The following is a 54629-nucleotide window of genomic DNA, read 5'->3' as shown; positions in this document are numbered from 1 at the left end:
GTATGGATTTGACGAGATGGACGAAGTCTCGGGCGACGGTCATGCCGAACTACTCGACGACGGCTCGGTCGAGATCACGTTCGCATACCACAACGGCGACGAGGCCATCCTCAAGGCCAAACCGCAGACTTTTTCAACAGCCTGCTAGAGCATTCCGGCTTTGCGACGAGCCTGCAGTCAGAAGCCAATGACATCGTTATCGCTGCGCGCCAAGACAACGTCTGTGCGCTTCTGATTGACGGCCGGGTCAGGGACGCAGTTTCGGCCTGTGCGCAGATTTGCGATCTTCGAGCAGGCAGCGCGATCATCATTGTCGCCCTGGTTGACCCGGGGGCGCATGGCCAGGGTCTCGCCTTCCTCAACGCGGGCGCCGATGAAGTCTTTACCCGACCGGTTCCGCCCAGTCATCTGCTTCGGGCATTGATGATGCAAGGCACGACACAGCGCCTGAGCTATGGCGACATCGAGATGGACGTGGCGGCCCGGCGCGTATGGCGCGCCGAATGCCCCGTCTACCTTCCACGGATCGAGTTTGCCATCCTGCGCTACTTCCTTCTTCAGCCCGACAGGATTTCCGACCGCAGGGAGATCATCAGGCAGTGCTGGCCAAGTGGAATATACGTCGATTGCAAGACGGTGAACGTCCACATCGGGCGACTGCGCAGGTGTCTGAGGGTTGAGGGAGCCCCTGACCCCATTCGTACGGTGCGCGGCATCGGCTATGGCATCGGCTCCGTCTCCCTGCCCGAAAGGAGAGCGCGATGGCGTGCGAAACCTTGATCCTCAATGGCCGCGTTGTCACGGGAGATGGATCAACAGTTCACACCCGCGGTTCCGTCCGTGTTCGCGGCCGAACGATTGTCCAGGTCGCGGAGGGTCAGCTTGCGGCCGCCGCAGGATCGCTTGTCATCGACGCCGACGGCTACACGATCATTCCCGGCATTATCAACGCGCATGCGCATGGATGCGTGCACGGCCCCTCGATGCCGAGCGGGTCCAAGCCCTTTCGGTCGAGCGACGTCGATTACTTTCGTAACCGACACCTGCTTTCCGGCACCTCTACTCTCCTGAATGTCTGCGGCCTCACACTTGCCGATGAAATCGACGATGGTACGCGAAACAACCATCCTCTCGACATACATATCACGAGCGCGCATACGCCGAGCAACCTTCGTGCCGCACTTGCAATTGACGGCGCCGGTCTCCGCGACCGTCATCATGCAGCGACCATCGAGACGATGATAAGTGCTGGGGTGCGAGCGCTTGGCGAAGCCGGCGGTGGTCAAACGCTTGGGGGAGGGGCCCAGGACTATCGCTTCATACCGGACGCGATATTTGCATTAACGGGCATCAGGCTCTCCCCGAAGTGGGCGCGAAGTCTCAAAGAAGCAGTCCTCGGACGCACCCTCGACGGTAAGGACGCAGCCCCAACTGAACTGATCGAAGCACTTCTCGCCGAATGCGGTCTGTTATCGATCATGTCCGTCCAGGATCTTGTGGAGCTGATAACGAAAACCGTCATGCCCCCTGTCGCGCTCTCCTTGAGAGGACTGGACGAGATTGCCGCAGCCAGTGCGCACTATGGCCTGCCAGGCATATTCCACCACGCCCTCCCAACAGCACGAACATTACTGAACCTGGCAGTGCGATATCCATCAGCCCGCATTGTGGCGGCTCACGCCAACCATCCCTCGTTTCGTCCGGATGAATGTGTTGCCTCCGCACGCGAACTCAAGAAGCGTGGCGTCGTGATCGACGTTTCAACACTCGACTGCATTACAACCCGTTGGCGCAACGACGCGACCAACATCGACCTCCTGGTCCGTGAGGGGCTTGTCGATACCTTGTCTACCGATTTTGCCGGCGGCGATTGGGACAGCATCCTTGCAGCGATCAACCGCATGGTGCAACGAGAGCAGACGACGTTGCCTTGCGCGATTGCGCTTGCAACCGGCAACGTTGCTCGGATTTTTCCCGAGTTTGCGGGAGACAGGGGTATTCTTGCGCCTGGAAAGCGTGCCGATGTTGCGATTGTCGAAAGCCACAATCTTGCTCGCGTGCGGCACCTGATGATCAATGGCCGCTTCGCCGTTTGGAACGGTGCGAGAAGCGACAAAATCCCCAAGAACCCATGAAACGTCCGGTTCCAGCATAAAGACGCAGTGTGCCCACACAACGCGCTCTACATTGCGATGAACCCTGTCAATCCTCGTGCATGTCCAAATACTGTGGCATTTCGGCAAATAGCGGTCCTGCCTCACCCTGCGCCAGTGCCAGCACGCCGTCGACAATGGCTTGTCGCTTCCCCGGCGTAAGCCTGGCGGCTGTCAATCGACAGAACTTCTCCTCTATGCCGTGCCACAGCAGCGGCAAACCGGGATCTCCGAGTGGGCCACCCAAGTCGGAAACAAACTTGCCATTTTTTGTTTCAACAGTGACGCGTGCCAGGGTTTCGGCCGGAAAGAGGCGGTCGCTCTGATGATGAACCAAGAGCTGAACCTTCTTTGCAACAGCAACGAGATCCGGGCGTGCAAGGCACTTGGTCGTTATCGGCAACAATCCGGAGGAGCCGTCAACAAGGGCAATCGCGAGACAGTAGGGAAGACTAAACTGGACATCGACGAGATTCTCCGGCGACGTGCGATTTGCAAGCCGGAGGGCCCAGCCGAACGTCTCGACATCGATCGAGATGACGGTCTCTGACGTCAGGCCATAGCGTTCAACAAGCTCAAGAAGCCGATCGAGAGCCGGATGTATGTAGCGGCAGCACGCATAGGGTTTGAAGTAAGTGCCGAGGATCTCCCAACGGCGACCGAGTTCTCCGAGTAGCAGCCGCGGGTCGTAGTAGTCAGGGTGATCAAACAGATCAGAAGGACCCGTAAAACCGCGACGCGCAAGCTCGAAAGCCATAAGCCCCGTGGCACTACTCCACGGGATGCCTTCCTTGACGTCGTTGCCGGTCATCTTCGAGTAACCCGAGCTACCATTTGCCTGCTGGTTCGGGGCAAGCACGCCGGCAATGGCAAGCGCCTGAGTGGTCACCGCTGGTGAAGCCTTGAGCAAGACCGCCGCGGTTGCGGCAGATGCGATGGCAGCCCAGCGTCCCGACTGCCGCGTGGAAATAGTTTGCGGGTTCTGTGCCGCTGCCGTCCTCACTCCAATGTCGTAGCCTGCGACAATTGCAGCGATGATGTCGTCGCCGCCAAGCTGTTGCATCGAGCCGATGGTAAGGGCAGTCGTTACCACTGAGGCTCCGGGATGGCCTCGTGCCGCCCGGTGACCGTCGTCGATATCAAGGGCGCTGGCCGCTGCTGCGTTACAGAAAAGGGCGCCGACAGCGGCCAATTCCTGTCCCGAAAACCATATCGGCGTCTCGCCTTTGCCAAAGAGGGTTGCTGCGGATCGGCGCGCTGCCGTTGCACTGTCGGAGGAATGACCGACGATGGCAGCACCGATAAGATCAAGAACACACCGGATTGCCATGTCGCGCGTCTCGGCAAGGGGAGGTCGAGCGGCGACAGCCGAGATATGTTCGGCGAGTATTTCGGAAAGGTACAATGAACCGCCTCCCTTTGATCAAGTCCGGGTTGCCAGCATGTGATCGTTGTACGCACGGTATTTTTTGTAGGTCGCCTGTGCGACATAGAGATCGAGCATCGGGAGGCCAACGCAGGTGACGCAGGTCGGACCTTCCTGCTCGACGTGCAAATCACCGGAGCCCGAAAGCTCTGCTACTCCGATCAACGGGCCGACTTGCTCGAGGGAAAGGCCGCGCCTGGAGAAATGCAGCGCAATACTTTGCGAATTTCGGCGAGAGACGGTCGCCACGTCATCGCAGACGACAAGACCCGATCGAAGTGCTCGCTGGAGGTAGGTCTCTGGGACCTCATCTCCACCGAGATGCAGCGATATGGCGCGTCGATGAAGGGCGCAATCGTCAAACAGAGGTGTTCTGGCATTCGTGGCCGTGATCACAAACCGGCAGAACGGTAGGCGTGTGGTGTCGCTTGCAGGGATGATTGGGATCGTCGTGCAACCCGCGATGTCTGCCATCAGTGCCTCAAGGCCTTCCCTGCTACGCCCACGCACCACGATCTCTTCGATCCTGTCTGCGAAACGGAAATCAAGGCACTCAATCACGCTGCGGGCGATTGGGCCCGACCCGAACAAAAAGACTGATAGCTTGTCCGTTGGATTCGTGAACATGCCCAGAACCGTCGTTGCATATGTGCCCGTACGCCGGGCGGACATTGCGGTTCCGTCCAGAACCGTCACGAGGCGCAGGGTTCGTTTCTCCAGCAGCAGTACGGTCGAGGTCGATCGCGGAAAGCCGAGATTGCGGTTGAACGCGTTGGCACCGATGATCTTGACGCCGCCGAATTGATCATTGACGCTGTAGAGGCACGACAATTTCCATCCCAACCGCTCGTTCTCAAACTGGGACTTGAATGGAGCGACGCTTTCGACCTCCCAGAAGGCTTCCTCTGGCAGCGACAGCACGGACTTGCCACCAAACGATTTTCCTGACCGGATGTCCCGCCAAGCCGCATCTGTTGCGGCCAGAAGCTCATGCGTGGTCAGGTCGGCGCCTGCGGCGCGGATCTCTTCACAATTGAGAAATTTCACGTCGCGACTAGCTTGAATGTTCTGTTCCTGCATGGACGGTTTCTCCTTCTCGCCAATCGGATGAACCTAGCGATCCGGAGGAAACGGCAGGATGAAGCTTGGATAAATTCCTGGGAAAGCAAAGCGCTTGCGAAACGCCGGCGCTACATGCGTTCCGGCTTGATGTGGAGGTGCTTGCCATCAAGGAGCACCCGATGCTCTGACATCGGAATCAGGCGCCGTACTTCGGCAAGGCGATGCGGATCGATTTCGACCTGGAGAACTGCCGGAAAGTGGCCGGCTTTGCCAATCACCGTTCCCCAGGGGTCGCAAACAAGAGAACGGCCTAACGTTTCCCGGCGCGGGCCGCCGGGGGTGGGGTAACTGCCACATTGACCACATGCGACGAAGTAAGCCTGATACTCAATCGCCCGCGCCCTGCATAGCACCTCAAAGTGCGCGCGTCCGGTTTGGCGGTTGAACGCAGCAGGGAGAATGAAGATATCGACCATCTCGCTGGCCAGCCGATCGAACAGGCGCGAGAAACGAAGATCGTAGCAGATCACGCATGCGATCCTGTATCCATTCAACTCGTAGATAAGAAGATCATCGCCCGGTGTCACAACCGACGATTCAGCGTATTTCATCCCGTTCGGCGCCGTAATGTCGAACATATGAATCTTCCGATAGCGGCCGACCTCCTCGCCGCGCGCATTAAACACGATCGTCGTGTTGTGCACGGGTCCGTCGTTGCGCTGCCGTTCCAGCAAGCTGCCGGCATGTATCCAGACTGAATTGTCCTTCGCAAAACACTCGATGAAACCGTAGGCCTCGCCGCCGGGGACGCGATCGGCGGCGCGCCGTTTGTCATCTCCGGTTCCTCCCATCCAATCGAAGTGCTCAGGGAGAACAATCAGGTCGGGAGTTCCGCGCATCGCTTCGTTCATCAGCCGCTCGGCCTGAACCAGGTTCCGGCGGCGGTCTGGTTGCGAGTTCATTTGAATCAACGCGATTTTCACGATCCGGTCTCCGGCTGGAATTCAAAAATCGATCTGCCTGCCGCCAGATGCGTTCGCACGGCGACCGATCTTTGCTGGCGTTGCCTTGCTGCTTCAGCGATTTGGCGCATCCGGTTGGCATCGGCGACGAACACTCCGGAACGGTCGGCAAGTACGGCCTGGCCAGGCAACACGGCTGTACGTCCGCAGGCGACGGGAACATTCAAGGAACCACCGATGCTGAATTGACGATTGGTGGTCTTGGATGACACACCCCGGCACCAGACCGGCAGTCCAACTTCCACGATCTCCTCGACATCTGTACATGGACCGTCCACGACGATGCCAACGGCGCCCTTCGCCATGGCAGCCATTGCCACCCCGCCTCCTACGCAGGCGATGTCATCGCCGTCGACGCGAGAGATCACAAGCATATCGCCGGGCATGAGCTGGTCGATCGCCTTATAGATGATAGAACCGTCGCGGCCGGGGGCCGCAACGGTTACGGCAACTCCGGCCGCATGAGCCGGGAACAGCGGAAGGACCTGACTTCCCACAAATCCCACATGCTCCACGTGGCCAATCGTTGCCGTCTCTACCGATGACAATAGTTCGATCAGGTCAGGATTCAGGGGTGGATGGCGATCCATCAGTTGATAGAACATTGTCACGGATAGCTCTTCGTTTTGGGGATCAGACTGGCCGTTCGCCTGAGGTCGTCGTACGGTGCATGATCCGGATGAAGGCCGGATCAAATGAATCGCGACGATGCATCGTGCATCGATTGTCCCACATCATGATGTCTCCTTCGTCCCACTGCTGCACAAAGACTTGCTTGGTGCTGGTCGTGTGATCCCACAGCTCCGCCAAGAGCGCTTCACTCTCGTCGCGGCTCATTCCGACGATCCATGCGCCGTCAATTGTTCCGCCGAGATAAAGCGCCTTGCGACCCGTCTCGCCGTGAGTGCGAACAAGTGGGTGCACGACGCCGCTCCACTCGCGATAGTCCTGGCTCTTCGGGGTCGATTTTCCCAGCCGCAGCTTACCCGTTTTATCATAGACATTCTGGAAGAAGATCTGCCGTCCATCGACGGCTGCTTTCAGTGTCGCCGGCAGTGTTTCGTAGGCAAGATAGGTCGACAGGAAGTAGGTATCACCGCCTGAGGGAGGGACTTGAACTGCACGCAAAATCGCCCCAGCCGGAGGCTTCTCGTAGAACCATGTGTCCGTATGCCAGGTGGCCTCACTGTTTCCCATGGCTCCACTGGGCTTGCCGTCGGTCATTGCGTTGCTGATGACAAGAATTTCCCTGTGCGTTGGATGTCCCCCTTCCTGCAACTGCTTCGGGTGGATGACAAACTCGCCGAAATGCCGGGAGAATGCCACCTGCTGCGCGTCTGTGATGCGGGTCTGCTTGAACCGTATTACCCCATATTGCAGCCAGTACCCTCGGATCGCCTCGATGTCGCGGCTGTCGTATCGGTCGAAATCAAAACCCTCGATATCCGCACACACGTTGCTGGAATGCTGAATGGCCTTAAGCCGCTCCTTTGTAAGCATTTTCATCTCCTATAGTGACCTTCTCGATTAGGTCACGGTGATCCTAAAGCGGGCCCCTGGGAGATCTCCAATATGAACCCCGAGGCATTGATGCGGCTGCTTTATCGATCGCTGCTCAGTCGGCCAGGAGTTTCAATGCACAGGCACGAATGCCGAGCTTCAGCTGTTGCCCAGGGGCCGGCAATGCGTCCGACCCTGCGGAAGGAACCAGAACGCTGACGTGAATTTCGGGCGCGAGTTCAACGAGCACTTCGAGCGATGCCCCAAGATTGATCACTCTTTTCAGCATACCTCTAAGCACGTTGAAATCCTCCGGAACCGGAGCGTCGTCGACAAGCGGCTGGATGTCCTGGGGTCGAATGACACAATAGCGGGCATCTCCCTTTCCGCGCGTCGCGCGAAGTCTTATGTCGCACTTGTCGATTGAAGCATCCCATGCGGTTCCAGTCGACGTTACCTCCCTCAATGTCAGAATATTGGACTTCCCGATGAAGTCGGCGACAAAGGTCGATTGTGGATCGCCATAGATGGAACCGGGATCCCCTTGCTGCGCGACGGCCCCCTTCCACATGACGACGATGCGATCGGACATTGCCATCGCTTCTTCCTGGTCATGGGTGACGTAGATGAAGGTCATACCCAGTTCCTGCTGCATCTCCTTCAATTCCGCACGCATTGCTTCGCGCAGCTTCAGGTCAAGATTGGATAACGGCTCGTCGAGCAAAAGAACCGAGGGTCGTGGCGCAAGTGCCCGCGCCAGGGCGACGCGTTGCTGTTGTCCGCCCGACAGCGCTCTGGGATAGCGGTCTGCCAGTGTGTCGAGATGAACCCTGCGAAGTGAGGATTGAACGATTGATCCGATTTCGCCCTTTGGCGTGCCCTTCATTCGCAGGCCGAACGCAACATTTTCGGCGACGGTCATGTGTGGAAAAAGTGCATAGTTCTGAAAAACGAGGCCAATGTTTCGGCGTTCGGGAGGAACATCAACCTGGCTACGGCCGCGAATACGGATGTCGCCGCCGGACGGCGCGCTAAACCCGGCGATCATGTTGAGGGTTGTGGTCTTCCCGCACCCGGACGGTCCGAGAATACTGACGAATTCTCCCTTCGGAATCTTAAGATCAATGTTTGTGACGACCGATATCGGACCGAAGGATTTGCTGACGGAGATCAGCTCCACGTCGATTGCACTCATTTGCTACCACCATGCAGTTGGGCGGAAAAACCGCCGAGTTTTTCGAAGCTGAAAATCACGATCAGAATGAAGGCCATGGATGCGACGTTGACCGCAGCCATGACGGGGTCGAGGCTATATTCGAGATAGTTTATGACGGTGATCGGCAGCGTGGTTTCTCCCGGTCGCACCAGAAACACCGAGAGCGGAATATTGTTGAACGAGATGATGAATGCGAATGTCACCCCTGACAGAATACCCGGCTTGATCGCAGGCAGGAGGATGAACCTGATCCGCTGCCATTGATTGGCCCCGAGAATCTGGCCCGCTCGGAAGAGGTTACAGTCAAAGTTTGCAATCGACGTGGCAACCATGCGAACCACAAAGGGAAGCGCAAGCACGCAGTGACCGGCAATGAGAGCCGGCGTTCCGAGCAACGGCTGCAGTCCGATCACGGACAAAAACAGAACCACTGCCACGCCCTTTACGATCTGCGGCACGGAAAGCGGCGAAAGGAGTGCGGCCATGACGACCTCGCTTCCTGCGAACTTCTCGTAAGCGACGACATAGGCAGCAACGGTCCCGATCGCGCCACTTACGACAGAAACGACAATGGCAATTTTGACACTTAGCCAAAACGGTCCAAGCCACCGCTCCGACGCAAGATCGAAGTACCATTTAACCGTCCACTCCCACGGTCGAAATGTCACGTCGCCGGTTGGGCTGAGCGACGCTGCAAAGACCACCACAATTGGCAGCGCGATGAAGGCGATTACCAGTGCAAGAGCACACCAAAACAGCGCGGATATCACTCTGTTCATTTCATACCTCCTGCGACGCTCTGATACTTTTGGCGACAACCCGCCTCGAAACGAATCCCGGCGTACGAGATCACGAGCATGAGGATCAGCAGCGCATTCGCCATGACGGCTGCGAAGGACCAATCGATATAGAAGAGGACCTGCTCGGAAATCATGGTCGCCAGGACCTTGAAGCTGGCTCCGCCGAGCAGCGCGGGCGTCGCATAGGCGCTAGCAGCCATTGTAATGGAAAGAAGGAATGAGCTTATGAGACCCGGAACCGACAGAGGAAGCAGGATGTGCCAGACAACGGCATGACGCGGCGCTCCCAAGATCTGGGCTGCACGTTCGAGGTTGTCGTCGATGCCTTGGATACTTGTCGTCAAGGACAGGATTGCGAAAGGCAACACGACATGGGTCAGACCGATGACCACCGCAAACAAGTTCTTCGACAAGGGAAGCGGCGACGAAATCAGCCCCGCGTGAAGTAGTACATCGTTGATGAAACCCCTGTCTTCCAGGATGATGAGCCATCCATAGGTTCGCAGAACGACACCGGCAAGCTCGGGTGCGAGCGCGATGGCAAACACGACTGAACGCCACCGCCCTCTCGAACGCGCCAGATAGTAGGCAACTGGATAGGCGAGCAAGGTTGCCGAAATCGCAACCAGACTCGACATCAGAGTTGTCCTCCAAAAGCCGAGGAGTGACAGGCCGTCGGTAAAAAAACGCGAATAGCTAAGAAGGCTCACTCCCTGCGATGATGGATTGTGAAAGCTCATTCCGATCATCATTCCCATCGGCAGAGCGAAGAAAAATACGAGCAGACAGGTCGCTGGTGACAATCCCAGAAACCTGATCCAACCCCTGGCAAACACTCGCGGTTTGCCAGGCATCTCCAAGGCAATAATAGTCATGGGACCCCTCAATTTGCGTGCGCGACAACGTCGCGTTCCCACTGTTCCGCCCATTTGGGCAGGCGTTCTGCGACGGTGGTCAGGTTCGGCAAATGAAGGGAATTCAAGTCTGCATCTGAGGTGATCTGGCGTGCTTTTACCGCGGCCGGAACATCGATGTCGGTGCGGGCGCTTCCCACCTTGTAACCGCCCACCCACGCTTCCTGACTGGTCTTCTCCAGGAAGAAGTCAATGAACTTTCTCGCAGCATCCTTATGCTCGGCGCCGATTGGAATGTTCAGCGTGGCGACAAGCGGGATGGTGCCCTCCTTTGGCTTGACGTAATCCACAGACAAGCCGCTATCGACAAGCAATTGCGCCCGGCCGCTCCAGAAAGGCATCGCCCAGACCGTTCCATCCTTTATGTAGCTCTCGAGAATTGCTGAACTCTGTTCGAAGCCGATCGATCGCTTGGCGATTGCGGCCACCGCCTTGAACCCAGGAGCGAGATTGTCGACGAGGTCGCCGCCATTCATCAGTGAGAACATTTCGACAAGGTAGATGGCCATGGTGTTTTGAAACGTCGGCAGCACGACCCGACCCTGAAGGTCGCTTGAGGCAAGTGCTGACCAAGATACCGGCGGCGTTGCCAACTTGTCCGTGCGGTAAAGCAACGACATGTACTGGACCTCGTGCACAGCACCGCAGGGACCGGCCGTTTCCGTCAGTCTTCGCGAGAGTTTCGCAAGGTTCGGGATGCTATTTGCGTCAAGCTTTTCCAGAACGCCGTCCTTACAGCCCTGCAGCGATTGAGAGGCGGTCATGACGACCACGTCAAAGCCGGGCCGACCCCCGGTCGCCTTGATCTTCGCATAATCCTGCGAGGCTGAGCCGACGGGGTCATAGATGACATCTATCCCAGTTCGCTGCGCGAATGGCTCGATGATGGCCTTGCGGATGATGGCTTCGTAAGGTCCTCCATAGCTATTGACGACAAGCGTTTCCGCGCGCAGCGGCGTGGCAAGAGCTGCGACCGCGAAGGCCGACACAGTGAAAATTCGCCTTGTTCTTCCCATGACATGATCTCGCTTCCTGGCGTTGTTCCCATGGGAATGGTCTTCAGCAGACCGCCAGTGGTCCAATATCGGATTTCAACGATTCATGTCCTGCGCAGATGAATAGGCCTGCCATAGGACCCCGAACGGGTCGAGCGCTTCTGCCGTCATTTCCTTCTGAAATGGGTCGGAACCAATCGGTTGATACCTGCGCCCGGCCCGGCTCCTCGCCAGCGTCGCGCTCCGACTTCGGCCAAGTTCCGCCCATGGACCGCGGGTTAACGAAATGTCGTCGACGACGAGAAATCACTAACAAGTTTGCGAGTGGATCATCGGATCGCAAGTGGGCAATTTCACCTCCAACCGCACTTTCCCGGTGCAAACCAGGAGAACGAAATTGCACTCCAACCGAAGGTCGCATGGTAACAATGCAACATCCTGCTCAAGTTCGTTTGATCAGCAAATTGCGTCACGCCCTTGGCGACCGCCTGTGTGCCGCAATTGATGACCCGAGTGTCGTTGAAATCGTCTTGAACCCTGATGGCAAGGTCTTTGTCGAACGGTTGGGCCAGGGGTTCTCACCGCACGGCCAAGTGGCCTCAGCGGCAGCAGAAATCGTCATTGGTACCGTCGCACACGCGCTGCAGTGCGCTGTCGACACCGACCATCCCATCATCTCGGGTGAGCTCCCGATTGGCGGCCACCGCTTTGAGGGGTTGCTGCCTCCGGTAGTCGCAAAGCCGACATTCACGATACGCCGAAGGGCGTCCTCACTGATCCCGTTGGACGAGTATGTCAGCTCGGGAACCATGACAGAAGCGCAGGCCGCGACCATCCGAAATGCGGTCAGCTCGCGTTTGAATATCATCATTTCGGGCGGAACTGGTTCGGGAAAGACGACACTTGCGAACGCTGTCATCGACGAGATCGTCAAGTGCGCTCCTGAGGATCGCCTCGTTGTGCTCGAAGACACCGCCGAGATCCAGTGCGTAGCCGACAATGCGGTTCTGCTGCACACCAGCGACGCTGTTGACATGGCCCGGCTGTTGAAGAGCACGATGCGCCTGCGCCCCGACCGTATCGTTGTTGGTGAAGTCAGAGACGGTGCTGCACTCACATTGCTGAAGGCATGGAACACCGGTCATCCTGGGGGGGTGGCCACGATCCACTCCAATACCGCAGTCTCGGCGCTACGCCGTCTGGAGCAGCTTACCGCTGAGGCAAGCATGCAGCCAATGGAGGCGGTCATCGGGGAGGCAGTCGATCTGATTGTCTCTATTGAACGCACTCCGCGGGGCCGACGTGTGCGCGACATCATTCGGGTCAGACGTTTCGCCAATGGCCAATACGAAATTCAATCCGACCAACCAACCGAAGAGCAGGAGCGTCGCCGTGCCACATAGGAAAATTCCGCTTGCTATCGCTTTTTTCAGCGCAACACTCCTTTTCGTGACAGTGATCCCCGCGCTCGCCAGTTCCGGCGGCGAGCTTCCCTGGGAGGGCCCGCTCGAACGGATCCAGCAATCGATCACGGGCCCCGTCGCCGGTTACATTGCGCTGGCTGCCGTCGCGATCGCCGGGGGGATGCTGATTTTCGGCGGCGAACTCAACGATTTTGCGCGACGTCTGGTGTACGTGGTCCTTGTGGCCGGTATCCTCCTTGGCGCTACGCGGATTGTCGGTCTGTTCGGTGCAACAGGCGCATCGATCGGATGGATCGATGATCAACGCTCCTCATCGAAGGTGTTGGATCGAGAGGAGAAAGCAAATGGCTGAATCCCTGTCCGGCTTGCAACGAAACCGCATCCATCGGGCATTGTCTCGCCCAAATCTTCTGATGGGCGCTGACCGCGAACTGGTGCTGATTACTGGCTTGGCAGCAGCCATTCTCATCTTCGTGGTCTTGACTGTGTACTCCGTAGTGTTCGGCGTCGCGGTGTGGATTGTCGTCATCGGCCTGCTACGCATGTTGGCGAAGTCGGATCCGCTCATGCGTCAGGTCTATATCAGGCACATTTCATACAAGCCTTTCTACAAACCAACCACCTCGCCGTGGCGCAAATACTGAGGAGGTGGGCCATGGTTGCTTTGAGAGCATTCAGGATCACGGATCCCTCTTTTGCAGATCTTGTTCCCTATGCAGGCCTTGTCGACAACGGCGTGCTACTCCTCAAAGACGGGAGCCTTATGGCTGGCTGGTACTTTGCCGGACCTGATTCAGAAAGTGCGACCGATCTGGAGCGCAATGAGCTTTCGCGACACATCAACGCCGTTCTGTCGCGACTTGGCAGTGGGTGGATGATCCAGGTCGAAGCGATCCGTGTTCCGACCGTCGACTACCCCTGCGAGGACCGCTGCCATTTTCCCGACGCGGTCACGCGAGCAATCGATGCCGAGCGCCGCGCTCATTTCGTACGAGAACAGGGGCATTTTGAAAGCAAGCACGCAGTGATCCTGACCCATCGGCCACTTGAGGCTAAGAAGTCCGCGCTCAGCAGGTACATCTATTCTGACGAAGAAAGCCGCAAGAGGTCTTACGCGGATACGGTGCTCGCCATTTTCAAGAATGCGGTGCGAGAGGTCGAACAGTATCTTGCCAATACGCTCTCTATCCGACGCATGGAAACACGTGAGACAAGCGACCGGGGTGGGACGACGGTTGCCCGATACGACGAACTTCTGCAATTCATCCGCTTCTGCATCACGGGTGACAATTATCCCGTCCGCTTGCCGGATGTGCCCATGTATCTTGACTGGCTTGTAACGGCACAGCTTGAACATGGGCTGACGCCGAAGGTTGAGAACCGATTTCTCGGTGTGGTTGCGATCGACGGGTTGCCCGCCGAAAGCTGGCCGGGGATCTTGAACGCTCTCGATCTGATGCCGCTGACCTACAGGTGGTCATCGCGCTTCATTGTCCTGGACGCGGAAGAAGCCCGCCAGAAACTCGAGCGCACCCGGAAGAAATGGCAGCAAAAGGTACGACCCTTTTTCGATCAGCTGTTTCAGACGCAAAGCCGCTCCATAGATCAGGACGCTATGGCCATGGTGGCCGAAACGGAGGACGCGATCGCACAAGCCTCATCCCGGCTTGTCGCCTACGGATACTACACGCCGGTTGTCATCCTCTTCGACGGGAACAGCGAGGCGTTGCAAGAAAAAGCCGAGGCAATCCGCCGGCTGGTGCAGGCAGAGGGTTTTGGAGCGAGGATCGAAACGCTGAATGCAACGGACGCCTATCTCGGCAGCCTACCCGGCAACTGGTACTGCAACATCCGTGAACCGCTTATCAACACCAGTAATCTCGCAGATCTCATTCCCCTTAACTCCGTGTGGTCTGGCAACCCGACGGCACCGTGCCCGTTCTACGCGCAAAACTCTCCACCGCTGATGCAAGTCGCCAGCGGCTCGACGCCCTTTCGGCTGAACCTGCATGTCGACGATGTCGGTCACACGCTGATCTTCGGTCCAACAGGCTCAGGCAAGTCGACGCTACTCGCACTCATTGCTGCTCAGTTCCGGCGTTACGAGGGTGCACAGGTCTTTGCCTTTGATAAAGGTCGTTCTCTGCTTCCACTGACGCTTGCCTGTGGTGGCGATCATTACGAGATCGGCGATAGCGAAATGCAAAAGCCGGCGCTTGCGTTCTGCCCTCTATCTGATCTCGGCACGGACGGTGATAGGGCCTGGGCGATCGAATGGGTCGAGATGCTCGTCGCACTTCAGGGGGTTACCGTCACCCCGGATCTTCGCAACGCGATTTCCCGTCAGATTGGGCTCATGGCGACTGCTCCCGGCCGATCGCTTTCGGATTTCGTGTCTGGTGTTCAGGTCCGTGAAATCAAGGATGCCCTTCATCCCTACACGGTCGACGGACCCATGGGTCAATTGCTCGATGCCGAAGAGGACGGGCTGGCGATTGGTGGATTCCAGTGCTTCGAGATCGAACCTCTGATGAACCGCGGCGAGCGCAATCTTGTCCCTGTTCTCAGCTACCTATTTCGACGAATCGAGAAGTGTCTCGATGGCTCGCCAAGTCTGATCCTCCTTGACGAGGCGTGGCTGATGCTTGGCCATCCCGTTTTCCGGGACAAGATTCGCGAATGGCTGAAGGTTCTCCGGAAAGCGAATTGCGCTGTCGTTCTCGCCACGCAATCCATTTCTGATGCCGAGCGCTCTGGAATCATCGACGTTCTGAAGGAATCCTGTCCGACAAAGATCTGCCTTCCGAACGGTGCCGCCCGTGAACCTGGCACGCGCGAGTTCTATGAGAGAATTGGATTCAACGAACGCCAGATCGAGATCGTCGCGAGCGCGATCCCGAAGCGGGAATATTACATCGCATCACCGGAAGGGCGGCGTCTGTTCGACATGTCGCTCGGTCCAATTGCTCTTAGTTTCGTTGGGGTCTCAGGCAAGGAAGACCTCAAGCGCATCCGCGTATTGAAGTCCAATCATGGTGAGGACTGGCCAGTCCGATGGCTTGAATCGAGAGGAGTCCCCGATGCCGCATCGCTATTCAATATCGCATAAGAGGCTTGTCGGACTAATCGCCTGCACGCTCATCTTGGGTTCGGCCGCAACCGCTTCTGCAGGTTCGGTCACTGGCGCGGCTACCGAATGGACACAGCTCGCCAACAACGCCCAGCTCGTCGATCTTCTGAAAAGCTCGGGCCTTCAGGTCGACAATCAACTGAGGCAGATCAGCCAGTTGGCAGAGCAAATTCAAAACCAACTGAATATCTACAAGAACATGCTGCAAAACACCGCATCGCTTCCCGATCACATTTGGGGGCGGGCGGAAGACGACCTCAACCAGCTCCGCGGCATCGTTGACCAGGGGCAGGGTATCGCCTTTTCGATGGGCAGCGCGGACGATGTGCTGAAGCAGCGGTTCAAGAGTTATGCCGAGCTTCAGGGCGCCCTTTTGAAGGGCGAGGATCTTTCTTCAACATACCAGACCTGGTCCGACACCAACCGGGACACAATTGCCGGCACATTAAAGGCGGCCAGTTTGACCGCCGACCAGTTCGACGGCGAAGAGAGCACGATGCGCTCGCTCCGCAGCATGTCGGAGACGGCGGACGGGCAAATGAAAGCCCTGCAGATCGGCCACGAAATTGCCGCGCAACAAGTCGCCCAGATGCAGAAACTGCGCGGCCTCGTTTCGCAACAGATGACAATGGTGGGAACCTGGCTTCAATCAGAACAGACCAAGAATGACCTGGCGCAGAAGTTGCATGAGGATTTCTTCCATTCTATCGCTCCGCCTACATCCGGTGGCGAGAAGATGAAGGTGGAATGGTGATCCCATGAACCAGGCGCTTGCCCAAATCAGAACCGCTGCAGCACTCGCGGCCTTCACAATCTTGCTGGTGCATCCCGCGCTTGCCCAAGAGGGGGCTGCCCTGACTTCACTTCAGATTCAAATCACCTCCGCTGCCAAGGGATGGGAAACGAAGGTCATGGACGCCGCTCGCTCGCTCTTCTGGATCTTGGCGACTATTGAGATCGGAATTGCCTCCATATCGCTCGCGCTACAAGCGGCTTCACTGGACGCCTGGTTCGCTGAACTCGTTCGGCGGATCATGTTCGTGGGCTTCTTTGCCTTCGTCCTCGCCCAAGGACCAACATTTGCAAAAGCCGTCGTCGACAGCCTCTTTCAGATTGGAGCCGGGGGTGAGGCGGCGTCGCCCGCAGACGTTTTCAATACCGGACTCACCGTCGCGACCAAGATGGCGGAAAAAGTTCGCTTCGGGCCGTTCCACGAGACCGCGCTTGCGATCTCAGCGGCTTTTGCGATGGTGGTGAGCGTCATTGCTTTCTCTTTGGTCGCTGCGATCTTTGTGTCCGTGATGGTCGAGATGTACCTCGGCTTGCTCGCAGGCATGATCATGCTCGGTCTTGGAGGGTCATCCTTCACCAAAGACTTCGCCATACGATATCTCGTATACGCGTTCTCTGTCGGGATGAAACTCATGGCACTTGTCATGATCTCGCGCATTGGGTCCGAGGTCCTGATCGGACTGGCCGATGACCCGGACTTTGGCAATCACTTCCAAACTGCGCTCGCGATCGCCGGCATAGCTGTCGTTGTCTTCATTATCGCAATGTACGTGCCGAACATCATACAGGGTGTCGTGCAGGGAGCCTCGGTTACGGGCGGTATGGAGGTCATTCGACACGGCGGTCAGGCCGCTTCAGTCGCCTTGGCCGGCTTCTTTCTAGGTACGGGCGCTATCATCGCGGGATTTGCTGCTGCAAAGGAAGCTCGCGCCGCCGGGTCCTCGCTTGCCGGGGCTGCCGCGCGCGGCATCGGTGCTGGCATCAGCTCCGCCGGCAAAGCAGTCGCATCGGCAGCGAAGGAAAAGGCGATCGGCTCGCCCGGTGCCTATGCCGGCTCGGTCCTCGGCCTTGCCAATGCCAAACTCGATGCCGGCTTGAGCGGTCGCGCTGGCTTTAAGCCACATCCCGAACGAAGCGATAAACCGTGATCCTTAGGAGAGAAATCGAATGGCAGCAAACCGGCCTTCCGAAAACCCGTACCTTGTCGCCAGGCAGGAATGGTCCGAGCGCTACGGCTCTTACGTCAAGGCCGCTGCTGCATGGCGGACCGTCGGGATCCTCGCTCTCGCTATGGCAGTGACGGGCTTTGGGTATGCTTTGTACCTCAGCACTCAGGTCAAGCTGGTCCCTTACATCGTCGAGGTGGATAAACTTGGCACCTCGGTCACGTCAGGTTTCCCGGAGAAGATCGAGTATGCCGACGCACGCGTGGTCAGGGCGGCACTCGGCAATTTTGTAACCAGCTTCCGGTCGATTACGCCGGATGCCGTGGTGCAGAAGCAATATATCGATCGCACCTATGCCCTTCTACGAACTTCCGACCCCTCGACGCAGAAGGTAAATGCTTGGTTTCGCGGCAATTCGCCGTTCGAGAAGGCCAAGACATCGACGGTTGCCATCGAGGTGAACAACATCGTGGCACTCTCGCAGCAAACCTATCAGATCGATTGGACGGAGTACGAGAGGGACCGCAAGGGCAAAGAAACCGGCACGCGCCGTTTTCGCGGGATCGCAACGGTTGCACTGACCGCACCACAGGATGAGGCAATCATCCGCGTTAACCCGATCGGCCTTTACGTTCGGGATTTCGACTGGACGGCACAGCTTTAAGGGCAGGGGAGTTTCCGAATGTACAAAACAGAACTGATGGCAGCCTTCGGCTGCATGGCCGGACTCGTCTTCGCAGGCGCTTCGCTTGCGCAAGGCATGACGCCAAATGAGGTCAAGGCGACGGACGTCTCGAGGAAGTGGCGAGGAACGCCGGCCCTTGTTGCAACGGGTCCGGACGGGAAGGTCATGTTTCTCTTTGGCGAAACCCAGCCCTCGATCGTCTGTTCTCCACTGCAGGTTTGCGACATCGAGCTTCAGGGGGGCGAAATTGTACGCGACGTCCTCGTCGGCGATACTGTCCGATGGAACGTCGAGCCTGCGACATCAGGTGCAACCAGTGGGCAGGCGATCCATCTTGTCGTCAAGCCGTCGGAGCCTGGCCTGTTGACGTCGATGGTCGTCACGACGTCCCGCCGGACCTATCATATCCAGCTCAAATCGCACCCAAGTCAGTATATGGCGCGCGTCGGTTTCGAGTATCCGGAAGACGTGTCGACCAAGCTGGCCGACGTCAATGCACGACTGCAAACTGGAAGCAACTTTGGCGCAGCCCCTGAGAGACTGAGCTTTTCCTATTCGCTCAGCGGTTCGGCGGAGTGGAAACCAAAGCGCGTTTATTCCGACGGGGCCAAGACCTACATCCAATTTCCAAAGTCGATCGCGGGTCAAGACGCCCCTGTACTCTTTGTCGTTTCCRGTGGGCAGAACCGGATCGTCAACTATCGCATGAAGAACGACATCATGGTCGTCGATTACGCGCTCGACGAAGCAATCCTTGTATCGGGCGTCGGTTGGCACCAGCAGAGAATTACTATTCGGCGCGGAGGCTGATCAATGCACAAATTGGCCCCCTGCTTGCTTATCACGTGCAGCCTTTTTTCTGGATGCCAGGCGGCTGGCGGACCGATTGACACCTATTTGGCACCGGGAGCCGCCGTCGGGCCAGTCGCCGAAAGTGCCATCGCAGGCGATATGGCAAGCCAGTTTGCCGAGCATATCGACAGACCGGTGAGGACACCCATCAAGATGGATGCGGACGGCTCGGACTATGCAACCGCGCTTGAGGCAGCACTGAGGGGATGGGGTTTTGTCGTCATCACGGACGGGAGAGTCGGCAAGAACCAAAAGCCAATCCAACTCACCTACTCGATCGATAGCCTCAATGGCGAGGTCCTTGCTCGCGTGATGACACCGTCGATCGCGCTTGGCCGCACTTATGCGACGACACCCGCGGGCGCCACGCCCGCAAGCCCGCTCTCCATCATGCAACGACAGTAAGAGAGACAACAATGGTCCAGTCGCTTCAGCTTGGCGCCACGAGCAATGCGGTCGATCAGCAAGGTATGCGCCGCCTCAATCGCCTGCCGATCGTCATTGCCATTGTCATCACCGTGCTGTTCCTCGGTGTCGTGGTCGTCGGACTTTCCTGGCGTGGGACAACGTTCAATGGTGGGAATGATTTCGACACCACGTCGAACACACCGGCAACGAATTTCGCAGACCAGCTGAAGAAAGGTATTTCCGACGGCATCATCGGCGAGCCGGAAAGGCAGGAAATATTCCAGCCAACGCCGCGGGCAATCGAGAAGGAGCCCGTCAAGCAGCCGGTTGCCGAACATGAACCGATTGACCGACAAGAGCGGCGACTTAGACTTGAATCTGAGGAGGAGTGGAGGACGCGGCTAAAGCGCGAACAGGACGAACAGTTCTTGCGCGAGGCACAAAGGCAGCGCATGGCACGCCTTCAGGCACGCGTGACCGCCTATGACTCTCCGTTGAAAGTGGATATTTCCGATGCTGAGCAGACTTCCACAGGCACCAAAACCGGTGATCTGCAGAACCTTAATGACGGCACAAGTGGCGCATCCGATCTTTATGCGACGGCGATGAAGTCGGGCCTGATCAGCCAGAATTTTGATCCGAGCGGTCAGGTCTCGAAGGAGGCTTTTTTCAATCAGGACATCAAGGACCTTGGTTACCTCTCAAAGCAGGTCGTGCCGCAGTTCTCGCCATATGAGCTAAAGCGCGGTTCTGTGATACCGGCAACTCTCATCACCGGTCTCAATTCCGACCTGCCCGGGAGGGCAATTGCTCAGGTCAGCGCAAATGTCTATGACAGCGCAACCGGTTACCGCCTTCTCATCCCGCAAGGCGCCAAGCTGTTCGGACGCTACGATTCCAAGGTCTCGTTCGGCCAGCAACGCGTCCTCGTTGTGTGGACCGACATCAGTTTTCCGAATGGGTCAACGCTGCAGCTCGGCGGCATGGCGGGCACGGACGCGGAGGGATACGGCGGGTTCAAAGACAAAACCGATCGTCACCTCTGGCCTACCTTTGGGTCGGCGGTTCTTATCGCTCTGCTAGGGACCGGGATCGATATGGCGATACCCGAGAGTTCAATGCTTGCGACACAGGACACGGCCCCCGATGCTGTGCGACGAAACTTTGCGGAAACCTTCGGTCGGGTGGCCGAGCAAACCATTTCCAAGAATCTGAACGTTCAGCCGACAGTTCGGATCAGGCCTGGCTACAAATTCAATGTTCTGGTCGATCAGGACATTATCTTTCCCTCGCAGTATGTTGAAAACTAATAGCCTTTGTCTCGGCAACCGACGTTTTTTGAGTGTGGAGAATGGAGACGCGTGGCGACGTTTTGGGCAGTTGGACACTCACTGATAATATTAAGCATCGAGCAGCGGCGAGTGTATCCGACGTTGTGATTTCTAGCTGCAGTGCCTCGAGCATGGCAGCAAGTCCCGGAACCCGTTACCGCTTCAGTGGTGGCGTTGAATAAACTCTGCGATTGCCGCTTGGAGGATGCAGCCTCCTGTGAGCCTGTAGATAACCGCTATCGGAGGTGGGCTCTTCTTGCTAGAGAGGAGCGTGGACATGATGCGTCCTCCCATTTCTCGTGGCAGGGGCAGCACCCGTTGGCACCTTTGYGGTCCGACCATCTTCCGGGGTCTGGGACGATTGTCGTTCAGGCACTTCCAGTGGAGAAGACCAGCAGCATATTGTTGGTAGGCATCTCGATCGTCTCACGGAGATTAAGTCCAGCGGCCTCACCCAGGTGTTGAAGATCAGCGATATCACGCACACCCCAGGATGGGTTTCGCTCCTTTAGCGCCGCGTCGAAAGCAGCATTCGAGGGGGCGTTGTGTGCGCCGTCGCGCATGAATGGGCCGTAGAGGACAAGAAGCCCACCAGCGCGAAGCAAGCGGCCAGCTCCTGCGAACAATCCTAAGCTTGCCACCCATGGCGCGATATGGATCATATTGATCGACACGATGGCGTCAAAATGCTCCGTTTGTTCGACGCCCCATTGTCCTGAGCAAACATCAATATCCCGCGGTGCCAGCACATTTTCCAGCCCTGCGAATTTGATCCAGCTGGACGTGCTGGCGCGGGCGTCGGCATCCGGATCGCTCGGCTGCCAGGTGAGATTGGGCATTGCGCCCGCAAAACACACAGCGTGCTCGCCGGTCCCGCAACCAATCTCCAGCACGGCGCCATGTGTTGGAAGGACACGTTTTAGGACCGCGAGGATCGGCGCCGAATTTCGCGCAACGGAAGGCGAAAACATCCGCTGGTCGGCGCTTACGTCGCGCTGTTCCAGCGCAACAGGCGCACGGCCCTCCTTCTCTGTGGGCATTGGGTCTTGAATCCCCTTTGAGCGGTGTCTCCCATTTTATAGCTAAAATAATGGGACTGAAACCAGAGATTTCGAACTTCCGAATGGAGGCGTCGGCGCGTGCGTTCGGCCGAGGGCGACCGAACGTCCACTTCGCGTCAAATCACGCGCCCACCAGACTCGAGGAATGCTTTCGCATGAGTGACTCCCGCCATGCGGGGCCAACGCTGACAACGCTGCTCCGCCGCGCCAATGCGATCGGCGTGTCACTATCCGCCAGCCCACCTGGATAGCCATTGGTTGAAAACGAGCGTCTCCAGACCTTCGGCTGGATGGAGGAACTATTTTTCGAGCCCCGCGCGCAGTAGACATGCAGGCTAAACTTGACTACGACACTCATCAATTGAGCAACAAATTGGGTTTGATTCCAGGAGACGATCATGTCCAGCCGCCTTCGTACGTTATCCGCATTCACCATGTCCTTGGCACTTTTTGCACCGGCGACGCTGCATGCCGAAAGCTCGTTTACCGATCACCGAGGGAAAACGATTACGTTTGAAAAGCCACCGGAGCGCGTTGTCGCCATCGTCCGGTCCGCGCCGATAATCTATCGCGCCGTCGACGAAAAGGCAGGCAACATCGCCGGGATGAACAAGGATTCGCTGGACCGCTATTTCACGAAGGGCATCTACGCCGAGATGCTGCCGGAAATGGCGAAGATCAATTCCAGCGCGGCGCAGGACGGATTCGTGCCCAATGTCGAGGCGATCCTCGCGCAGAAGCCGGACGCGGTAATCCAGTGGACCCACGACGAAAAGATTATCGAGCCACTGGAGCGCGTCGGCCTCACCGTGGTGGGCTGGCAGTGCTGCACGGAGCAAGACCGCCTCGACTACATCACGCTAACCGGCTACATGACCGGCCGTAACGACCGCGCCCAGGCGATCCTGAAGGCGCAGGCGGATACGTTGAAGGCACTCGACGGCAAGGTAGGCAAGCTCGAAAAATCCAAGCTTCCCAGTGTACTTCATATCGACAAAGTGGCCGACCAGATCCAGGTCATCGCCAACGGTTCGCAAGACCTTTCGCTCAGCGGCGTAACCAACCCGGCGGCGGACAATACGGGCGAATGGTGGCGTACCGTCGATTTCGAACAACTGCTCGTCTGGAACCCCGACATCATCGTGATTCCGGCCTATGCCAGCGACCTCAACCCCAAGGATTTCTTCGACAACCCGGTGTTGGCCAGCCTGAAGGCGGTCAAGGAAAAGCGGGTCTATAAGCAACCCGTCTTCGCTCGCACGCCCGATGCGCCCGAAATCTTCCTGACGTCGGAATGGCTCGCTGCGATTGCCCATGGCATCGATTTCGCGCCCGAATTCAAGAAGCAGATCGCCGACACCTATAAGCTGATCTACGGCGCCGACTTGTCCGCCGACCAGGTGAAGACGATTCTCGAATCCGAAAGCAACGCTCCGGCGACGAAATATGTCGAGATCTTCGGTTAAGGCGTTGGCGGCCGGCAGCGCATCCGGCTGGGTGGGGCGGAAACTGGCTTCGATTTCCGTCCTTCCCGTCATGATCTGCCTTCTCATTCTTGCGGTTCTCTATTCCGTGACGATTGGGCGTTACGATCTTTCCGTCACTGACGTCACCTATATCCTGATGGACAACGTCCACCCGTTGACCATTCCCTATTGGGATCCGGTGCAGGAGGTCGTCGTCGAGCAGGTGCGCTTGCCACGTATCCTGGCGGCGGTGATTGTCGGTTTCGGCTTGTCGGTTTCGGGCGCGGCGCTCCAAGGCCTTTTCCGCAATCCACTGGTCGATCCAGGCATCATTGGTGTGACGTCTGGCGCGGGTTTCGGCGGAACGCTGGCAATTCTCTTCGGATTGCAGGGATACTTCCTGCTGACGATGGCATTCCTCTTCGGCATCGGCAGCGTTTTCCTCGTCAAGCTCTTATCGACGGTGCGGGGGCGGACCAGCATGCTGACGCTGGTCCTGGCGGGCGTGGTGATATCGGCTTTCTTTTCGGCGGCGATTTCCATTGCAAAACTGCTGGCCGATCCCTTCCAGAAGCTGCCTGCCATTACCTACTGGCTAATGGGAAGCATCGCCTCCACCAACTATCTGGATGTTTTGCTGGTCGCCGCTGCCGTGGTACCGTCCTCGGTTGCCATCTATCTCCTGCGTTTCCAGATCAACATCCTTTCACTTGGCGAGGAAAAGGCACGGGCGCTCGGCACGAAGGTCGTGCTGGTGCAGTGGATCATCCTCATCGCCTCGGCGCTGATTTCGGCGGGCGTGGTCGCGACCTCCGGTATCATCGGCTGGGTCGGGCTCGTCATTCCGCACGTCGCTCGCGTGCTCGTCGGCGCCGACCACCAGCGGCTGCTACCTGTCGCAGGCGTTCTTGGCGCGATCTACCTGCTGATGGTCGACAACCTCGCCCGAACCATGACCACGGCTGAGATTCCGCTCGGCATCATCACCGCGCTAATCGGCGTTCCCGTTTTCGCGGTAATCTTGCGCCAACTGCATGCTAAGGGGGGCTGGTCCAGTGATTGAAGCACGCAATCTCACCGTCGAACGTGGCGGCCGGATCATCCTGAGGGACTACAGTCTGAGCCTGGAGCGCGGGCGGATACTGTCGGTGCTCGGTGCCAACGGTGTCGGCAAGACTACCCTCATCAACACGCTGATCGGCGTTCTGAAGCCCAAATCCGGGCGACTTTCGATCGGTGGGCAGGTGGGGTTCGTGCCGCAACTCTTCGACGTGCCGTTCGCCTATTCCGCGCTCGACATTGCCCTGATGGGAAGGGCGCGTCATCTCGGCCTGTTCGGCGCGCCGGGCAAACGGGACTACGAGATCGTCAGGCATTACTTCCAGATGCTTGGGATTGAAGATTTCGAGCCGCGGGCATTCAATTCTTTGAGCGGTGGCCAGAGGCAGTTGGTCATGATCGCCCAGGCACTAACGTCGGAATGCGATCTGCTGGTGCTCGACGAACCCTGCGCGGCGCTCGACTACAAGAACCAGGACAAGGTCCTCGGTCTGCTTGAACACCTTCGGGACACGCACGGGATGACAATTGTCTTTTCCACCCATATGCCGCAGCACGCCGTGGAGATCGCCAGCGACGTGCTGTTGATGACGAGCGGCAGTAAGTATGTCTGCGGGCAGACCGAAGAAGCGCTCACCGCCGCAAACCTGACGGTACTCTATGACCTGCCGATCGCGCGCGCGGATTTCGGCGGGCTCGCCAAGCATACCTACGCGCCGGTGTTCCGCCATGACGGAGTTCGTTTCGATGTCTGAAGTGAAGGCACCCCCGAAACGGATTGCCTATATTCACTGGGGCAATAGCTGGCAGCTCAGAAGCTTTCAGGATTTCCGTCACTACATCGACGACTGCATTTACATCCACGATCTACCGAAGGTGGACCTCTCCTCCTACGCGGCAGTAATCATGCCGGATGCGATGGACTCGGCCGCGCCGCTTCCGCATGCCTGGCAATTGAATGCCTACCTGCAGGGTGGCGGTTTTTTGGTCGTCTGCCTTCAGGGTCATGCCGACTGGCTCGATATTCCCGGCTTGACATGGACGCCCGGCAACTGTCGCGACTGGCTGTGGTGGACAAAGGGCGAGAAGCTCGAGGTCAAGCTGTCGGTGCCACGTCATCCGATTACCGAAAGCTTGCCGCTGTCGCATATGAGTTGGCATTGGGGCGGCTCCTACAACGTTCCGGAAGGTGCGCGTTCCATCATGGAGATCGACGACGGGCGCGGCAGCCTGTTTCTCGACTTTCCGTCGCTGCCAGGCGGCGGGCGGCTGCTGCTCGCGACTCTGGACCCCCATTCGCACAATGGCCAGCGCTTCATGCCGGCGACCACGCGCTTCCTGCGCTCCTTCTATCCTTGGCTCAACCGCGAGCTCGGCATCGAGCGTTCGGCCAGAAACCGCTTCACCTATCTGCAATGCTCGCATGTTCCCTCCGAGTGGCATCCGGAATGGATCGCGGAAAGCCTTCGGATTGCCGGTTTCGAGCCCCGGTTCGCCCCACAGTATCAACTCGGACTCGATCTGCTTGAGAAGACGGATACGCTCTACATTCCGAGCAGCCATGACGAATTCTTCCTGAAAAGCCGGGCCGATGATCTCCTCGCCTTCCTGGCGCGGGGCGGAAACCTCATCATATGCGCGGAGCCGTGTCAGCCGTGGCTACCCTTCATGGCGCCGTTCCACGCCGTACCGTCGCGTCCCTTCGCGAACATCAAGGTTCGCGTGCGCGAGGACCGGTTCGGCATATTCGCCGACCTCGGAGAAGACTTCGACGGCTGGGCGGGCATTTTCGGGCAGTATGCGCGCGGATGGACCGATCCGCCGCCCGGTGCGATCTGGCTCACCGATGTCGGTACTGAAAACGACCCGAAACCGGCGGATTGGATCTGGCAGTATCCGACCGAGACCGGCCGTGGAGGCTACGTCTTCATGCACAACGGCGACAACTTGACCCGATATCCGGATCATGGACCCGCCAAGGAGCGGCTGGTTGCCAACATTGCCGTAGCTCTCAGGAAGCTTTCAATGGGGAAAACGCTGTTCTAGATATCGGTCCTCTATCTGACGCTTCTCAGCGGTGTTCGACGCAAATCTGCCGTTCACTTCCAATGTCCGCTTAGGGCCAGCTCCACGCGCCAACACACGACGGATGCTTGACCGCTTTCGTTTTCCAGGCTCCAGAAGCGGCTGACGGCCCCAAAGCCGACCTTCATAGATGTCGCCGGATGACCATCATGGTCAGGATCAGAGCCATAAGCGATACGATGACACTTGCGACGACATACGCCGCAGCAGCCAAATGCTGGCCGCGCTCCCACAGCACAGCTGCATCAAGTGAGAATGTCGAGAACGTGGTGAAGCCACCAATGACTCCTGTGGTCAAAAACAACTTGGTATCCTCCGACGTTAGGTTGGTCGTTGTGAAAACACCTACGACAATGCCCATGAGGGCAGAGCCCAAAACATTTATGCCGAGCGTTCCGTACGGAAATTCGTCCCGAAGACACGAACTGAAAGCATGCCCACTGCGTAGCGGAGCATGCCGCCGAGCCCTGATCCGATAAATACAATGAGATATCCCACGCACGCCTCCTGCTCGCCCAAGTGGGGCGTTGATCAGCAGGCGTCATCAGCAACAGCGCGGTTATAGGGAGACACCATTCCCGTATCGGCTTTTATGCCAGCAACATGCTTCCAGATCAATATGGTCTACACGTGGCGCAAAAGCCGTCACGACTGGAACAATGATTTAACAGTGACAGCGCTGACGTTGATTTCTATAGGATCCATCGCTCCGCTTGCGAGTGAGGGAAACGCACCATCGGCGCGAAGACGCGGGGGGTCGAGGTCAATTTCAAGTAGCAACGAATTTTCACTCGGCGGGATTAGTATTTGGCCTTTCGCCAACCAGCTTCACGCGCTTCTTGCTCGGAACAGAACCAGCGCTCGCCATATTGCGGCGATATCTTTGTGGCCTCGTAATAGTGCTGGCCCGGTACGTGATAGATGCGGTCGCCAGATTCGATGCTGACGTTGCCCTTGATGTTGCAGGCCGTGCCTCGTTGCACGATCACTCCGTTGTCTATGATCATCGGCTGCGTCGGTGCGGCAAACGAACGCTGGATCGGAGCGGTCACAAATTTGGGCAACACGGCGTAGCCGCCGGTTCCCAAGAATGCCGCTGCCGAACTCAAAGCTACCACCATTGGAAACTTCATGTCTCACTCCTAAATTCTTCCAGAGTTTAACACGCTAGGGTTTATTCGTTCGTATGTCAGATTGCTAAAATGCGCGATATTGGCGACGTGGTGTCTGGCGCGACCTGGGCATGGCGGTTGGAGCGCCGGAACGACATGTCACGCATTGACCGCTCTCAGACCCGTTGCAGACACTGCGCCCGGGGCCGCGCGTTTCGCAGAAGTCTTTGCCTGCCTCAGCCAGGATAAGGCGAAGCCTCTGTCAGCCTGGCAATCCTGTTCGTCGAGTCATGTCGAAAGCTTTAGGCTTTCTCGCTCTACCACCCTGGGTATTGCCAACTGTTCATGATGAGATCAACATGGATCTGCCGAGACGCATGCAAGGAATTTGATGGATTTCTAGGATACTGACGCGCAGCGGGTCGGGCCGCCGTCGGGCAATACCATCGTGGGGGAGTGCGATGCGGAGAGAAGCTCGGTGCCGGTTGCAACGCGGAGCGTTCCTGGAGACAGCGCGCTTCCTTCTGCTGACTATTCTTTTCCTGTCGATCGTGATTGTCCCACGACACGCCATGTCGGCCGACAAGACGTTGAAATTGCTGTTATGGCAGGCTCCGAGCACGCTCAATCCTCACTTGGCTCCGGGCATCAAGGACCAGACAGCCAGCCGGATTGTCTATGAGCCTCTCGCCAGCTTCGACCGCGAGGGACATCTCGTTCCCTTCCTCGCCGCGGACATTCCGACGCTCGAGAATGGCGGCGTGAGCGCCGACGGCCGTTCAGTCGTCTGGAAGCTCAAGCACGGTATCAAGTGGTCCGACGGCCAGCCCTTCACGGCCAAAGATGTGCTCTTCACCTACAATTATATCACAAACCCGGATGTCGGCTCGGCGAGTGTCGGCTCTTACAAGACAATCGACAAGGTCGTTGCGATCGACGACGACACCGTGCGAATCACGTTCAAGGACGTCAATCCGGCCTGGGCGCTGCCGTTTGTCGGAGTGCAGGGCATGATCCTGCCCGAGCATGTGTTTGCCCCCTACAACAACAAGGATGCGGTCACGGCACCCGTGAATCTGGCCCCCATAGGCACAGGCCCGTACCGCCTGAAGGCGTTTCAGACTGAGGATGTGCTTGTCATAGGTGAGGATGTCGTCAACACGGTGAAGGCCATCTTCGAGCGCAATCCGTATTATCGCAACGCGGATGAGCTGACCTTCGATGCGGTGACGCTCCAGGGCGGCGGCGACGCTTCGGTCGCGGCCAAGGCGGTGCTGAAGGAAGGCGTGGTTGACTATGCCTGGAACCTCCAGGTCGACGATGTCGTGCTCAAGGAGCTCGAAACGGACGGTGTCGGCAAGGCGACAGTCTCCTGGGGCTCCTATGTCGAGCGCATCATGCTGAACTTCACCGACCCCAACCGAGAAACCGCCGACGGGGAACGGTCGAGTCTGCAATATCCGCATCCCACATTGTCCGACAGCAATGTACGCGCCGCACTCGCACTTGCTATCGACCGACAGAAGATCGCGGCGCTCTATGGCCGCACGGGCCGTGCGACCAGCAACATTCTGGTCGCCCCGGCAATCTTCAATTCGCCGAATAGCGAATGGGCGTTCGATCCCGACAAAGCCAAGTCGATCCTCGAGTCGGCAGGGTGGAAAGACAGCGACGGCGACGGCGTGCGCGACAAGAACGGCGTGCTGCTGCGTTTCCTGTTTCAGACAACCGTCAATTCCGTTCGCCAGCAGACCCAGGAGATCGTCAAGGCAGACCTGGAGGCGATCGGGGTCGAGGTCGAAAACAAGATGATCGACTCCAGCATCTTTCTGGGCTCCGGGCCCGACAGCACCAACTCTCGGCGGCATTTCTACGCCGACATGGAAGAATATGCCTACGGGAACAAGAGCCCCGATCCCGGCAGCTATATGATCGGTTGGACCTGCGGCGAAGCGGCGCAAAAGGCCAATAACTGGTCCGGGTCAAACTGGGCCCGCTACTGCAACAAGGATTACGACACGCTCTATCGGGCGTCGGCCGTCGAGGTCGATCCGGCCAAGCGCCGGCAGATCTTCGTGAAGATGGACGATCTGCTCGTTTCGGATTTCGCGGCAATTCCTCTGGTTCACTGGGCCGATGTCAGCGGAATAAGCAACTCCCTTGAAGGCTTCGACCCGACGCCTTGGGATTCCGAAACGTGGAACATCGCCGGTTGGCATCGCAAATGACGGAGGCACGTTCAAATATGGGTAGAGCGCAACGCTTTTTCGTTCTGGTGATAACCTTGCTGTTTGCGGTTGTCTCACACCCTGCCCATTCGGCTGATCGCACGCTGAGGCTCCTCTTCTGGCAGGCACCCAGCATCCTCAACCCGCATCTTGCCCCCGGCGTGAAGGATCAGACTGCGAGCCGCGTGGTCTATGAACCGCTGGCGAGTTTCGACGCCGAGGGACATCTGGTACCGTTTCTAGCTGAGGAAATTCCCTCCTTGACGAACGGCCAGGTCGCGGGCGACGGGCGGTCGGTCACCTGGAAGCTGAAGCCGAACGTCAAATGGTCGGACGGCGTCCCCTTCACCGCCAAGGACGTTGTGTTCACCTATGCCTACATCACCAATCCGGATGTGGGCTCCTCAAGTATCGGAACCTACAAGTCGGTCGACAAGGTCGAAGCACTCGACGACCTGACCGTCAAGGTAACGTTCAAGGATGTCGATCCCGCCTGGGCGCTCCCCTTCGTCGGCATACAGGGAACGATCCTGCCGGAGCATATATTTGCCCCCTACAACAACAAGGCCGCGGTTGACGCGCCTCCCAACCTGGCCCCCGTCGGGACCGGGCCGTATCGCCTCAAGGAGTTCCGTACGGAGGACGTCCTGCTGATCGGCGACGATGTCGTCAACACCGTCAAGATCATCTACGAGCCCAATCCTGAATACCGCGACCGGGCGCGTTTGGGATTTGACGAAGTGACCTTGCAGGGTGGCGGCGATGCGAAGACGGCCGCCAAGGCCGTGCTCGGCACGGGCGTCGTCGACTACGCGTGGAACCTGCAGATCGGCGATGCCGAATTGCAGGAGCTTGAGGCGAAGCAGATAGGCAAGGTGGCACTCTACTTTAGCTCCTACGTCGAGCGCCTCATGCTGAATTTCACCGATCCGAACCGTGAGACATCGGATGGCGAGCGCGCGAGCCTGCAGTTCCCCAACCCGATCCTTGCCGATGCCAAGGTGAGGCTCGCCTTGGCGAAAGCTGTCGACCGCAACAAGATCGCCGCGCTTTACGGGAGGACTGGCCGGCCAACGGCAAACCTCCTGGTCGCCCCTGTTCTCTATAATTCTCCCAACACCACCTGGGAATTCGATCCCGACAAGGCTCGCGCGCTTTTGGACGAGGCAGGCTGGCGCGACACGAACGGCGACGGCATCCGCGACAGGAACGGCGTTCCCTTGACCCTTCTTTTCCAGACCTCGGTCAACCCGGTCCGCCAGAAGACCCAGGCGATCATCGGCGCCGATCTGGCGGCGATCGGCATCAGGGTCGAGGACAAGCAGATCGATTCGAGTGTCTTCTTCTCGCCTTCACCGGATATCCTTAATACCAGCCAGCATTTTTACGCGGATCTTGAGGAATTCGCGACCGGCAACAAGAGCCCCGATCCGGGAAGCTATATGGTCAAGTGGACCTGCGCGCAGGCCGCTCAGAAAAGCAACAACTGGTCGGGGCTGAACGAGTCCCGCTATTGCAGCGACAAGTACGATGCGCTGTTCCATGCATCGGAAACGGAGATCGATCCGGAAAAGCGGATTGGCCTGTTCGTGGCGATGAACGACTTGCTGATTGCTCACTCCGCGGTCATTCCCATTGTCGAGTGGGCAAACGTCCCCGGCCTTCGCAACGACATCGTCGGATTCAATCCCACGCCATGGGATTCCGAGACGTGGAACATCGCGGACTGGCGGCGCAAGCCATGAGGGGCCGAAGCTGAAGGCATGGAGCACGAGGAGCCTGTGGTCGCAAGAAATCGCCCATTCTATGTCGCCCCACTGTATGCGCTCGTCCGCGCAGCTTCACCCATTCTCAGAAACCTGAACATCGGCGGCAAGCTCACGGTCGGATTTGGCATTCTGGCGGCGCTGACGCTGCTCGTTGTCGGCTTGAACTATCTGGGCAGCCTCGATGCAGTCAGAAGCATCAACAGGACGACCAACCTGAGCGCCCCGAGCGCGGTCGCCTCGGCGCGGGCACAAGCCGACTTGCTACGGATGCTGAGCGCCGTTCGCGGCTATCTTGCGCTCGGCGAGGAGAGCTACCGCGACAATTACGCTTCGGCGAAAGCCGCATTTCTCGGGGACATGCAGTCGCTTGAACGTCTGCTCCAGGAGAGAACAGCTCCGCGGCCAGACCCGGTCGCAGACGTCGAACAGCGGATGGGGGAGCTCCACGAAAAGCTTGCCTCCTGGCAGCCGCTGACGGATCAGCTCTTCGAGTTACGCAATGACCAGCTTCGACGCGAACCCGCCCTCAAGCTGTTGGTGACGGATGCAAACCCGATGATCGCCACGATTGTCGGGACGGCAACGGCGCTGATCCTGGCGCAGCAGAAGCGAGACGCGACGCCCGAGAACATGGCCTATCTGGCCGACCTCGCGTCCTTCCAGAGCTCCTTCTATGCGATGGTTGCAGGGCTGCGGGGCTATGTGACCACCAGGCGAGACGGCTTCAAATACGAATACGAGGCTAACCTCACCATCAACGATGCAGCTTGGAAGAGCATTACCGACGCAACCGTCGCGCTGACGCCGAACCAGGAAATATTGATCGACAAGCTGTCGAAGACGCGGGCGGTCTTCCTGCAGTTTCCCGCGCAGATGTTTACAGCAGTCGAAGGCGAACACGCACGTGAGGATCTCTATATCTTCCGCACGCAGGCCGTCCCGCTTGCCGAAGGCATGCTTGGAATTCTGGACGAGATCGCCAATGAGGAGCAACAACGGCTGCAGGCGGATCTCGGTGGCGGCCGCGACCAGCTCCAGAAGGCCCAGCGCATTATCCTCCTAGGTGGTGTGGCCGCCGCCATTCTCGGCCTGATCCTGGGACTGATCTTCCGGGAAAGCATCGCTGGGCCGATCCAGCGCTTGACGGGCGTTGCCGACCGGGTTCGTCAAGGCGATCTTGCCGCGCGCGCGAAGGTGGAATCGGGCGATGAGATCGGCACGCTGGCGACAACGTTCAACGACATGACGGCGCAGTTGGGCTCCAATCTCGGCGACCTCGAGAACCGCCGCAGGGAACAGGAGCAGCTGGCATTGCAATTTCGCCGGCAGAGCGAATATCTGGGCGCCCTTCACGATACGTCGCTCGGCCTGATTGCGAGATTGGACCTGACCGGACTCCTGTCAGATTTGACGATGCGCGCTGCAGGTCTGCTCGGCACGCAACATGGATACGTCTATCTTGTCGACGAAGCCGGAGAGACGCTTCAGCGCATGGTCGGCGTCGGTGTCTATGCGGGGCAGGCCGCGGGTCAGCAACTGGAGAGCAAGGAAGGCGTGGCGGGCACGGTCTGGCATACGCGCGAGGCGCTTGTCATCAACGAATACCCGACCTGGCCGGGGAGGGCGGCCGCCGCCGCCCAGCTCGATGTGACAATCAGGGCGATCATGGCCGTGCCACTCAAATCCGACAACAGGGTGGTTGGTGTCCTCGGCATCGCCTACGACGACGCCTCGGCCCTCGAGTTCGGCACCGAAGAGGTCGAGCTTCTCAACCGTTTCGGGCAACTTGCCTCGATTGCGCTGGAAAACGCGCGGCTGCACACGGCCACGGAAGCTGCCAAGAGCGAAGCGGAGGAAGCGAGCAGACGGATCGGCGAGCAGAACCGCGCGCTGGAAGCGGTCTCGAGCAAGCTGTCGAAATATCTCTCGCCACAGGTCTTCGCCTCGATCTTCTCCGGTAGGCAGAACGTCGAGATTTCGTCCACCCGAAAGAAGCTGACCGTCTTCTTCTCAGACATCGCCGACTTCACGGCGACGACCGACAAGCTCGAGTCCGAAGAACTGACCGATCTGCTCAATCACTATCTGACCGAGATGGCGAAGCTGGCTCTGACGTACGGTGCGACGATCGACAAGTTCATCGGCGATGCAATCCTGGTGTTCTTCGGCGATCCCGAAACCAGGGGCACCAGGGAAGACGCCGTCGCCTGCGTCAGAATGGCGATCGCCATGCAGAGCAGGATGCAGGAGTTGCGCGCGGAATGGGCAGGAGCCGGCTTTGCCCTGCCGTTCCATCTGCGCATCGGCATCAATACAGGCTATTGCACCGTGGGCAATTTCGGCAGCGAGGATCGGATGGACTATACCATCATCGGCGGCGAGGTGAACCTCGCTTCGAGACTGCAGAGCCATGCCGACCTCGGCGGCATATTGCTGGCGGGCGAGACCTACGCTTTGGTCAAGGACGAAATCGAGGCCGAGGAACTGCCTCCGTTGACCGTCAAGGGCTTCGCCTATCCCATCAAGACCTACCGTGTGATCGGCGCTCGAACCGCCCAAGAAGCAATGAAGGATGTGTTTTCGAACAGCGAGGGCGACCTGCAGTGGGATATCGGCTCGGCGCTGAAAGGCGCGGACCGCGACAAGGCGATCAAGGCACTCGAGCACTATCTGGCGACGCTGCGAAAATAGGATCCGCGCCGGTCGAATCCGCTCAAATGCGAACAGAATGCCAACCGAACGAAACGCCGCCAATGCTCTGCTATTGCCTTCGACAGGCATTGGCGACGTTTCCGCCCATTTGGGCACATGCAGGTTATGGGACATTCCTAAAAAAGGAAAAGCAAACGCTCGCCATTCTTCCTGCAGCAGAAGGTGTTCGCGCGCCAGTGTGGCAATTGTTCCACATCGAGGTCGTCGATTGGCCAACTCCTTCTTCAAGAACGACTTCAATCGTAACCTGCACGTGTGATCGCAAGGCCCTGGCGCACTACTGTGTTGCCGCCCCGCGGAAGCCTACCTGCCATTTGTCCGTGCCTTGATCCGGCTCAGCAGCTGAAGCATCGCAATTGGGAGCCCGTGTAGTCTCTACGAAAGCGGTTGGGATGACACCTTGCAAATCGCGGAGCGGATCAGGAAGCGCTGCTCGCGGCCATTGTCGAGGGAGAACATCCCGCCCCGGCCCGGGACGACGTCGATGGTCAACTCAGTGTGCTTCCAGGCCTCGTATTGGGATGCGCTGATGTAGACCGGCGTGTCACCAACGGTGCCGAGAAGGACATCGCGATCGCCGACCATGAAATCATCGCAGGGATAACACATGGGCGAAGACCCGTCGCAACAGCCACCCGACTGGTGAAACAGGACCGGTCCATGGTCGGTGATGATTTCGTCCAGAAGCGTTATCGCCGCCGGCGTCGCGCTTACTCTTCCGAGAAAGACTTTGTCCTGCATGGTGACCTCCGGGGATGGGGCGGTGTGGCCGGGATGGCCACACCGCATGCGCTTGGGAGGTTATCAGAAGAAGCCAAGCTTTTTCGGGCTGTAGCTCACCAACATGTTCTTCGTCTGCTGGTAGTGGTCGAGCATCATCTTATGGGTCTCGCGCCCGATGCCGGATTGTTTGTAGCCCCCGAAGGCCGCGTGCGCAGGATAGGCATGATAGCAATTGGTCCAGACGCGGCCTGCCTGGATTGCGCGGCCAAACCGATAGGCGCGCGTGCCGTCTCGGGTCCACACGCCGGCACCGAGGCCGTACAAGGTGTCGTTTGCGATTGAAAGGGCCTCGGTATCGTCCTTGAACGTTGCGACGGAAACCAYGGGCCCGAATATCTCCTCCTGAAAGACGCGCATTTTGTTCGTGCCCCTGAAGACAGTCGGTTTGACGTAGAAACCGCCGGCGAGGTCTCCGGCGAGTTCGTTGCGCTCACCCCCGATCAGGACCTCAGCGCCTTCCTTCTTTCCGATGTCGAGGTAGGCGAGAATTTTCTCCAACTGCTCGCTGGAGGCCTGGGCTCCGATCATGGTCGCAGGGTCGAGCGGATCACCTTGAACAATCGCTTCGACCCTTTTCAATGCCCTTTCCATGAAGCGGTCATAAATCTTCTCGTGAACCAAGGCGCGGCTGGGGCACGTGCAGACCTCGCCCTGATTAAGGGCGAACATGACGAAGCCTTCAATTGCCTTATCGAAGAAATCGTCGTCTTCGTCTGCCACATCCGAGAAGAAGATGTTCGGGCTCTTCCCGCCGAGCTCCAGCGTAACGGGGATCAGGTTCTGCGAGGCGTACTGCATGATCAAGCGTCCGGTGGTCGTCTCCCCGGTGAACGCAATCTTGGCGATCCTCGGGTTCGAGGCGAGCGGCTTGCCTGCCTCGAGGCCAAATCCATTGACGACGTTGAGAACACCTGGCGGCAGGATGTCGCTGATCAGTTCGAGCAGCACATGGATCGATGCCGGCGTCTGTTCGGCAGGTTTGAGAACGACGCAATTGCCAGCAGCCAGTGCAGGTGCCAGCTTCCACACGGCCATGAGGATCGGAAAGTTCCAGGGAATGATCTGGCCGACGACCCCCAGAGGCTCGTGGAAATGGTAGGCGACCGTATCGTCGTCGATCTGGGCGATTGAACCTTCCTGCGCGCGGATGGCTCCGGCGAAATAGCGGAAATGATCGATGGCGAGCGGAATGTCGGCCGCGGTTGACTCACGGATCGGCTTGCCGTTGTCCCAGGTTTCCGCGAGCGCCAGTGTGCTGAGGTTCTCTTCCATTTTGTCGGCTATGCGGTTGAGCAGCCGCGCCCGCTCTGCGGCGCTGGTTTTGCCCCAGGCGTCCTTGGCGCCATGGGCCGCGTCAAGAGCGGCCTCGACATCCACAGCTTCCGAACGGGCGATCTCGCAAAGGACCCGGCCGTTGACCGGAGAGGTGTTGTCGAAGTACCTGCCTGATTTCGCGGGCGTCCACTTGCCGCCGATGAAATTGTCGTACCTCTTGGCAAACGGCACCTTGGCCGTGCGATGGAATTCGACCTTGTTCATGCTTTCCTCCCAAAATGCGCCGCCCTGCGCGACGCCTTGTGGGAGTGTTTTTCGCTTTCGACGGAATGTCAGCCCGCGCGCGGCAGTTCGGCAGGCCACAGTGTCTCAAGGTTGAGACACTGTGGCCTGCAAAATTCCTATTGAGCGCCCCGCAGACCAAATTTGCCGAGCTTTCGGTAAAGCGTAGCCCGTGAAATCCCGAGGATTTCGGCCGCCGCCGTTACATTGCCGCCGGTATTGGCGAGCGTGCGCTCCAGGACGGTGCGCTCGGCCTGCCGCAAATTTCCGGCATAGCCAGGTTCATCCCCCAGAAGATCAGCGGCTGGAAGGGACCGCATCAGCGATTCCGACGTGATTCCGAATGCGATGCGTGCAGATCGGGTCGCGCCGATCACCAAATCATTGCTGTCGACAGCGAGAAGAGGGTTTGGCATCTTTTCGTTTGTCGAAGCGACAATGATGCGTGCTTCAGGAAAGGCGATACGGAAGTTCTCCGCCTCGATCCTTCGCGCCGCGTCGCCAACGGCCATTGTGATTAAATTGACGAAGCCCTCCGTCAAATCCGCGCGGCAAGAGGACACGTCCAACGCGGCGGCAAGCTTGCCCTCGTGATCGAAAATCGGCGCGGTCGTGCAGGACAGAAGCGTATTGCGGGAGTAAAAATGTTGATCTCGGTGGATGGTCACAGCGCGCTGCTCTACCAAGCACGTGCCGATTCCGTTTGTCCCCTCGCTTTCTTCGCTCCAGACAGTTCCCGTCCAAAGCCCCCATTCCCTGAATGTCTCGTCGTCGGCGACGGCGCCACGCCGCTCAACCGGGATGCCGTCGCGGTCGGCGAGAAGAACACAGCAGCCAATGCCCCCAACCGCATGGTACAGTCGATCAAGGCTGATGCAGGCAGCCCGGATCAGCGGTTCGATTTTCTGGCGAGCAAAGCGCAACTCCAAATCCGTCAGTCGTTTCGGTCGATTGCTTTCGGTCGGGTCGAGCCGGTGAAGGTCTGCCGATCTGCACCAGGATGCGACAAGTGCGGACCTGGCCGCAGCGTTCGAGCCGATCGCCTCTTGGATTAAGTTGGCATGCCGCGCAAATGCTGATGCACTCATCAGCTCCTCCCAGAGCGTTAGTATCCTCGTCGGCCTTTGTGTTGCCGACGACAACTTATCGCGATCGATGTCCGCTTGTCCGCTCCCTAGCGCACGGATCGGGTTGGTATTCCTGCTCCATTTTCGGCGCGGGACAATTAGACGTTGGTTCTACTTCCCAATCTGCCTTGCGCAGCACCTGCACATGAGAGGCGCTCCAACACTTTATGAAGTGGTCACTGTCTCCCGCGATCAGAGATCTTCTAAAGCACCATCGGTTCGGGAAGCGGCTCGCCGGCCTTGCTTACAATCGTGGACCCGTAGGGCTCCCGTGACGTGATCACGATGCGGTCGTTTGGTAGCGGCCGGGCCAGGTGTCTGGCTTCCTCCCAGTGTGCGCGCATCCAGATTTCGATCTCCTCAGCAGTCTGCAGAAGAACCGGCATCGCCTTCTCGTGCACATTCCGGACGATGTCGTTCGGCTCCGTTGTCAGAATTGCGTAGAGATCATCAGTCGTCAGCCCATCCTTGACCTTGCGGACGCTCTTCCATTGTCTCACCCAGAGGCCAGCGAAGAACATGACCGCCTTGTCGGGTCTTGCAGAAAACCACGCGTTTGGTGTCCTGCCGCCTTCTTCCTTGCTCGCCGGGTCTGGCTCAGCAAAGGCCGTCACGGGCACGAGACATCGGCATTCAACGCCGAACCATCGCTTCCAATGGGGTAAAGTCAGATTACGAATGTTGGTAACGCCGCTGTCCGGCTCCATCCGCAGGAGTTCGTCCATGTCCACTGGAAGGCCCTTTTTTCGAAGCTTCTCAGCGCGGGTTTCGGCTGCCTTCCTCTGCAAGTAGATCGGAGAGGGCAGGCCCCATCGGCAGTTCGCGAGCTGTTTCCTACCGTCGGAGGTGTTTCGGATGACGGGTGCCCATTGATCCGGGTTGATCTGATAGGCGGGCATCAGGTTGATCAGGCTCTCAACGTCCTGCGCCCATTTGTTGACCCAGTCGCGATCATCCATGCGGTAGAGATTACACATGCGGTAGTCGCCTCCCTTTTCTGGGGACCGAAGGTCAGCCATTTGGCTCGGACTTTCAAGGCACCACGAAGCGGCTAGGCGTCGAAACGAAGTTGTGTCGGACAAAGTGTCCGGTCATTAAGGCGCTGAACTCAGCGAAACGGAACGACCAATGGAGGAACAGCGCGGAGGTATCGGCGCGGTTTGCTGCAAGTATCCACATTTGCATGGCTGCGTTGCACAAAAAATGTTTTCCAATTGGTCAAAAAACGATCATAACGGTGGCAGCTGATGCATATAGCGGCTTCTCCTCCCAGTTCCGCGCAGCAGCTGTTCCCCTCTGGAGGTTTCGACCTTCACAACTTATGGGCCACGGTACTATTGCGTGGCCCCTTTTTTCCTGGTCGATTTGATGAGCGCGATGAAACTCCACTCGAGAGTGGCGTCAGGGCCTTTCCTACCTGCGTAGCGAGAGGGGGCCAAATTCGTTCAGAGTCCGCATTGTGTTGGATGCGCGCTGCTTACAGCTGACTGACTATAAGTCGATCTGCCGCTGAAAGCATCCCTTAGCTGTTTGCGGCTAAACTCCATCAATCAGCATTGGTGAACGATGGAAACAGCATCCAATCTCAAAAGAGACATCGAGATCGCACTACGCGACCATCATCTCAATGACTGGCAGCGGAGATTCCTGACCGATATTCTGACGCGCATTGACCGCAGTGGGGACAGGTTCACTCTTACTGACAAGCAGTGGAGAAAGATCTTCGAGATTCTTGCAGATCACTCAAACGTGGTCCAATTTCAGTTTCGGGAGACGTTGCCCCGTCATCCTCGCTCGCCGAAGTACCCTCGCTCGAAGTTTGCCAAGCGGCGTTCGCATCGACTGACTTGGAACGACAGACGATTTCTGACGGCAATTGTGGTCCTCGCGTTGATTGCAAGCCTTCAGTTTTTTTCTGGCAGCAAGTTTGCTGCGGTGAGTTTGCCGTCCTCATCGACCAGGACCGAATTTGTTTCGTCGACGTTTTCGGTCACCGATGGCGATACAATTCATGTAGAAGGCGAGAGCAACGGCACACGGCTCGTTGGATACAACGCGCCCGAGGTCTTCAGCCCCCGTTGTACGTTTGAGAAGGAACTCGGCGACCGTGCAACGGACCGCCTGAAGGAACTCGTCGCAGCCGGACCGGTCGAGCTTGCGAGGGTTTCCTGCGCGTGCGAGCGGGGGACTGAAGGAACGGATCGATGCAATTACGGCCGCTCCTGCGCCGTTCTTTATGCTGGTGGACGGAATGTCAGCAACATCCTGGTGGGCGAGGGGCTCGCTGTACCCTTCGTCTGTAGTGAAACGAAGTGTCCACAGACGCCGCGACCGTGGTGTGGACGATGAGCCGGGCGCTAGACGATTTTAAATCGATTTTAAAAAGTTGAGCAAATAACTAATCGATTTTTATTTTGTTATTAAATATTTCATGTTGCGGAGCGAAAGAAACCAAGTCCTAAATGGCGCCCGAAACGTGCCGAATGGAGGAATTTGGATGACTTTTTCGTTTCCGCTTACTGAGAAGCGTAATGTTGTGGAATTGCTGAAACACCTTGCCCAGCATAAGCTTAGCTACCCGGGGAACTGCGTTGTGACGGTGAAACCGCACGTCGCCCACGTACAGTCGATGAATTCGTTCGCGTTGGGTACGGCTCGTACCGCGTGGTAGCGACGCGGGGGCGAAACTGATTTTCAAGCCGCTGCCCATCATAGACGCAGGGCCAGTTGTTCAACGCACGTGTCGGCCAGATGCTCGAGCGAGGAGATTGTCACGCCGAGCAGCCGTATTCCCTTGCTGATAGGAAAGACGGCTCCCAGCAGCACGCAAATGGATTCCTCGATTTCCTCTTTCGATCGGAAACCATGGCCAATCGTCCTTGAGCGGGTGATCTGCATGAAGTCGGCGTACTTAACCTTGAGCGTCACGGTCTTGCCGGTAATCCGATTTGCCTCGCAGTAGTGCCAGACCTTCGCAATCAGGGGCTTCAATCCTTCCAGGGCAGGCTCGTAGGTGTGAATATCCACAGTGAACGTGTCTTCCGCTCCGATAGATTTTCGGACCCTGTTTGGCTTTACCTGACGATCATCGATCCCACGCGCGATGCCGTAAAAATACGGCCCGGACTTGCCGAAATGCCGAACGAGAAACTCGAGATCCCTCTCTCTTAGATCGGCTCCAGTTTCGATACCGAAACGATGCATCTTCTCCGCAGTCGCCGGACCGATGCCGTGAAACTTCTTGACAGGCAGCGCCGCCACAAAGGCTGGTCCGTTCTTCGGCGTGATGACCGCCTGGCCATTTGGTTTGTTGAGGTCACTCGCCATCTTGGCCAGGAACTTGTTGTAGGAGATTCCCGCCGATGCGTTGAGGTTGGTTGTCGCCTTGATCTTCGCCCGGATTTCAAGCGCGATCTCGGTCGCGATCTCCATGCCCTTCAGGTTCTCGGTGACATCAAGATAGGCCTCGTCGAGCGACAGCGGTTCGATCATTGGGGTGTATTCGGCGAAGATTTCCCTGATCTGAGCTGAAACAGCCTTGTAGACGTCAAAGCGCGGCTTCACGAAAATCAGGTCGGGGCATTTGCGCTTTGCCGTCACTGAAGGCATTGCAGAATGGACGCCGAACTTACGGGCCTCGTAGCTGGCCGCCGCCACCACGCCGCGCGCCTCGGAACCACCGACTGCGACGGGACGACCGCGAAGGTCAGGGTTGTCGCGCTGCTCGACGGACGCGTAAAAGGCGTCCATGTCGATGTGGATGATCTTGCGTGGGCGCTCGATTGACAGATTTGCAGCGGGATCACTCATCGGGCGTCTCTGTAGTACGGACCAGGCAAGGAAACCGGGCCTGACAACGGTCGATGCCATCCACGCCATTCATTCGCGAACAGCCAACGGCAAGCCGCCGCCGGAGCTGCCGGAAGGACAGGCTCGCTCCATATTGTCTGACGAGGGCCTTCCGGTCGAGATCGCTCGCTCTCTCACACGCAGCGCATTCGAGGGTGACGACAGAGCCTCGGTAATCTCGCAGCGTTGGTTCATCGCAGAAATTTTTTCTCATCCGGAAGATATTGTACGCCCTGTGGACCAGCGTTTGCTAGCGCATTGAATTCCCTCATGGATCGTCGCACCGCGCTGCTGTGGATGGCTTGTTGGTTCAAAACGCACCTGAAACGCGCCCGTTGACTCAAAATCCGGAAAGGAACAAATGTAGAACATACTCGCTTTTGAACGAGATGGAACCCTTGAATTGACGAAGGCTACAGATGGCGCAACCAGGCGCAAATCCTGTCATCACCGAACTTCGGGAGCGTATCGCGCACCTCGAAGGTGGCTTAGTGCGTCGCAATCAGGTTCTGCCGTTCGGTGTTCACGAGATCGATGAGCACCTGCCTGGAGGCGGACTGTCTTTCGGTGCGGTGCATGAGTTCGCTGGCGGAGGATCGGGCACCGTCCGACGGCGCGGCAGCCGCTTTGTTTGCCGCCGGGATAGCCGCGCGTACCAAGGGCAAGGTCATCTGGTGCCTGACGAGGCCGGACCTCTTTCCGGCTTTGGCTCAGGCTGGCCTTCAGCCGGACCGCGTCGTCTTCGTCGAGGCGACAAGGAGGAACACGTGCTTGCTTCCATGGAGGAGACCCTTTCGTTCGCGGTCTCGGAGCGGTCGGCCGAACTTGTCCGATTGCCGATGACAGCCTCCCGCAGGCTGCAGCTTTCCGCCGAAAAACGGGAACCATGGGTCCGGTCGTTCGACGCTGGCGGCGACAGGCGGAGGCCTCCGACCTCGGCCAACCGTCCGCGTCAGCGACCAGGTGGCGTGTGAGCGTCGTGCCGTCGGAGGAGCTTCCGGTTCGGGGTGTGGCAAGGCCGAGATGGTTTCTGGAACTGATGCGGGTGAAAGCAGGTGAGTGCGCTGAGTTTTTCGTAGGAGCGTGTGATGTCCAGGGTCGTATCCATCTATCTGCCGGAGTTGGCGACGGATCGAATACGTCGCAACGACCCTTCTATCCCCGTTGAGCAACCCGTTGCCGTAATCGCAAAGAGCGGCCCAAAGCGATGGGTCTCGGCGGCCGACGCTGCGGCAAGGAAAGCGGGAGTCCGTGTTGGGATGGCGGCGGCGAAAGCCCAAGCCATCGTCAGGGGCTTGATGCTGATCGACGCCGATCCGGCGGCCGACGCAGCAGCTCTCGCAAGGATCACGCTTTGGGCACTCAGCCAGTATTCTCCAATCGTCGCTGTTGATGAGCCCGATGGCATTGTTATGGACACGGAAGGTGCTGACCATCTTCAGGGTGGGGAGCTGCCGATGTTGACCGGAATAGCCAACCGGTTCCATGGGAAAGGACTGACAGCGCGGGTTGCTGTGGCCGACACGTGGGGAGCGGCACACGCTTGTGCTCGCGCGATCCGAACGGGGACGGTCATAGTTCCGATTGGACAGACGGTCGGGGCCGTCGAACACCTTCCTCTTTCATTGCTCAGGCTTCCGGCCAAGATCGTTAGCGATCTCAATATTCTCGGTTTCAAGTCGATTGGGGAGTTATCAGCAACGCCCCGAGCACCACTGACCCTTCGCTTCGGTCCGGAACTTGGACGTCGCCTGGATCAGGTTTTTGGTCGGGTCGCCGAGCCGATTGATCCGATCCGGGTACCGGAGCTGATAGAGGTCAGCAGGGTCTTTGCCGAGTCAATCGGTGCCGCGGAAACCATTAACAAATATGTTGCTCGGCTCGTTGTGCAGCTCGTCGCCGAACTGGAGCGCAAGGGTCTTGGCGTGCGGCGAACGGATCTCATTGTTGAGAAAGTTGACGGTACACGCCAGGCAATCCGTGCAGGAACCGCCAAACCTGCTCGCGACGTTGCCTGGCTGTCGAAGCTCTTTCGAGATCGTACTGAAAAAATTGAACCGGGGTTCGGAATCGAGAAGATGACATTGGCGGCGGTTATGACACAGCCGCTTGAGCAGGAGCAGCGATCCTCTGACCTCATAGAGGAGCAGGACGATGACATCACGCCGCTGATCGACGTGTTCGGCAATAGAGGGCAACGGGTCTACCGGGTCGTGCCGGTCGCCTCAGATGTTCCCGAGCGCAGTGTACTGCGGATCGCGGCTGCCGCTCCAGATGTCGAGGAAACGTGGGCGCACCACTGGCCCCGGCCTGTGCGATTGCTCGCCCGCCCAGAGCAGATCGAAGTCATCGCACTCCTGCCTGATCATCCGCCTGCGAGTATCACTTGGCGTGGCAAACGACGAAAGGTCAAACGCGCTGATGGTCCTGAACGCGTTTTCGGCGAGTGGTGGAAGCGCGACAGTGAACTAGAGGCAGTGCGCGACTACTTTGTTGTCGAGGACGAAGGCGGCGAGCGTTTTTGGATATTCAGGTCGGGTGACGGGGTCGACTCCGAGACAGGATCCCATCGATGGCTCATGCACGGAATATTCGGATGAGATACGCCGAGCTCCAAGTCACGACCCATTTCAGTTTCCTGCGTGGCGCAAGCAGCGCCGACGAGCTGTTTGCCACCGCAAAGGCACTTGGCATCGAGGCGATTGGCGTTGCTGACCGCAACAGCCTTTCCGGGATTATCCGGGCACTCGAGGCATCGCGCGCGACAGGCGTGCGCCTTGTTGTCGGATGTCGGCTCGATCTGCAGGACGGGATGTCGATCCTTGTCTATCCAACCAATCGCAACGCGTACTCGCGGCTGACCAGGCTGCTCACACTTGGCAAGAGCCGGGGCGGAAAGGGCAAGTGCATCCTGGGGCTCGATGATGTCGTTGCTTATTCAGAAGGACTTTTGGCCATCCTGTTACCCGATCTGCCGGACGCGAACTGCGCTGCCCAGCTTCGCAAGGTGGCAGAGGTATTCGGCAATCGGGCCTATGTGTCTCTCTGCCTGAGGCGCCGACCGAACGACCAGATGCGGCTTCACGAGATTTCGAAGATGGCTGCGCGTCACCGTGTGAAAACCGTCGTCACCAATGATGTCCTGTTCCACGAGCCCGGCCGCCGCCAGCTGCAGGATGTCGTCACTTGCATTCGCAAAAACACCACGATCGATGAGGTCGGCTTCGAGCGCGAACGCCATGCCGACAGATACCTCAAGCCGCCCGAGGAGATGGAGCGCCTGTTCCCACGCTACCGCGAGGCGCTGGCGCGGACGATGGAGATTGTCGAACGCTGCGGGTTTTCTCTTGAAGAGCTGAGCTACCAATATCCCGAAGAAGCGGTCGTAATGGGCATGGACGCGCAGCAGTCGCTCGAGCATTACGTCCGCGAATGCATCCCAATCCGATATCCGGAAGGCTTGCCCCAGAAAGTTCTCAGGGCCATAAAACACGAGCTGGACCTGATCCGCACGATGAAGTACGCGCCGTACTTTCTGACAGTGTTCAGCATCGTTCGTTTCGCGCGCTCAAAGGGTATTCTTTGCCAGGGCAGGGGATCGGCGGCAAATTCGGCCGTCTGCTACATCTTGGGGATCACCTCGATCGATCCCGAGACCAACGATCTCCTGTTCGAGCGTTTTGTGAGCCAGGAGCGCGACGAACCGCCAGATATCGACGTCGACTTCGAACACGAGCGCCGCGAGGAGATCATCCAGTGGATTTACACGACCTACGGTCACGACAAGGCGGCCCTCTGTTCGACCGTAACGCGGTACCGAGCCAAGGGTGCAATCCGCGACGTCGGCAAGGCGCTCGGGTTGCCGGAGGATATCATCAAGGCGCTATCGGCAGGCATGTGGTCTTGGTCGGATGAACTGGCAAGCGACCGGAGCCTGCGGGAACAGGGCCTTAATCCTGAGGACCGGCGGCTTGCTCTGACGCTCAAGCTCGCCCAGCAACTGATGGGCGCGCCCCGTCATCTCGGTCAGCATCCGGGCGGCTTCGTGCTGACCCATGACCGACTCGACGATCTCGTTCCCATCGAGCCGGCATCCATGGCCGACCGTCAGGTGATCGAATGGGACAAGGACGACATAGAGGCTCTAAAGTTCATGAAAGTCGATGTTCTGGCGCTCGGCATGCTGACCTGCATGTCCAAGGCCTTCGATCTGCTTCGCGAGCACAAAGGCGAGGACCTCGACCTCGCGGGAATCCCCCAGGAAGACAAGGCGACCTATGCGATGATCCGCAAGGCGGACACACTCGGAACATTCCAGATCGAGTCACGTGCACAGATGGCCATGCTTCCGCGCATGAAGCCGAGGACCTTCTACGATCTTGTCATCCAAGTGGCTATCGTCCGCCCGGGTCCGATTCAGGGCGACATGGTCCATCCCTACCTCCGACGCCGGGAGGGCAAGGAGCCTGTCGAGTACCCGACACCGGAACTGGAAGCCGTTCTCGGAAAGACGCTGGGGGTGCCACTCTTCCAGGAGTCAGCCATGAAGGTTGCGATGGTCTGCGCTGGCTTTACAGGCGGCGAAGCCGACCAGCTCCGCAAGTCGATGGCCACATTCAAGTTCACCGGCGGCGTCAGTCGCTTCAAGGAGAAGCTGGTTTCGGGGATGATCAAGAACGGATACTCGGCCGAGTTTGCGGAGAAGACGTTCAGCCAGCTCGAAGGATTCGGTTCATACGGCTTCCCGGAAAGCCATGCTGCCTCCTTCGCGCTGATCGCCTATGCCTCGAACTATGTGAAGCGCCATTTCCCCGACGTCTTCTGCACCGCTCTGCTGAACTCGCAGCCGATGGGCTTCTACGCGCCTGCCCAGATCGTCCAGGATGCGCGTGCCCATGGAATTGAAGTCCGGCCCGTCTGCATCAACCAGTCGCGCTGGGATTGTACGCTCGAGCTTATCGAAAGAACCAATCGCCATGCGGTCCGCCTCGGAATGCGCTTGGTGAAGGGACTGGCCGTAGCGGATTCTGCCCGGATCGTCGCTGCCAGGATGAACGCATCCTTCGAAACGGTCGACGATGTTTGGCGGCGATCGCATGTCCCAACCGAAGCGCTCGTACAACTTGCCGAAGCCGATGCATTCCTGCCGTCGCTGAAGCTCCAGCGCCGGGATGCGATCTGGGCCATCAAGGCCCTGCGTGACGAACCTCTTCCTCTGTTCGCCGCCGCTTCCGAACGTGAAGCACGTGCGATCACCGAGCAGCAGGAGCCTGAGGTCGCACTCCGACAGATGACCGCGGGTCATAACGTTGTCGCAGATTACAGTCATGTCGGACTAACACTGCGCGACCATCCGATTGCCTTCCTCAGAAAGGAGCTGACGGCACGCCGCATCGTCACTTGTGCCGAAGCCATGAACGCTCGTGACGGTCGATGGTTGATGACGGCAGGTCTCGTCCTTGTAAGACAAAAGCCTGGCTCAGCGAAAGGCGTGATGTTCATCACCATCGAGGATGAGACTGGGCCGGCCAATCTCGTCGTCTGGCCAAGCCTGTTCGAACGCCGGCGTCGGATCGTCCTCGGATCGTCGATGATGGCGATAAACGGCCGCGTTCAGCGCGAGGGAGAGGTCGCACATCTTGTCGCGCAGCAGCTTTTCGACCTGTCCGGGGAATTAGGCGAGCTGACTGATCGCGATCTGGACTTCAAGTTGCCGACAGGTAGGGGCGATGAATTTGCGCATGGTTCGCCAGGCAGCCCGGACTCACGTGATGGGGCGGCGGCCAAGCCGAGGGACATTTTCGTCCCGGACCTGCATATCGATACCTTGAAGGTGAAGGCGAGGAACTTTCATTGATGGCATGGCAGCGGATTCGCGCGTCGCCCCTCACGCGGGTAGACCCGCAAGCCTCAATCCTTGGCGTAGCCGATCAACGTCCTTTTCTTCTCTGAGGTATGAGACATCTACAAGCCAGTTTACATAATCAACCGGACCCGCGGCCGCATCTCCGCACCATCGCCTGCTGACAGCATCGAGGAAGACCCGGCCGCATTTCTCTGCATCCTCGATCCGGTTGAGGTGAGCGTAGGCGGCCGCGCGCCACGCCATGTCTCGCGGCTCCCTTTCCGGCGTGGCGAATGTTCGCTGTTCGAGAAGGACGGCCGCCTCGCTGTATCGCCCTGTTTGGAAGAGGAGGCGGGATTTATAATAGTTGTACCAACTGGGATATAATGGGTTCAGTCGATACGCGATCTCCGCACCGGCCAAGCCCTCCTCAGCCCGCCCAATCGCTCCTTGCATCCATGCCCACATTATCAGAATGGTAGCATCGTTGGGGTTCATCGACTTCGCCAGGCCAAGATGATGTTCAGCTCGTTTGAAGTCTCGCCACGTCAAGCAAATGTATCCCAGTGTGGACTGAACCCGTGGATCGCTTGGATCGAGGGCAAAAGCCATCTCGGCTGAACGCAGTGCTTTGATCCTGTTCTCATCCTCTTGTCTTGGAATGCCAATAGCACCGTCCGACGCGCGGTTGAGGTATATGTAGGCGAGGCCTGTATGGGCTCTGGCAAACGTCGGATCAGTTTTAGCGGCACGCTCGAAAAGCGCCTCCGCGCGTGCCTGCGCTCCTGGCCTGAAGTCGTCAGAGAGGCGGTTGCCCTGCAGAAAGAGATCATATGCCCGCATGTCTTCCGGGCGACGACGTCGTGACGTCAATTCGTTGTCGTCTATGACGCGTTGGGCGACCATGGCGACGATGCTCTGCGCAATCTCCTCCTGAGTGGAAAAAATATCGTCAAGCGATCGGTCATATCGATCCGCCCATAGGTGTGTCCCGCTCGCTGTCTCGACGAGCTGGACCGTAATTCGAACACGGTTACCAGCGCGCCTTACACTCCCTTCTACGACATACCCCGCGCTGAGCGTCCTGCCCACCTCGCGCAAATCGAGCATTCGGCCGCGTAGCGCAAATGACGAGGTTCTCGCTATCACCATGAGCTCGGTGAACCGTGCCAATTCCGTGATGATGTCTTCAGTTATTCCGTCGCTGAAGTAAGCCTGCTCCGGATCACCGGACATGTTCTCAAATGGAAGTACGGCAATGGCAGGCCCCGTCGATTTTGGAGTTTCGGGTGAAGTGTAGGCAGACCCGCTAAGTGGCAGATGGTATGCCTTGATCGGCCGCGCGATGTTCTTGAGGTGCTGCTCACCAGCGTAGTCGAAATTCGCGTCAACCTTTCCAGCGAGCTGTTCGTAGGCTGCCCCCGAAATCAGAAGATCACCCGGCTGGCACAACTGCTCCAGTCGGGCCGCAACGTTGACACCATCTCCGAGCAGGTCGTCACCGTCCACCACGACATCACCAAGATTGATGCCTATGCGAAGGATGATCCTGTTTGCGGAACCGGCCGGCTCCTGTTCATTCGCCAATGTGTTCTGGATCGCGATTGCGCACGAGACAGCCTCAACCACCGAGCTGAACTCGGCGATCAGCCCATCGCCCATCAATTTGACCAGCCGGCCGGCATGTCTTGCAATCAGTGGACGAAACACCGAGGTCTGTAAATTTATCAGAACCGCAAGCGTATTGCGTTCGTCGGCCTCGACAAGTCGTGAAAACCCGACGACATCGGCAACTAGGATTGCGGCTAGCCTTCGCTCCAAAGCTTCCCCTCCATTCCCCCGACAGTCGGCCCTGTCAGCTCCCGGCCGGATACCCGCATAGAAAAGCACACGTCCAAGGCCGGGTTAAGTGAGAATTCCGATGCCGCTCGTTCGTGGCTTACGAGACTCATATTACGCCGAATGCTGCGACAATGCGCTTTTCGTTCCGCGAAGAAGCAGCGTCCCGGGTCACCGCGTTGACCCCATCAGTGGCGCAACGCTACGCGCGGCCAGGTAAGGTCATGAAGGCTGTCGTCAGAATTTTCTCTATAGATCCACCCGGGAGGATCGATCGGGACTTCGGTTATGGCCGCCGGGTCGTGCAATGCAGGATTTGCAAAGCTCACCAATCCCAGACGCTGGGCTGAGCCTGTGTTAGGTATTTCTAAATCGAAGACGACTAATGTCTCCGCATGCGCGGCTTACTCTTCCTGTTCGGTATCCTGGCTTGCTCGTGGGCGATAGATCGGATCGCATTCGGGGGGCAATACAGTCATGTAGCTTGGCGTGAAGCGACCGACCAGGCCAATTTCTTTCGCCATCACGTCGAACATTCGATTAAGGGCATCATACCCCTCTCTCGACGTTGATCGCCCCCCCTCTCACCCGCGACGGGGTCGTTTACCTCCTTTGAGTTCATCGAAGCGAACTTCAGGTTCAGTTCGCGCGAACTCACGTGAAGGTTGATTAGTGCACTAACGCCCTATCTCAGTCATTGGAATGCATACGGAGGGCAATGACCGTGATTGTCGAAAAAGAACTCATTTCCAGAATTACATGGCGACTAATGCCGTTTCTCGGCATCCTCTACCTAATCGCATACATCGACCGCCAGAACGTCAGTTTCGCAAAGCTAGACATGGTCGACGCCCTCGGCATGAGTGAATACGCCTACGGTCTTGGCGCCTCGCTGTTTTTCATCGGCTATTTCATATTTGAAGTACCAAGCAATCTTCTATTGGACCGGTTTGGGGCCAGCAAATGGTTCGCGCGAATCCTGGTGTCGTGGGGTGCGGTTACGATAGCGCTCGCCTACACGCAGAATGCTACGATGTTCTACATCCTCCGTTTCTTGCTGGGGGCATGCGAAGCGGGCTTCTTTCCCGGTGTCCTGTATCTGCTGACTCTCTGGTATCCGTCCGCCTATCGCGGAAGGATGGTCGGCTTGTTCATGATTTTCAGCGCTCTCGCGAATGCCGTCGGCGCGCCACTGGGCGGTATGTTGCTCGATCTGGATGGTCTCTATGGTCATGCAGGCTGGCAGTGGGTCTTCCTGGTGACGGGAATTCCCGCTGTTGTCGCGGGCTTCGTTACATTGATCTACCTCTCAGATCGGCCTGAAAGTGCGACGTTTCTGAATTCCGAGGAAAAGACCTGGCTGAGGGACCGCCTTGCTTTGGAGAACGCTGGCATGGAGGCGACCGCCAGCGATGGCTTCAAGGCGCTCGTCAATCCGCGGGTTCTCTTGATGGCGATCTGCTATATTGGGTTTCCCCTAGCGGCATACGGTCTCAGCTATTGGCTTCCGACCATCGTCAAGAGCTTTGGGGTCAGCAATACGGCCAACGGCTTTCTCAACATCATCCCATGGGTGCTGGTTGCAATCGCGCTCTATGCGGTGCCGTCAGCCGCAGACAAAGCCTCGTCGAAGACGCCCTATATCGTGGTACCAGCGGTTGTCGGCGCCGTTTGTCTGGTTCTGTCCGCCGTGATTCCGAACCATCTGCTTCAGTTTGCCTTTCTCTGTGTTGCGGCAGCGGGCATCTTTGCCGGGCAACCTGTTTTTTGGAGCCTACCGTCACGATTCCTTCGAGGGGCGGGTGCAGCCGCAGGTCTGGCGGCAATCAATTCTGTCGGAAACCTGGGCGGATTTATCGCGCAGAACGTCGTACCGTGGATAAAGGATTCGACCGGCAGCACCATTGCCCCGATGTTCTTCCTCGCGGCCTGCCTGGCTGCTGCAGCAATTCTGGTACTGGTCGTTGGCCGTATGATCGGACGCACGCCGACGTCGAGTGAAAGCGGAAAAGCCAAAGTGAACGTGTAGTTGGCCCGTGGAATTCAAAGGAAAGCGGGCATGGTGACGACGAGGCAGGTTTGGGAGGAAGGAGCCCGACAGAAGAATCATAGGTAAGTACTATTTACGCTATTTTTTTGCACGCCAGACGCATATGGAATTTTATATGCTACATTATTTTATCAATACTTTAACTAAACTCTATTCAAACTGATTTTCATTGAAGCGGATAAAGACTCGAATGTTTGTATTGTCGGTAATTGACCGTGATGATCAACGTGATTTTCTGGTGGCAAACCTCCACCTTAGAGGAAGGTATCTCTATGCCGACGCCTGCGGCGCCAGATATCGCTTTCGAATTCAGGACGTGATCAACCTTTCTCCAGTCAATGACCATATGATTTTTCCACCTATTTCTGCCGCTAGAAGCGCCGGTCTAAACTAGCGCCGCCTGGGACGGTTGTGTTCGAAGGGCAGGTGAACCGCCGTACGCATTGGGTCGTCAAGACTTTCGCACGTGACCTACTGGCCAAGGATTCGAGATAAATCGATCCGCATGCCTGCGCGGCCGAGTTCGTTTTCACCGGGTGGTTCGGACGAGTTCGATGAGGCGCTTTCGGGCTTTCCTGCATAACTCCCGTTTGGATCGTCCAGTTCGCGTTGACCTGCGATCGATCCACTGGGATCTTTGGCCTGAAATACGCTTTGAGCCTCGAACTCGCCCGTTTTCCAGGCATCGATGGCATCCTCGAACACTTGCGGGAAAGCTTCAGCGCTTTCGGGGTTTCCGTACCATTTGCTGACAATGCGAAGAATCTTGGCGAACATTCTCGTTCCCAGGCGCAGGTTCACGCACGGATCGACAAGACCAGACGTCACTTCCGAAATGTCTTTTACGCCAACACCTGCAGGAAACTGCGTGAGGCCGACGCGCACGACTGAATGTCCGACATTCTGCTTGACGATTTCCATTGCTTCCTTGGGTGTTCTAGGCTTCGGAACGAGGACCAATCGCCCTCCCGCTCTCACGGTGACAGCAAGGGGATCGGAAGAGCCTGCGGCTTTGACGAACTGCTCGACGATCGCCGGCCTCAAGGAGGAATCGGCACATTTTGTTATGAGGGCAGGATCAAGCATGAAGGGCTCCCGGAACTACGTGTTGACAGAGAAGACAAGCGGCTTGTGGAAGAGACGCGACCAAGCCTCGACACTGGCACGCTGGATGGGCACGATAGACGTGCTGCCTGTCCACCAGCCGTTCCCAACGGCGACGATGATATCAGGGTCGTAAAGCATGGACTGAACGACCGGCCAGACAATGAGTTGCTCGTAGCAAATCACCGGCGCAACCCGTTTGCCTGCGATTTCGGCGACGGGATTGGAGAAGAAATACGCACGTGCGCCGCCGCCGCCATCAATCAGTGACTGCCAGGGCTGCCACATCGAACCGGGTACCGGCATACGCTCGCGGTAGACTATTCGCGCCCCGAACTCCGAAAGTTCCAAGAGCACATTGTCGTAACCGATCTCGTCGACCACGGATGCGCCTGCGACGACCGTCAACCCGCTTGCCCGCAATTCACGCAGCCATAGCCGTTCGACCGTTGGTGTCCAGAAGCCGATCGCACTCTCTGGCAACACAACCACGGCGCCTTTGCCGCGCCTTGCCGCCCGCGCCGTTGCAACAAGGCCACGCTGCCGTTCGAGATTGCTGGTTCGGCCGAGCGACGCTCCAAGTGTAAGCTCGACACCATACCACGAAAAGGGTGGGTGCTGCGTCGTCCATTGTGCGGCGGACCAGAGCCACAAGGCAATTATGGCCATGGCTGCAGCCGGCCGAAGCCTGGTCGTCATGATCAAGAGGCCGGCTGCCATTGCGCCAAGACCGACCCACCCCCAGCCGGGGAACAGAACTCCGGCGGCGGTGATCGGGTGAGCCCAGCCCAAAATCCCAAAGGGCGGCACTGCCATCAAAAACATGACCAAGAGATAACGGATTGCAAGACGCCATCCCGATCTCTCGGTCCACAGAACAGCGTGGACGCCGACGAAGGCCGCCGACGCGATCAACCAGAGCAATAGACCGGATAAGAGATTTGAACCATAGAAGGCGACTGCGCCATGCGGCAAACCTCGAGATGCCGCAAGGAAATAGGTCGCCGATGCCATGGCGGCGCTTGGCCGGTCGCGCGCCACGGACCAGATAAACGGAAAGGCGGCAGACATAGGAAGGGCGAGGGGATTTCCGCACCAACCGATCCAGCCAGCCGCCAGTGCCGCGCCCAAAAGGACACTGTTGCGGACCAGTTCACGGCGCATAGATGAGGACCGCCTTTGCCAGGCCGAGCACCCCGGAGGCAGGCACTGGACCAAAGTAGCGAGAGTCGAAGGACCCGATGAAACCAGAGTGAAGAAACACGTAGCCCGTCGGTACTGTTCCTCCGCTGAACCGCCTCAAGCTCCGACCTCTGCCGTCCAGCTGGGCCGGTTCGGAATGCGGCAATGCAAGGCCGTCGATACTAACCAAGCGGTCAATTTCGATCCTTTGTGATGACATCGCAACGATGGTTTTGATGAGCGGCGCATAGCCACCAGGACAGAGCCCCGATCGAAGGTAACCGCGGTCAAACGCTTCTCGCATGGTGGGCGTCGGCGGCGGACAGACAAAGACCAGGTCGCCAATCTTGTAGGATCCTTCCGGCATTTGAATTCGCCAGATCCCGAGAGGTTCGCTCGGCGTTAAATTGATCCGATACCCAAGCGCGCCACCGGACACGATGAGAGCTAAGAGAACTGAAATAAGTGCGACAGGCAAACTCACCCGACGCCAAATTCGCGATGTTTGCAGGCGCTGATCGTGCAAAAAGGTCATTTCAGTGAAAGCCCCTTCCTGATCGTCTGCCGCAAGGCCTCGGACTGCTTCAGAGAGGATGTCGATCGCTCTTGGGCGGACAATTGCTGAGCCGCGCGCAGAAAATTCCAGGCGGTCTTCATTTCTGCCTTCTGCAGAGAGTTCATCCCGGCCGTGAGGGACCGATAGGTTTGCCCGCTCGGGTCCCTTGCCGAAATCCCTAGGAAAGTCCGTTCCCCGAAGCGCTCCGCAACAGCCCTTGCAAACCCCTCAAGCTCCAGCCTCACCCTCTCGTCGGCGAGCCCGTGCTCGAGAACTGCGTGCAGGTCACTGCGGTCGATCGAATCGCGAACCTGCTCGAGCGCCGATCTGGCGCTCGGAGAAAGAGCGGGAATATTGATCGCGCTCTTC

At 58.1% G+C, this 54629-nt stretch carries 46 protein-coding genes, 2 pseudogenes and 1 riboswitch (1 of these 49 running past the window's edge); of the genes and pseudogenes, 24 read left to right on the top strand and 24 right to left on the bottom strand.

What is annotated here, in order from left to right:
- Positions 1-177: 177 nt before the first annotated feature.
- Positions 178-648, bottom strand: a complete 471-nt coding sequence (locus tag AC1DPR_RS19360; protein ID WP_477816918.1) for a hypothetical protein — start codon at positions 646-648, stop codon at positions 178-180.
- Here AC1DPR_RS19360 and AC1DPR_RS19355 point away from each other — a divergent pair.
- Together AC1DPR_RS19355 and AC1DPR_RS19350 are read left to right on the top strand one after the other, a co-directional pair.
- Complete coding sequence (locus tag AC1DPR_RS19355) at positions 538-780, top strand: helix-turn-helix domain-containing protein (protein WP_477816917.1); 243 nt, start codon at positions 538-540, stop codon at positions 778-780. The two genes, AC1DPR_RS19360 and AC1DPR_RS19355, sit on opposite strands and share 111 nt — an antisense overlap.
- A complete protein-coding gene (locus tag AC1DPR_RS19350; protein ID WP_477816914.1) occupies positions 762-2135 on the top strand; it encodes an amidohydrolase family protein in 1374 nt (457 codons plus the stop codon). The genes AC1DPR_RS19355 and AC1DPR_RS19350 overlap by 19 nt, the downstream gene beginning before the upstream one ends.
- 67 nt (positions 2136-2202) lie before the next feature.
- Here the strand turns inward: AC1DPR_RS19350 and AC1DPR_RS19345 are convergent, their stop codons facing one another.
- The 9 genes from AC1DPR_RS19345 to AC1DPR_RS19305 all read right to left on the bottom strand — a co-directional run bounded on the left by AC1DPR_RS19345 (position 2203) and on the right by AC1DPR_RS19305 (position 11109).
- The gene (locus AC1DPR_RS19345) at positions 2203-3558 is read right to left on the bottom strand and encodes an MmgE/PrpD family protein (RefSeq protein ID WP_477816913.1); all 1356 of its coding nucleotides are present in this window, start codon (positions 3556-3558) and stop codon (positions 2203-2205) included.
- 18 nt (positions 3559-3576) lie between these two features.
- Positions 3577-4659 carry an ornithine cyclodeaminase gene (locus tag AC1DPR_RS19340; RefSeq protein WP_477816912.1) on the bottom strand — a complete coding sequence of 361 codons (1083 nt, stop codon included), beginning with the start codon at positions 4657-4659 and terminating at the stop codon, positions 3577-3579.
- Positions 4660-4769: 110 nt separating this feature from the next.
- On the bottom strand, positions 4770-5624 hold the full coding sequence (locus tag AC1DPR_RS19335) for a carbon-nitrogen hydrolase family protein (RefSeq protein WP_477816911.1): 855 nt from the start codon (positions 5622-5624) through the stop codon (positions 4770-4772).
- On the bottom strand, positions 5621-6274 hold the full coding sequence (locus tag AC1DPR_RS19330) for an RraA family protein (RefSeq protein ID WP_025659150.1): 654 nt from the start codon (positions 6272-6274) through the stop codon (positions 5621-5623). Before AC1DPR_RS19330 ends, AC1DPR_RS19335 begins: the two co-directional genes overlap by 4 nt.
- A 22-nt stretch (positions 6275-6296) precedes the next feature.
- Positions 6297-7163 (bottom strand): TauD/TfdA dioxygenase family protein, encoded by an 867-nt coding sequence (locus AC1DPR_RS19325; RefSeq protein WP_477816910.1) that lies wholly within the window; start codon positions 7161-7163, stop codon positions 6297-6299.
- Between the two features lie 115 nt (positions 7164-7278).
- The gene (locus AC1DPR_RS19320) at positions 7279-8358 is read right to left on the bottom strand and encodes an ABC transporter ATP-binding protein (RefSeq protein ID WP_018856401.1); all 1080 of its coding nucleotides are present in this window, start codon (positions 8356-8358) and stop codon (positions 7279-7281) included.
- Positions 8355-9158, bottom strand: coding sequence for an ABC transporter permease (locus AC1DPR_RS19315; RefSeq protein ID WP_112667349.1), 804 nt, complete (start codon positions 9156-9158; stop codon positions 8355-8357). The genes AC1DPR_RS19320 and AC1DPR_RS19315 overlap by 4 nt, the downstream gene beginning before the upstream one ends.
- Entirely contained in the window at positions 9155-10033 is an 879-nt protein-coding gene (locus tag AC1DPR_RS19310; RefSeq protein WP_477816916.1) for an ABC transporter permease, read from the bottom strand. The genes AC1DPR_RS19315 and AC1DPR_RS19310 overlap by 4 nt, the downstream gene beginning before the upstream one ends.
- A gap of 29 nt (positions 10034-10062) precedes the next feature.
- A complete protein-coding gene (locus AC1DPR_RS19305) occupies positions 10063-11109 on the bottom strand; it encodes an ABC transporter substrate-binding protein (protein ID WP_112646415.1) in 1047 nt (348 codons plus the stop codon).
- A 398-nt stretch (positions 11110-11507) separates the two neighbouring features.
- Here AC1DPR_RS19305 and trbB point away from each other — a divergent pair, with 398 nt between their 5' ends.
- From trbB to trbI, 10 genes are read left to right on the top strand one after another with little or no spacing between them, the layout of a single operon-like run.
- Positions 11508-12491 (top strand): P-type conjugative transfer ATPase TrbB, encoded by a 984-nt coding sequence (gene trbB, locus AC1DPR_RS19300; protein ID WP_112646413.1) that lies wholly within the window; start codon positions 11508-11510, stop codon positions 12489-12491.
- Positions 12481-12864: a TrbC/VirB2 family protein gene (locus AC1DPR_RS19295; protein ID WP_477816909.1), complete on the top strand. Its 384-nt coding sequence runs from the start codon at positions 12481-12483 to the stop codon at positions 12862-12864. Before trbB ends, AC1DPR_RS19295 begins: the two co-directional genes overlap by 11 nt.
- Positions 12857-13156: a conjugal transfer protein TrbD gene (locus AC1DPR_RS19290; protein ID WP_112646409.1), complete on the top strand. Its 300-nt coding sequence runs from the start codon at positions 12857-12859 to the stop codon at positions 13154-13156. The genes AC1DPR_RS19295 and AC1DPR_RS19290 overlap by 8 nt, the downstream gene beginning before the upstream one ends.
- An 11-nt stretch (positions 13157-13167) precedes the next feature.
- Complete coding sequence (locus tag AC1DPR_RS19285; protein WP_477816908.1) at positions 13168-15621, top strand: conjugal transfer protein TrbE; 2454 nt, start codon at positions 13168-13170, stop codon at positions 15619-15621.
- Positions 15593-16396 carry a P-type conjugative transfer protein TrbJ gene (trbJ, locus tag AC1DPR_RS19280; protein WP_477816907.1) on the top strand — a complete coding sequence of 268 codons (804 nt, stop codon included), beginning with the start codon at positions 15593-15595 and terminating at the stop codon, positions 16394-16396. Before AC1DPR_RS19285 ends, trbJ begins: the two co-directional genes overlap by 29 nt.
- A gap of 4 nt (positions 16397-16400) precedes the next feature.
- Positions 16401-17582, top strand: coding sequence for a P-type conjugative transfer protein TrbL (trbL, locus tag AC1DPR_RS19275; RefSeq protein ID WP_477816906.1), 1182 nt, complete (start codon positions 16401-16403; stop codon positions 17580-17582).
- Between the two features lie 19 nt (positions 17583-17601).
- A complete protein-coding gene (locus AC1DPR_RS19270) occupies positions 17602-18264 on the top strand; it encodes a conjugal transfer protein TrbF (protein WP_112667344.1) in 663 nt (220 codons plus the stop codon).
- A gap of 18 nt (positions 18265-18282) precedes the next feature.
- On the top strand, positions 18283-19095 hold the full coding sequence (trbG, locus tag AC1DPR_RS19265) for a P-type conjugative transfer protein TrbG (RefSeq protein WP_477816905.1): 813 nt from the start codon (positions 18283-18285) through the stop codon (positions 19093-19095).
- A gap of 3 nt (positions 19096-19098) precedes the next feature.
- A complete protein-coding gene (gene trbH / locus AC1DPR_RS19260) occupies positions 19099-19542 on the top strand; it encodes a conjugal transfer protein TrbH (protein ID WP_477816904.1) in 444 nt (147 codons plus the stop codon).
- 11 nt (positions 19543-19553) lie between these two features.
- Positions 19554-20855 (top strand): IncP-type conjugal transfer protein TrbI, encoded by a 1302-nt coding sequence (gene trbI, locus AC1DPR_RS19255; RefSeq protein WP_477816903.1) that lies wholly within the window; start codon positions 19554-19556, stop codon positions 20853-20855.
- A gap of 389 nt (positions 20856-21244) precedes the next feature.
- On the opposite strand, the gene AC1DPR_RS19250 is transcribed toward trbI, so the two are convergent.
- Positions 21245-21916 carry a DUF938 domain-containing protein gene (locus tag AC1DPR_RS19250; protein ID WP_477816902.1) on the bottom strand — a complete coding sequence of 224 codons (672 nt, stop codon included), beginning with the start codon at positions 21914-21916 and terminating at the stop codon, positions 21245-21247.
- A gap of 419 nt (positions 21917-22335) precedes the next feature.
- Between AC1DPR_RS19250 and AC1DPR_RS19245 the strand changes: the two genes are divergently transcribed.
- From AC1DPR_RS19245 to AC1DPR_RS19230, 4 genes are read left to right on the top strand one after another with little or no spacing between them, the layout of a single operon-like run.
- Positions 22336-23403 carry an ABC transporter substrate-binding protein gene (locus AC1DPR_RS19245; RefSeq protein WP_477816901.1) on the top strand — a complete coding sequence of 356 codons (1068 nt, stop codon included), beginning with the start codon at positions 22336-22338 and terminating at the stop codon, positions 23401-23403.
- Entirely contained in the window at positions 23384-24466 is a 1083-nt protein-coding gene (locus AC1DPR_RS19240; RefSeq protein WP_477816900.1) for a FecCD family ABC transporter permease, read from the top strand. Before AC1DPR_RS19245 ends, AC1DPR_RS19240 begins: the two co-directional genes overlap by 20 nt.
- Positions 24459-25217: an ABC transporter ATP-binding protein gene (locus AC1DPR_RS19235; RefSeq protein ID WP_477816899.1), complete on the top strand. Its 759-nt coding sequence runs from the start codon at positions 24459-24461 to the stop codon at positions 25215-25217. Before AC1DPR_RS19240 ends, AC1DPR_RS19235 begins: the two co-directional genes overlap by 8 nt.
- Positions 25210-26508 (top strand): hypothetical protein, encoded by a 1299-nt coding sequence (locus AC1DPR_RS19230; protein WP_477816898.1) that lies wholly within the window; start codon positions 25210-25212, stop codon positions 26506-26508. The genes AC1DPR_RS19235 and AC1DPR_RS19230 overlap by 8 nt, the downstream gene beginning before the upstream one ends.
- 163 nt (positions 26509-26671) lie before the next feature.
- Here the strand turns inward: AC1DPR_RS19230 and AC1DPR_RS19225 are convergent, their stop codons facing one another.
- Both AC1DPR_RS19225 and AC1DPR_RS19220 read right to left on the bottom strand, forming a co-directional pair.
- Positions 26672-26908 (bottom strand): fluoride efflux transporter FluC, encoded by a 237-nt coding sequence (locus AC1DPR_RS19225; protein ID WP_477816897.1) that lies wholly within the window; start codon positions 26906-26908, stop codon positions 26672-26674.
- A 167-nt stretch (positions 26909-27075) separates the two neighbouring features.
- Positions 27076-27136, bottom strand: a riboswitch (Fluoride riboswitch).
- A gap of 211 nt (positions 27137-27347) precedes the next feature.
- Positions 27348-27680, bottom strand: a complete 333-nt coding sequence (locus AC1DPR_RS19220) for a sunset domain-containing protein (RefSeq protein ID WP_192304544.1) — start codon at positions 27678-27680, stop codon at positions 27348-27350.
- 440 nt (positions 27681-28120) lie between these two features.
- Here AC1DPR_RS19220 and AC1DPR_RS19215 point away from each other — a divergent pair, with 440 nt between their 5' ends.
- Genes AC1DPR_RS19215 through AC1DPR_RS19205 form a run of 3 tightly spaced genes read left to right on the top strand, consistent with a single transcriptional unit; the run spans position 28121 to position 34347 of the window.
- On the top strand, positions 28121-29887 hold the full coding sequence (locus tag AC1DPR_RS19215; RefSeq protein ID WP_477816896.1) for a peptide ABC transporter substrate-binding protein: 1767 nt from the start codon (positions 28121-28123) through the stop codon (positions 29885-29887).
- Between the two features lie 17 nt (positions 29888-29904).
- Positions 29905-31632 carry a peptide ABC transporter substrate-binding protein gene (locus tag AC1DPR_RS19210; protein ID WP_037089536.1) on the top strand — a complete coding sequence of 576 codons (1728 nt, stop codon included), beginning with the start codon at positions 29905-29907 and terminating at the stop codon, positions 31630-31632.
- Between the two features lie 18 nt (positions 31633-31650).
- The gene (locus AC1DPR_RS19205; RefSeq protein ID WP_477816895.1) at positions 31651-34347 is read left to right on the top strand and encodes an adenylate/guanylate cyclase domain-containing protein; all 2697 of its coding nucleotides are present in this window, start codon (positions 31651-31653) and stop codon (positions 34345-34347) included.
- A gap of 396 nt (positions 34348-34743) precedes the next feature.
- Here AC1DPR_RS19205 and AC1DPR_RS19200 read toward each other — a convergent pair whose 3' ends face one another.
- The 4 genes from AC1DPR_RS19200 to AC1DPR_RS19185 all read right to left on the bottom strand — a co-directional run bounded on the left by AC1DPR_RS19200 (position 34744) and on the right by AC1DPR_RS19185 (position 38812).
- Complete coding sequence (locus tag AC1DPR_RS19200) at positions 34744-35109, bottom strand: DUF779 domain-containing protein (RefSeq protein WP_018856421.1); 366 nt, start codon at positions 35107-35109, stop codon at positions 34744-34746.
- A gap of 63 nt (positions 35110-35172) precedes the next feature.
- Positions 35173-36690, bottom strand: coding sequence for an aldehyde dehydrogenase (gene adh, locus AC1DPR_RS19195; protein WP_477816894.1), 1518 nt, complete (start codon positions 36688-36690; stop codon positions 35173-35175).
- A gap of 137 nt (positions 36691-36827) precedes the next feature.
- Positions 36828-37796 (bottom strand): helix-turn-helix domain-containing protein, encoded by a 969-nt coding sequence (locus tag AC1DPR_RS19190; protein WP_018856423.1) that lies wholly within the window; start codon positions 37794-37796, stop codon positions 36828-36830.
- A 242-nt stretch (positions 37797-38038) separates the two neighbouring features.
- Complete coding sequence (locus AC1DPR_RS19185) at positions 38039-38812, bottom strand: SOS response-associated peptidase (protein ID WP_026371691.1); 774 nt, start codon at positions 38810-38812, stop codon at positions 38039-38041.
- 589 nt (positions 38813-39401) lie between these two features.
- Here AC1DPR_RS19185 and AC1DPR_RS19180 point away from each other — a divergent pair.
- A complete protein-coding gene (locus AC1DPR_RS19180; protein ID WP_018856426.1) occupies positions 39402-40184 on the top strand; it encodes a thermonuclease family protein in 783 nt (260 codons plus the stop codon).
- 360 nt (positions 40185-40544) lie between these two features.
- On the opposite strand, the gene dinB is transcribed toward AC1DPR_RS19180, so the two are convergent.
- Positions 40545-41645, bottom strand: coding sequence for a DNA polymerase IV (dinB, locus tag AC1DPR_RS19175; protein ID WP_026371692.1), 1101 nt, complete (start codon positions 41643-41645; stop codon positions 40545-40547).
- 458 nt (positions 41646-42103) lie between these two features.
- Here dinB and AC1DPR_RS19170 point away from each other — a divergent pair.
- From AC1DPR_RS19170 to AC1DPR_RS19160, 3 genes and pseudogenes are all read left to right on the top strand, one after another.
- Positions 42104-42852: pseudogene (locus tag AC1DPR_RS19170) on the top strand (ImuA family protein).
- Positions 42773-44284, top strand: coding sequence for a Y-family DNA polymerase (locus AC1DPR_RS19165; protein ID WP_026371694.1), 1512 nt, complete (start codon positions 42773-42775; stop codon positions 44282-44284). Before AC1DPR_RS19170 ends, AC1DPR_RS19165 begins: the two are co-directional and overlap by 80 nt.
- Positions 44281-47541 (top strand): error-prone DNA polymerase, encoded by a 3261-nt coding sequence (locus tag AC1DPR_RS19160; RefSeq protein ID WP_477816893.1) that lies wholly within the window; start codon positions 44281-44283, stop codon positions 47539-47541. The genes AC1DPR_RS19165 and AC1DPR_RS19160 overlap by 4 nt, the downstream gene beginning before the upstream one ends.
- Positions 47542-47571: 30 nt before the next feature.
- On the opposite strand, the gene AC1DPR_RS19155 is transcribed toward AC1DPR_RS19160, so the two are convergent.
- Both AC1DPR_RS19155 and AC1DPR_RS19150 read right to left on the bottom strand, forming a co-directional pair.
- Positions 47572-48765 carry a tetratricopeptide repeat protein gene (locus AC1DPR_RS19155; protein WP_245267935.1) on the bottom strand — a complete coding sequence of 398 codons (1194 nt, stop codon included), beginning with the start codon at positions 48763-48765 and terminating at the stop codon, positions 47572-47574.
- 147 nt (positions 48766-48912) lie between these two features.
- Positions 48913-49419: pseudogene (locus AC1DPR_RS19150) on the bottom strand (adenylate/guanylate cyclase domain-containing protein); the annotation flags it as partial.
- A gap of 673 nt (positions 49420-50092) precedes the next feature.
- Between AC1DPR_RS19150 and AC1DPR_RS19145 the strand changes: the two are divergent.
- The gene (locus AC1DPR_RS19145) at positions 50093-51397 is read left to right on the top strand and encodes an MFS transporter (RefSeq protein WP_026371695.1); all 1305 of its coding nucleotides are present in this window, start codon (positions 50093-50095) and stop codon (positions 51395-51397) included.
- A gap of 492 nt (positions 51398-51889) precedes the next feature.
- On the opposite strand, the gene AC1DPR_RS19140 is transcribed toward AC1DPR_RS19145, so the two are convergent.
- The 4 genes in view from AC1DPR_RS19140 to traA are tightly spaced (at most 15 nt apart) and all read right to left on the bottom strand, a layout consistent with a single transcriptional unit that may run on beyond the window.
- The gene (locus tag AC1DPR_RS19140) at positions 51890-52504 is read right to left on the bottom strand and encodes a TraH family protein (protein ID WP_026372201.1); all 615 of its coding nucleotides are present in this window, start codon (positions 52502-52504) and stop codon (positions 51890-51892) included.
- Between the two features lie 15 nt (positions 52505-52519).
- Entirely contained in the window at positions 52520-53686 is a 1167-nt protein-coding gene (locus AC1DPR_RS19135; protein ID WP_018860157.1) for a conjugal transfer protein TraB, read from the bottom strand.
- Positions 53676-54239, bottom strand: a complete 564-nt coding sequence (gene traF / locus AC1DPR_RS19130; protein ID WP_051085635.1) for a conjugative transfer signal peptidase TraF — start codon at positions 54237-54239, stop codon at positions 53676-53678. The genes AC1DPR_RS19135 and traF overlap by 11 nt, the downstream gene beginning before the upstream one ends.
- On the bottom strand, positions 54236-54629 hold the final stretch of the coding sequence (gene traA / locus AC1DPR_RS19125) for a Ti-type conjugative transfer relaxase TraA (RefSeq protein ID WP_018860155.1). 2909 nt of this gene lie beyond the right edge of the window; the window shows 394 of its 3303 coding nt (coding positions 2910-3303); the start codon falls outside the window, past its right edge — the gene reads right to left on this strand; it ends in the stop codon at positions 54236-54238. Before traA ends, traF begins: the two co-directional genes overlap by 4 nt.

The sequence above is a fragment of the Rhizobium sp. 01T417 genome (genome assembly GCF_056398905.1).
This window is presented reverse-complemented; position numbering and strand designations above follow the sequence as displayed.

What these genes read in the sequence shown, in the direction of transcription:
- AC1DPR_RS19245 (WP_477816901.1), top strand. Translation starts at nt 22,336, where the DNA reads ATGTCCAGCCGCCTTCGTACGTTATCCGCATTCACCATGTCCTTGGCA.
- trbJ (WP_477816907.1), top strand. Translation starts at nt 15,593, where the DNA reads ATGCCGCATCGCTATTCAATATCGCATAAGAGGCTTGTCGGACTAATC.
- AC1DPR_RS19225 (WP_477816897.1), bottom strand. Translation starts at nt 26,908, where the DNA reads ATGGGCATTGTCGTAGGTGTTTTCACAACGACCAACCTAACGTCGGAG.
- AC1DPR_RS19180 (WP_018856426.1), top strand. Translation starts at nt 39,402, where the DNA reads ATGGAAACAGCATCCAATCTCAAAAGAGACATCGAGATCGCACTACGC.
- trbH (WP_477816904.1), top strand. Translation starts at nt 19,099, where the DNA reads ATGCACAAATTGGCCCCCTGCTTGCTTATCACGTGCAGCCTTTTTTCT.
- AC1DPR_RS19165 (WP_026371694.1), top strand. Translation starts at nt 42,773, where the DNA reads ATGTCCAGGGTCGTATCCATCTATCTGCCGGAGTTGGCGACGGATCGA.
- AC1DPR_RS19285 (WP_477816908.1), top strand. Translation starts at nt 13,168, where the DNA reads ATGGTTGCTTTGAGAGCATTCAGGATCACGGATCCCTCTTTTGCAGAT.
- AC1DPR_RS19310 (WP_477816916.1), bottom strand. Translation starts at nt 10,033, where the DNA reads ATGCCTGGCAAACCGCGAGTGTTTGCCAGGGGTTGGATCAGGTTTCTG.
- AC1DPR_RS19350 (WP_477816914.1), top strand. Translation starts at nt 762, where the DNA reads ATGGCGTGCGAAACCTTGATCCTCAATGGCCGCGTTGTCACGGGAGAT.
- trbB (WP_112646413.1), top strand. Translation starts at nt 11,508, where the DNA reads ATGGTAACAATGCAACATCCTGCTCAAGTTCGTTTGATCAGCAAATTG.
- AC1DPR_RS19290 (WP_112646409.1), top strand. Translation starts at nt 12,857, where the DNA reads ATGGCTGAATCCCTGTCCGGCTTGCAACGAAACCGCATCCATCGGGCA.
- AC1DPR_RS19325 (WP_477816910.1), bottom strand. Translation starts at nt 7,163, where the DNA reads ATGCTTACAAAGGAGCGGCTTAAGGCCATTCAGCATTCCAGCAACGTG.
- AC1DPR_RS19135 (WP_018860157.1), bottom strand. Translation starts at nt 53,686, where the DNA reads ATGCGCCGTGAACTGGTCCGCAACAGTGTCCTTTTGGGCGCGGCACTG.
- AC1DPR_RS19215 (WP_477816896.1), top strand. Translation starts at nt 28,121, where the DNA reads ATGCGGAGAGAAGCTCGGTGCCGGTTGCAACGCGGAGCGTTCCTGGAG.
- AC1DPR_RS19190 (WP_018856423.1), bottom strand. Translation starts at nt 37,796, where the DNA reads ATGAGTGCATCAGCATTTGCGCGGCATGCCAACTTAATCCAAGAGGCG.
- AC1DPR_RS19140 (WP_026372201.1), bottom strand. Translation starts at nt 52,504, where the DNA reads ATGCTTGATCCTGCCCTCATAACAAAATGTGCCGATTCCTCCTTGAGG.
- AC1DPR_RS19230 (WP_477816898.1), top strand. Translation starts at nt 25,210, where the DNA reads ATGTCTGAAGTGAAGGCACCCCCGAAACGGATTGCCTATATTCACTGG.
- AC1DPR_RS19340 (WP_477816912.1), bottom strand. Translation starts at nt 4,659, where the DNA reads ATGCAGGAACAGAACATTCAAGCTAGTCGCGACGTGAAATTTCTCAAT.
- AC1DPR_RS19270 (WP_112667344.1), top strand. Translation starts at nt 17,602, where the DNA reads ATGGCAGCAAACCGGCCTTCCGAAAACCCGTACCTTGTCGCCAGGCAG.
- dinB (WP_026371692.1), bottom strand. Translation starts at nt 41,645, where the DNA reads ATGAGTGATCCCGCTGCAAATCTGTCAATCGAGCGCCCACGCAAGATC.
- trbI (WP_477816903.1), top strand. Translation starts at nt 19,554, where the DNA reads ATGGTCCAGTCGCTTCAGCTTGGCGCCACGAGCAATGCGGTCGATCAG.
- AC1DPR_RS19305 (WP_112646415.1), bottom strand. Translation starts at nt 11,109, where the DNA reads ATGGGAAGAACAAGGCGAATTTTCACTGTGTCGGCCTTCGCGGTCGCA.
- AC1DPR_RS19210 (WP_037089536.1), top strand. Translation starts at nt 29,905, where the DNA reads ATGGGTAGAGCGCAACGCTTTTTCGTTCTGGTGATAACCTTGCTGTTT.
- AC1DPR_RS19220 (WP_192304544.1), bottom strand. Translation starts at nt 27,680, where the DNA reads ATGAAGTTTCCAATGGTGGTAGCTTTGAGTTCGGCAGCGGCATTCTTG.
- AC1DPR_RS19240 (WP_477816900.1), top strand. Translation starts at nt 23,384, where the DNA reads ATGTCGAGATCTTCGGTTAAGGCGTTGGCGGCCGGCAGCGCATCCGGC.
- AC1DPR_RS19200 (WP_018856421.1), bottom strand. Translation starts at nt 35,109, where the DNA reads ATGCAGGACAAAGTCTTTCTCGGAAGAGTAAGCGCGACGCCGGCGGCG.
- AC1DPR_RS19320 (WP_018856401.1), bottom strand. Translation starts at nt 8,358, where the DNA reads ATGAGTGCAATCGACGTGGAGCTGATCTCCGTCAGCAAATCCTTCGGT.
- AC1DPR_RS19155 (WP_245267935.1), bottom strand. Translation starts at nt 48,765, where the DNA reads ATGTCCGGTGATCCGGAGCAGGCTTACTTCAGCGACGGAATAACTGAA.
- AC1DPR_RS19205 (WP_477816895.1), top strand. Translation starts at nt 31,651, where the DNA reads ATGGAGCACGAGGAGCCTGTGGTCGCAAGAAATCGCCCATTCTATGTC.
- traF (WP_051085635.1), bottom strand. Translation starts at nt 54,239, where the DNA reads ATGACCTTTTTGCACGATCAGCGCCTGCAAACATCGCGAATTTGGCGT.
- trbL (WP_477816906.1), top strand. Translation starts at nt 16,401, where the DNA reads ATGAACCAGGCGCTTGCCCAAATCAGAACCGCTGCAGCACTCGCGGCC.
- AC1DPR_RS19160 (WP_477816893.1), top strand. Translation starts at nt 44,281, where the DNA reads ATGAGATACGCCGAGCTCCAAGTCACGACCCATTTCAGTTTCCTGCGT.
- AC1DPR_RS19185 (WP_026371691.1), bottom strand. Translation starts at nt 38,812, where the DNA reads ATGTGTAATCTCTACCGCATGGATGATCGCGACTGGGTCAACAAATGG.
- AC1DPR_RS19250 (WP_477816902.1), bottom strand. Translation starts at nt 21,916, where the DNA reads ATGCCCACAGAGAAGGAGGGCCGTGCGCCTGTTGCGCTGGAACAGCGC.
- AC1DPR_RS19315 (WP_112667349.1), bottom strand. Translation starts at nt 9,158, where the DNA reads ATGAACAGAGTGATATCCGCGCTGTTTTGGTGTGCTCTTGCACTGGTA.